Here is a 41,269-nt window from a genome sequence, read left to right on the forward strand (position 1 = left end):
AGAAGGGACTTTGAAGTTGCTTATAGCAGACAGCAAATTATTCTCGATTGGTTATACTTTCTTATTCTAGTAATTCTGTTTTTTTTAATTTTAGTCCCTCCTGGTAGCCATGAAAGCTTCATTCTCTTTTACTTTGTGTGAGGTATCTTTTTCAGGAACTAAACTGAGATCATCCATGTCTTCAGGGAGCTGTAATGCTAGTTCATATCCCGTTTGTAAGTATCTGCTGTTAAAATACTTTAGATAAACCAATGAGATAGCCTTGAATATAGTCTTGTTTCAATTGCCATTTTCGTTTTCTCTTGCGTTTGATCTCTGGCTGTCGCATACATATTCTTGCACAATAGGAAACACTTCCGCTTGCGTAATTAAATGGTTCTCAAAATCTTTGAAACTGTCCTCAATCAACTTTCTATCATGTTCCTTGGCGTTTGGTGTAGTGTCAAGAATGAATAAATTCCCCTTTTTTTCCGCCCGTATAGTATCTCCATTTTTTAAGCCAAGAGAACTTGGTAAAATAATCCCAACACTGTTCCCAATCTTTATTACTTTGATTGATTTCATGATTTCCTCCCTTACTTAAATTCCCCTCAACCAAACATAGCATGTTATAACACTGATAGCAAACAGTCTAAGTGAGTGTTATTATTGAATCAAATAAGTCTTTTAACCACATTCGATCCTATTAAATCATTGATAACGATTGGTCTTTGCAACTCTTCCTCTTTCCAATAATGAGGAAATTTTTTCAAAATCTCTTTTACTTGTAGCATTAATCGAGTATCCATTTTTCAGCTCCTACTTTTTCTATTCTTTATTATATCAACGTAAATATTAGTCGCAATAAAGATTTTAAAAGGCCATCGTTATAGAAGCCAAGAAGAAAATAGAAAATAGAATAAAAAATAACAACAAAAAAGAAGGAAATTAGATTTTTATTTATTTTATAGAGATAATACATAACAGATATCAATATAATTCTTTCTTTTTATCCTAGTTTTAAAGTAATTGTTGGAAAAATAAAGATAATTTTGACTGAAAGTAAAAATAGTTAATTGGCTTGAAAAAACAAGCAATTAATTATTTTCTAATTTTATCATACTAAAGAACTTTGTCGATTTTTCGAAAAAAAAAGAGATAATCTTTGAACATTTCAGTATATGATCATGTTATAAGAAAGGAGGCTATTAGATGAAACAATTAGTTGCTAACGAAGCCACGCAAAAAGAGCATTCTGACAGTCTAGGCTTTAAGAAAAAAGGTTTTTTTTCCAGATTACTTCAATACATTACCCGACCAATTAAAACAGTGATTAAGAAATTTTTTTTTAAGAAACCAGCAGAAACCCAGCATGTCCGCACGTCAGAAGAGAAACATGAACAACGTTCTTCTACAAATATGCAACAAAAACATCTTGATCCTGCAAGATGCATACACACCGCTGCAAAAAGTAACTCTAATAAAAAGATCATGAACAAAGAAATAAAAGCTTCTTTATCACGATACCTCTGAGATTTTTACACTAGTTTAAACTCTGATTTTTTGATGAAAAGTGAATTATTTTTACCATGTCAAACTGTTTTTAATCCTCTGTCATTGAGCGATTGAACTTTTCCCTTCGTTCTTTCATCCATTTGACCTATACATTTTTTTCTGTTGTGTGGAAAACATTCTTACTTATTTTTCTTTATCTACATAGTATCTAAACAACGTTCTGGTGTATCTTAAGTGGCTATTACTATCATTTTCAGCATGAATATCTTTAGCTTTACGAACCAATACTTTTTGGAGAGCTATCTTTAAGCGTAGCTAGCTTTTTTCTAAAAACTGAAAAAACGGAGCTAGCAGTTTCTGTTGTTTCTACAATACTTTTGGTGAAATTTCTCTCGGCTTCTTGATCAAGAACATTTCCTCTGTGAAATCCTCTCATCCAAATTTTTGTAAAACAAAAAACACCTTGATTCACTTGTAGAAAAAGTGAATCAAGATGTTTTTTCTATCTACATTTAATATGGTAATCTTGTTACATTCGTCTGAATATACAAAACATAAAATTCAGCTCAAGCTACATACTAAAAGTATTAATAAACACACTCAGTTAAGTGCCATTCCTTAACGAATCCCCAAAGCAATCCGTGCATAACGGCTCATTTTATCGGTTGTCCATGCGGGATACCAAACGAGTTTTACTTCTGCTTTTGATACTTCTGGTACTTCTTTTAACGCATCGTGGATGGAATCTGTTAAGATATCTGCTAATGGACAGCCCATTGTTGTTAAGGTCATTTTAATGACTGTTTCTCCATTTTCTGGATTAAATTCTACTTCATATATTAAACCTAGATTGACGATGTCAATACCTAACTCAGGATCAATGACCATCTCTAAGGCAGCTAAGATTCGTTCTTTGATTTCTGCTATTTCTTCATCAGACCATTTTTGGTTTGCTTCGTTCATCTTGCAGTACTCCTTCATGCCAGTTTTGTTTATCATACTCTTTTTTTTACAATTTGTAAATGAGAATCAAAGAGCGCTATTCTCATTTAGAGGCTTTATTTTCTTCCCTTAATAATAATCATTTAAATGAACGAACGTTTTTTATTTTTTTTGTGACGTTTTCTTTATTTCCGGAAATACTCCCGTTGAACGATAAAGATTTTGTTCAGACTCATTAGCAAAACGGCCAAAGACTGAATGAGTCGGTAAAATATTAATGAATGCATCTTCATCAATTTCGTGGACAATTTGATCTAAATCATACATTTCATAACGGGTAATCACCATCATGATCATTTTTCCTTCTTTTTTTGAATAGCCACCAACTGACGGTAATAAAGTCATTCCACGAATCATCTTTTGAGCAATTGCTGCTGTGACTTCGTCTGGCTTGACGGTAACAATCATTGCCGTGACTTTTTGATGACTGGTGTGGATCGTATCTACGACTTGTGTCATCGCGTAAATGGAAATAATCGTGTACAATGCACTTTCCCAGTTAAAAAGAAAGCCTGCGACTACCACAATTAAACCATTTAGCATTAGCATATAATTGCCGACGGTTTTACCTGTGGTTTGAGAAAGAACTAAAGAAATGATATCCATCCCACCAGTAGTGAAACCCATTTTCAGTGAAATCCCAACTCCTACACCTAATAGCACACCGCCGACTAAAGCATTCATTAAGATATTATCGGTTACCTGTCCAGTTGGTAATAATGTAGTGGCGACTGAAACGGCCAACACGTTAACAAAACTTAAAATGGTTGCTCTTTTCCCTACTTTAAGAAACCCTAAGATAAACACCGGAATGTTTAAAATAAAGATGAAGGCACCTGTGTCCACTTTAATGTGGAACCAGTCAGATAATAGCGAGGCAATGATCTGGGCAATTCCATTCATCCCGGCAGAAAAAACGTTCGCAGGAATTAAAAAATAATTCAACGCAACCGCTGCAGTCAATCCAGTGACTAGGATCACCGCAATTTTTTTTAATACTTCGTTTCTTTGATACACTGTCTTGATCTTACTCACAAGCACCTCTTCCTTTCGATGTTCGTCCAATTGTAAGAATAACAGGTTATGAATTAAATGAAAATACTTGAATCATAAATGAGAATAATTTTAGCAAAGGGACAAACAAATTGTCTCATTATGATACAATAAAAGAAAAGCAAAAAAGGAGATGTCTTATGGCAAAAGATGCAAGTTTTGATATTGTTTCAGAAGTAACCATTGAAGAAGTCAGAAATGCGATTCAACAAACTGTCAAGGAGTTGACGAATCGTTTTGATTTTAAAGACTCTACCATTGATATCAAATTCGACAACAATAAATTAACGATTGTCAGTGATGATGACTTTAAAATCGAACAAATCAAAGATGTTTTATTTAGTAAATTAAATAAACGCAATGTGCCTATCAAAAATATCCATTTCTCAGAATCTGAACATGCATTAGGTGGGAAAGCCCGCCAGACAGCAGAACTTATCAATGGTATTGATCGAGAAAACGCTAAAAAAATCACGACTGAAATCAAAAATTCGAAGATAAAAGTAAAAACACAGATTCAAGAGGATCAAATTCGTGTTACTGGAAAAAATCGTGATGATTTGCAAGCAGTTATTGCTTTGTTAAGAAAAATCGACTTACCCATTGAACTGCAATTTACCAACTACCGCTAGAATGCTTGAAAATGGCATGTCACATGAATCATTTTGTTTATTTGCAGATAAAAGCCAGTATCCAAGAAACATTGTTTTCTTACTCGATACTGGCTTTTTTAAGCAAAAGTAACCCTTTTAGCGTATTCATTATTGTTTTAATAGTCGTTGTTACTCATTTGGTCGGTTCATTTTTTTGCCAGAATGCTTGAATCTCTTTTGATAATTCATGGATACTCGATACTGATTTGGCCGAATGCCAATGTTTAGGAAAGAGCTGACGGTAATCCTTGCGATTAAAGCGTTGATCCGCTAATAACACGATCCCTTTATCTTCTTCATCTCTGATCACACGTCCAGCCGCTTGTAGAACTTTGTTCATCCCAGGTAATTGATATGCATAAGCAAAACCCAGGTGTTCTTTTTCATCGTAATATTGTTTAATCAATTCTTGTTCATGGTTCATTTGTGGCAATCCGACACCAACAATCATGCTTCCAATCAAACGGGTACCTCTTAAATCAATACCTTCAGAAAAAATACCACCCATCACGCAAAAACCTACCAATGTCTCTGTTGGCTCTTCTTTGAATTGATCTAAAAAATTTTCTCTTTCGGACTCATTCATGACAGTGTCTTGAATTACCATTCTTATATTCGGGTATTTGGCTTGAAAAGCTGCGACTGTCTGATCCAAATATTGATAAGATGGAAAAAAAATAAAATAGTTCCCTATTTTTTCTTTAACAAAATGGTGAATTGTCTCAATAAGTGGCGACATATTTGTCTCTCTTTTACGATAAGTCGTTTCTAAATAATTGGTTATCATTACTTTTTGATTTTCTTCTGGAAATGGGCTAGGAATACGATAAGCCAAACTTTCTTGACCTCCCAGCGTTTCTTGATAATAAGATAACGGAGAGAAACTAGCAGAAAATAACAAACTACTTCTGCTCTTCGCTAAAGATTGTGCTAAAAAATCACTCGGATCCATACAAAATTCTTTGATGATCAAATCGTGGTAACTTTTCTCAAGGGTGGTTTCATAATGGTCATCATAATACTCACTAATTTTCAAAAAATGAAGCAACTCAAAATAAAATGGCAACAAGGTTTCTTGAACAGGCTGTTCTGGATATTCTGCTAACCATTCCTGAATGTGTTCACTCAATTGATAGCCGACATCAATTAACGAGTGTGCGGGTTCCTTTTGATGGTGATAACTCCAGCCTTCTTCCTTTAAAATCTCGCTAATTTTATCAAATTCTTTAAGAAATTTATTGAACCGGCGTCTTAATTTTTGAAATTCCTTAGGAAGCATTGTATAAACATTTTTTGCACTTTGATACGACAACTTGGCAGAATACATTTCTCTTGAACGGCTCACCAAATTATGTGCTTCATCAATCAAAAAAAGGTAATCTTCCTTTTTTCTTCTTCAAAAAAACGGCGTAAATAAACAGTGGGATCAAATAAATAGTTATAATCACCGATAATCACATCACACCATAAGCTCACGTCTAGCGAGAGTTCAAAAGGGCACAGTGTATGTTTCAAGGCATAACGCTCAATGACAGCTCTTGTGATTTGATTTTCATGATTCAACAAGTCCCAGAGCCCTTCATTGATTCGATTATAATAGCCATTGGCGTAAGGACATTGATCGGGGTTACACGTTGTTTCATCTAAAAAACAAATTTTGTCTTTTGCGGTTAGAGTGACGCTTTTGGCTTTTGTTCCTACGTCTTTTAAAGCCACCATTGCATCTTCAGCAACTTGTCTAGTAATTGTTTTAGCCGTTAAATAAAAAATACGCTCACCGGTTTCTTCACCCATAGCTTTTAAAGAAGGAAATAAAGTAGAAATTGTCTTACCAGTGCCGGTGGGTGCTTCAACGAATAGTTTTTGTTTGGTCCGAATCGTTTTATACGCAGCTACCGCTAACTCTCTTTGCCCTTTTCTGTAAGTTTCATAAGGAAATTTCAACGCCATCAGCGATGCATTTCTGACTGTTCGCCAATTTTCTTGAAAAATCAGCCATTCTTGATAATCTTCCGTTAATTTATTAAAAAATTTATCTAATTGTTCAATGGTTTGATGTTGGATTTTACGGGTGACAATTTCTTCTGTGGTTTGAAAATAAGTCAGCTGTAAATTGATTTCTTTCAAATTATGTTCATGACAATAAATATACGCATAGGTTCTTGCTTGATGAAAAAATAATTCGACCTGCTCTTCTTCAAGGTCTTCAAACCTAGGTTCAGAAGTTTTTATTTCATCAATATAATACATTCCTTCTTTTTGAAAGATACCATCTGCGCGTCCCTCAACAATCAACTGATGTTCTTCCAATTGAACAGTCGTTTTTAAATAAACTTCTTTTTCATAGGTGTCACCGGCTTCTTTTTGTAGCTTACGGTGAATTTTGGCGCCTTCTAGTGCGGTATGGTTACTTTTTTTTCGATTGTCGATACTTCCACGTCTTAGGATAAATTCGACTAAATTTCGTACCGATATTTTGGCTTGTTTCACCCATTCCCGCCTCCTTTAACGATAAGCTTACCTGAAAAAAGAGCAAGAAGCAAAAAACATTCACTCAATGAACAAGCAAATATCAGGTGAGTTTTTCTTTTTTATTGGGTGTTTCATACACTTTTTATAAGAAAAAAACAAAAATTTCCTGTTTTATAGTTGAACCCAAGAAACCTTTCTCATCTATTTATTTTAAGCTATTTGACATTTCTTCAGGAAAAAATAATTCTTGAAATTTCTTGAACCTGTTCCATTTTATCTTTTTATTTTCTTTCGTCAAGTAGGGTCTTTTGTTTCCTCCTATTAGTTGCGTTATACTAGAACTAAGTAAGAAATCAGGAGGAAATTTTATGCACATTGAACAACTGAAAACAGGAACAATTGAAGAAAACTGTTATCTTGTATCTAACGAAGAAGCCTTATTGATTATTGATCCTGGTGAAGACGCGGATAAGATCAAAAGACAAATTGAAAAAATACAGCAACGTCCCGTGGCTATTTTATTGACACATACTCATTACGACCATATTGGTGCTGTCGAAGAACTTCGTCAATTTTATCAGATTCCAGTATACGTTAGTCCTTTGGAACAAGAATGGTTAGGCGATCCAATACTCAATCTTTCTGGATTAGGGCGACATGATGATATGGCTAATGTCATTGTCTCTCCCGCTGAATATGAATTTGAAATGAAAGCATACCGTCTTGGAGACATGAACTTTCGTGTCGTCCCTACTCCAGGACATTCCATTGGAAGTGTTAGCTTTATTTTTGATGATTTTGTGATCTGTGGAGATGCCCTTTTTAAAGGAAGTATCGGTCGAACCGATTTATATACTGGTAATTTAGAACAGCTGTTACACAGTATCAACACCCAACTGTTTGTTTTACCAGATGAATTTGTTGTTTATCCAGGCCACGGAGATGCGACGACGATCGAACATGAAAAAAGAACCAATCCTTTTTTTAATTAATTATTGAATAGGAGGAGTTAGCAATGACTGAAACAACCCTTTATATTGTCAGACATGGAAAAACCATGTTCAATACGATTGAACGTGTCCAAGGTTGGTGTGACACCCCACTGACCAAAAAAGGCCAAGAAGGCATCCGCTATCTTGGCAAAGGATTAAAAGAAATTGATTTTTCTTTTGCCTACTCTAGTGATAGTGGCCGTGCAATTGAAACAGCTCGGATCATTTTAAGTGAACATTCAAAAGGAAAAGAAGTGCCTTATTTTATTGACCAACGGATTCGTGAGTGGTGTTTTGGTTCTTTAGAAGGTGGCTATGACATGGAGATGTGGGGTGTTATTCCCCGGGTATTAAATTTTAAAACATCCAGTGAAATGTTTACTAAAGATGTCACTTTTGAACAAATTGCCAATGCCATTTATAATCTCGATACTGCTGGCTGGGCGGAGACTTATGACACCTTAAAAAGTCGTGTTTGGTCTGGATTTGAAGACATTGCCCATCGTTGTGAAAAAAATGGAGGCGGAAATGTTTTGGTCGTTTCCCATGGTTTAACAATCGGCTTTTTATTGAATTTGATTGATGCCAAACAACCAGTTCGAGCGGGATTACTAAATGGAAGTGTCACAAAAGTAACCTATCAAAACGGAAAATTCACGATTGTTGATATTAATGATACGAGCTATATTGAAAATGGAAAAAATAAGTTGCATGATTCTTTCCTATAAATTTATTCATATTTTACAAAAAATGTGCTAATGGATGCTTTCTTAACGAGTGATCAAGTGCTGTTCTTTCTACTTTAGATTAAGAAGAAAGACAGGTATGGATTGCTCGTTTTTATTTGCCAATGTGATTTCTCAAATTTTTCTTAATTTGAAGAAAGCATTTGGTTTTCACTCCAAAGAACGATATACTAAATAATGTATTTTATTTGGGAAGGAAGGAAACTATGTTTTTTGCAAATATCATAAAAGCAGCTATCTTAGGAATTATCGAAGGGATTACCGAGTGGTTGCCGATCAGTAGTACTGGTCATTTGATTCTAGCAGATCAGTTTATTAAGCTAGATGCTAGCTCACAGTTTATGTCAATGTTTAATGTCGTCATCCAATTAGGCGCTATTTTGGCGGTCGTCGTTTTATATTTCCATAAATTAAATCCCTTTTCTCCAAGCAAGACAACGATTGAGAAAAAAGATACTTGGACACTTTGGTTTAAAGTAATAGTTGCTTGTATCCCTGCGGTTATTATTGGATTACCATTAGATGATTGGTTAGAAGCGCATTTTTATAAATTCTTACCTGTTGCCATCGTGTTGATCATCTATGGTATCGCCTTTATTCTTGTCGAAAAAAGGAACAAAAATAAAACACCCCGTTGGACAACATTGAATGATTTTACTTATCAAGCTGCCTTACTTGTAGGATTATTCCAAGTATTAGCACTGGTTCCAGGAACCTCTCGTTCAGGTGCCACGATTTTAGGAGCAATTTTAATTGATGCTTCAAGATTTGTTGCCACTGAGTTTTCATTTTTCTTAGGTATTCCTGTAATGTTCGGTGCTAGTGGTCTAAAAATTGTGAAGTATCTAGTACAAGGAAATTCTTTTAAAATGGAAGAAACGATCGTATTATTAGTTGGTACACTGGTTTCATTTATTGTTTCTGTTTTAGCCATTAAATTCTTATTAAACTATTTGAAGAAAAACGATTTTACTGTTTTTGGATGGTATCGCATCATTTTAGGTATTATTTTAATTGGTTATTGGTTTATCGCCATGTAAATAAACATACGAGACGCACTGCAATAGTCAGTGCGTTTTTTTATTCATTTTAATAAAGAATGTTTTTATTCCTTGTTTAAATAACTGATAACTATTATCGTTCTCATTTAACAAATTTCATTATCATTTATATTAACGGTATGTTATATTGATTTTGAAAAGGAGGAATGTTCTTTGAATAACATAAAATATACTTTCATACCAGTCATTAGTTGCCTGTCTCTCATGCTTTTAGGACTTCTCTCTCAAGCTATTTCCCCTTACTTAAGTTTGGCATTTTATTTAGGAGCAATTCTATTTGGCGGATTTAAACAAACGCAAGAAGGTTTGATCGAGCTTTGGGAGGAACATACTTTAAATGTTGACTTATTAATGGCATTAGCCGCAATTGGTGCCTGTCTGATTGGTGAGTTTTTTGAAGGCGCCATGTTAACGTTTATTTTTTGTTTAAGTGGAGCACTTGAAGAATATACAACCAGTAAAAGCCAACAAGAGATCACTGCATTGATGAATCTTCAACCTCACAAAGCTCAACGCTTAACTGAGAAAGAAGAGTTGGAAGAAATTGCTGTAGAGGAATTAACGATCCATGATCGCGTTTTTGTCAGTAAAGGAGCAACAATTCCAATTGATGGCTTTTTGGAAAGCTCACAAGCTGTTGTTGATGAAGCAACCATCAGTGGCGAATCGATCCCAGTCGAAAAAAAACAACAGGATGAATTATTTGCTGGAACGATTAATCAAGGGAACCCTTTTATTCTTCGTGTGACCAAAAAAAGCACAGATACTGTGTTTGCCAAAATCATCAAATTAGTGGAAGAAGCACAAAACACACCAACAAAAACGGCCTCATTTATCTCACGCATTGAAAATACGTATGTAAAATGTGTATTATTGTTCGTTCCCCTAATGGTTCTCTTTTCTTCCTTCTTCTTTGGTTGGAGTCTACAAGAAAGTTTCTATCGAGGGATGGTTTTATTAGTGGTCGCTTCTCCATGTGCGTTAGTGGCTTCTGCTACTCCTGCTACCCTGGCTGCCTTATCAAACGCCGCCAGAAATGGTGTATTAATTAAAGGTGGCTTTCATTTGGAACAATTCGCTCAATTAAGATCAATTGCTTTTGATAAAACAGGGACTTTAACACAAGGAAAACCGGTAGTAACCGATAGCTATTTTGTAACAGATGATGTTCTTATTTCTCAACAAATTTTAGTATCCATGGAAGAAAAAACCACCCACCCATTAGCCCAAGCCATTGTGGCTCATTTTGATTGTCAGATACCAAAGGAAATCCAACAGTTATCAATTGAAGAAATGACTGGTTTTGGCTTACGAACAACATATCAAGGAAATGAATGGGGCGTTGGGAAATGGCTTCCAGAAAAAAGAAAAATTCAAGATCAAGAGATCAAACGACAAATCGCACTACTCGAGCAACAAGGAAAAACTGTAATAGCCTTAACTAGAGACGATGAATTAATGGCTGTCCTTGGATTATTAGATGTGCCAAAAGACAATGCCAAGCAAGTCATCGATTATTTCAATGCCCAAAATATTTCGACAAGTATGATCACTGGTGACAACAAGGGAACTGCACAAGTGATTGCAAAACAAATTGGTATCCACAATCTTTTCGCAGATTGTACACCAGCTAAAAAGACGAAGTATGCGCAACAGCAAAAAGAAACTTATGAGGTGACTGCAATGGTGGGAGATGGCGTAAACGATGCACCAGCCCTTGCTACAGCTTCTTTAGGAATTGCCATGGGACAAGGGACGGATGTGGCAATGGAAATTGCCGATATTGTATTGGTGAAAAATGATTTGCACCAATTAACTTACACCCATCGCTTATCACTTAAAATGAAAAAAATAATTAAACAAAACATTCTTTTTTCCTTAACAATGATTTGTCTATTGATCCTCTCTAATTTTCTCCAATTTTTAAACTTACCTTTAGGTGTCGTGGGACATGAAGGAAGTACCATTTTAGTGATTTTAAACGGTTTACGTTTATTGAAACCACTACCAGTTCCCAAACAAAAAGAACCCCCTTGTGCCAGCTGCCCTTTACAGTCTACAGAGCTTTCTTCTTAAACACTTGATCCTAAGAGAATAAAATCCTCTCTTTTGTAAGAATAAAAAAAATGATATGATGGATGGCAGGAAAGTGAGGTTCTCTAGTTATGGAAAGTTGGCTTTTTCTTGGATTAATCATGCTTGTTGCATTGCTTTCTAAAAATCAAAGTTTAATTATTGCAACTGGTTTTATTTTACTTGTCAAGCTCATTCCGATGTCGAAATTCTTTCTTACTTGGTTACAAGGCAAAGGAATTAACATTGGTGTAACGATCATCACAGCGGCTATTTTAGTTCCAATTGCTACTGGGGAAATCGGTTTAAGAGATTTGCTTGATGCTTTTAAATCGCCAATCGGCTGGATTGCTATTTTTTGTGGCGGATTAGTTGCTGTCCTTTCTTCTAAAGGCGTAGGACTGATTGCTTCTGATCCACAAATCACGGTTGCTTTAGTTTTTGGGACGATCCTTGGCGTTGTTTTTTTAAAAGGAATCGCCGCAGGTCCAGTCATTGCTTCTGGCATCACTTATTGTCTCTTGCAATTATTTTCCTTAAGCAAGTAGCATAAAGTGTTTTAACCGTATGAATCGTCTTTTTCATGCTATACTTATCATGAGGTGATCGTATGTTAGATAAATTAAAATACTTTATCGGCACAGTTGGGTGGTTTTTATTGGCAATTGTCTTGATTTTAGGATTAGCTTATCTGTTATTCCCTGATTTGATTCAAAATGTGTTCGACACCTATTTTTAATTCTTTAATGAAGACACAAAGATCGGTCATTTGTCACAATAATTCAAACTTCCCCCAGCTAATTTTACTTTATCGCCCTTTTTGTAAAATCAACTCAGGTTTTATGGAAAGGGCGTTATTTGTATTATTTTAATTTTTCTTTTTGAATCCTCTATTCTTACCACTAATTAGCCAATAATATGAAACAATCCTCATTTCTTTTTGGCTCCTTCTTTCTTTTTTTGTTATACTAGAATGCAGAACAGCTCTTTTTTAAACAAGAGTGTGCTCATATGTTTCATTTATAGAAAGGAAGACGCTCATGGAAACCTTTGAAGGTCTTTTAATTGATACTTATGTTTTACAGGAACAACCAATGATGTTAACTGGTTTAAATCTCCAGCTTGAAGATCGGGTAATCAACGGTCTCCTGAAAGATCGCTACTTAGCAAAATATATTTTGCGCCTCCCATTAAATAAATACGTTTTACAAGTCAGTGGTAAATGGAATCGTCGAAATCAATTAGTCATCAAGAAAATGGTGATTAAAAACATTGATGAATACATTAAAATTATCGGCACTCCAGATTAACAGCAGTTCTGCCAATGGATAACGGTTATAAAATAACTAGCAATTGAAATCGTTATGATTGCCTTTTCTATGAGAAAAGTATCCCTTTTCAAAAAAAGCTTTGCAAACGGTTGTCTTTGTTATATAATGTTCGAGTACCAAACAGTCCCATTCAAATTTTGTTTAAAAAGATTTATTTATCTGCTTTGGTTAAACGCTATTGTCTCCCACAATAGCGTTTTTTATTTTTGAGAGGTATACATAAAAGAAGCAAGCCAATCCTCTGACTTTTCCTTTCTTTTAGTGTTAAGGAAAAAAACTTGTCATGTTCATATTGCAAAGATTCACTGATTTAGGTATAATAATGAATGTTGAATTATGCGGTAACACGCGTAAGAACTTAAGTTATCGGAGGTGAAACTAATGCCAAACATTGAATCTGCAATCAAACGTGTTCGTACAAGCGAAAATGCGAACGTTAAAAATTCATCTCAAACAAGCGCTATGCGTACTGCAATCAAAAAATTTGAAGATGCTGTAGCTTCAGGTGCTGAAAACGTAGATGCGTTATATAAAGAAGCTGTTAAAGCTATTGATATGGCTGAAACAAAAGGTCTAATTCATAAAAACAAAGCTAACCGCGACAAATCTCGTTTAAGCAAAAAAATCGCTAAATAAGGAAATCGGCTACGGCCGGTTTTTTTATTTACCCGAAAATTTTCTCACTAATCTTACACTTAAACATTCTGAACAAGTAAATTTCCTGTTAGAATTGATTCAAGAAATCTTTTAATTGGTACTTGCTATAAATAAATCATACATAATTATTTTTATAACTTCAGAAATAATAGGTGTCTCTTCCCTTAATTTTTCACCCATACTATCTATAGAATGGTAGGAGAATTTTAATGGGACAAATTTTTGGAAAAAAATGAACTTGGATAGAATTAGAAAAGATTGTGATAAAAAGTTGAGAGATTCAGCAAAAAAGTAGAACGTCACACATCAAAGATATAAAAATGAACTAACTAAACAAGTGAACCAGATGGATAGTACATACAAGCGTAGAAACAACGACTTTTATAAAGCGATGAACAAAGCCGAAGTTGAAAAAGAGAGTAAATCAGAATCAGATGATTTGCAAGAAATTAGTCAGTTGCTCCATCTAAACACAAACTTTGAAAAAAATTACTGACAGATAAATCCGCTAGATACTTTACAAAAAAAACGTGTCAACTCGCATAAAAAAAACAAGAGTGGTCAGTAAACATGTTTCTGCCAAAAAAGCGATAGTTTTGTCTTTCATCGTTAGCTGTAGCCAACAAACTTTTTAGCTTAAGCTTTTCTTCTATCAAATAAAGGAAGTCATCACTCCCTTAAGTCAGACAAATGATGAATCACATTTATAGCTACAAGAGAAAAAGCCTGAAATACACACATTCTCAGGCTTTTTTCACTTGTAGCTCATTTCTAACAATAAGTTGACTACTACTTCTTTTATTTTCTTAATAATTCTCCTGTTCGTAACACAAATAATTGAAAACTTAATTCTTTTTCTATTTTTCCACTTTTGATTTGGTAATCCATCTCAACTAGGTCATTAAATAGTTGCCTTAATATTTTTTCATCAAATTTACGTACTTCTTGCATCGCTAATTTGACACGGTATGGATGTATCTTTAACGTTTCAGCAATATTTGCTTGTTGGTACCCAATGTTCATCAAAAATTTTGTTTGTAAAAACAAGCGTATTTGTGAGACTAAGATAGCATTTATTTTGATCGTTTCCTCTCCTTGTGTGACGAGGTCTTCATAGAGCCGCAGTGCTTGTTCTGTTTGGCCAGATAAAATATAGTGAGTCATATCAAAAAGGTTATGTTCCAACGTTTTAGGAACCAATTGCTCCACTTCTCTCACCGTAATGAGTTCCTTTTGTTGACCATAAAGAAGCAACTTATCCAACTCACCCATCATTTTCGTTAAATCAAGGTCTGTTAACCGTAAAAACAAATCAATGGCTTTTCGATCCATTGTTATTGGTGCATTTTCTAAGGTATTTAATAAATACTGACGCACTTCTTTTTCATTTAACGGTTGTACTTGAATCGTGTGGGCGGTTTTTTTCAATTGCTTCGTCAGTTTCTTGCGTTCATCCAGTTTTTCATAAGCTGCAAAGAACACTAGAACCGTTGATTCTAAAGGTTCTTTCAAATAGTTCACGAGCAGTTGTGTGTTTTGCTCGATGCCGTTATTAATTTTTTCTGCGGTCAAAAAGTACGGATTTTCTACAAATACTAAACGTTGCTCACCAAAAAAGGGTAAAGTTTCTGCTTCTGCAACAACTTCATCAATGCTCGCATTTTCCATATCAAAACTTAAAAAGTTTAGGTCATCTTGACTATTGATTTGAACTTTTTTTAAAATCTCTGCTCTTACTTGATCTTGTAAATATTTTTCCGTGCCTAAAATCAGATAGCAAGGAGCAAGTTTTTCTTTACGAATTTTTTGCAAGTCTGCTTGAATACTCATGTCTTTCACCACTTTCAAATTAATCCTACCATGAGTATACATGAATTACTAGTCTATCATTGTTTCTATTCTTCCTTTTGGATACCACAAAGGGTGCCACTTAAATGAAATCGCACCTTGCTGATCGGTTCGTAGAGTAGTCATTTGTTGAGAAGCCATTAGGGACAACACTTCTTGATGAGGATGACCAAATGAATGGTTCAATCCACAAGAAATAATGCCATAGTCTGCTTCTAATTGTGCTATAAATTTAGGACTACTAGAAGTACGGCTGCCATGGTGCCCTAACTTGACCACATCCGCTTTTAAATTGGGGTAACGGTTCCCAATTTTTTCTTCAGAAGCCTGATCTAAATCGCCTAATAAGACAAACCTTAGGAGTTGATGAGTGAAAAATAATGCGACAGAATCCTCATTTTCACCTGCACCTTTTTGATCGGGTGATAAAACAAAAAAATCAAAATACCCTTCGATTCGATCACCTTGCTTAACTTCGTAAATTTGTGTTCCAGTATTTTTCAAGACTTCCAACTGTTGTTTTAGTGAAAAGCTATTGCCACCTCCCCAGCCAAGATAAATCGTGTCAATATTGAAGTGCTTCGCAAGTGTGGCTAATTCCCCAACATGATCCATATCGTCATGTGTCAAAATCAATTTGTGGATCCGGCTGATGCCATTTCCTTTTAAGTAAGGGACTAGGTTATACTCCGCATGCGATCGAACAATCCTTTCTTGCCAATCTTCTTTTTTGAAAGTTAATTTCCCACCGGTGTCCACTATCACTACTTCTTTTTGAAAAGGAGCGATCAATACTGTACTGTCCCCTTGTCCAACATCATTAAACGTAATACTTGTTCCTAGCTGAAAAAAACGAGCGCCTATTAACAAGCAAGGAACAAAAATGGCCAAAAAAATGGAGGCTAAGGGTTGTGTTTGTTTCTTTTCAATCACCCATAAAATAAAAGCAATCGATACAATGACTAGCCAAAAACTTGGTTGTCCAATGATGATCGTTGAAAATCTAAAAAAATGAAGTCCATATTCAAGCTTAACTAGCAAATATTCCATTAATTCACTCATTATGAGAGGTAAATGGTTGCCGGCTACAAAGAAGAAAACCAAACAAGGCAGAAGAAACTTAAGAAATATAGGAGTGAATAAAACGGTGAAAATAGTTCCCAGTACTGCCCATTCATAGAAATGCCATGCAGTAAGCGGTAAGATTCCTATACTGAATAAAACAGTAGTGGCTACTCTGTGACTTTTCATTTTTTTATGAATTGGTAGCAAAAGGAATAAAAAGCTCATTATTAAGCTTAATTGTCCCCCGACTTGAAAAAGACAAAGTGGTTCGAACAACAAAAGCAACCAAAGTGTGATAGAAAAGCAGTCGAGAGAAGAAAGTTTTATTTGATAAAGTTTTAGCCCAAGTTTTAATAAAAATAAAATACCTGCTCTTACAACCGATAATGAGCCACCTGCTAAGACAAGATAGGCAATCGTCAGCAGAGTCAATGGGATAAAGCTAACAGATAATGTCACTCCTGCTCGGCGAAAAAGGTAATAGAGCCAGCCTAAATAAACTTGTATGTGCATACCCGATAAACTGAATAGATGTAATAACCCTGTTTCTCTATAGTTTTCTTCTGATTCTAAAAATTGATGGTCTTTGTATCCGAATAAAAGCGCATTCATATAAATACTTGTTTTATTGGAAAAACGTTGCTGAACAATGGTGATCCACTGCCCTCTTTTTCTCATTAAAAAGTTTTTCCACGTATTTTTGTTGCGTATCTCTTTTATTTGATTGATTTGAAAGCGACCACTGATTCGATGTACTTTGTCGTAACTTCTTTGATCAAATGCATAGTTGTTTCTTTGTTGATCAGAGACTTGATAATTCCCTGAAACATTAAGCACCATCGATTGATGTCTCAAATGGAACAAAGCATCCCGTTCTTTCTCAGATTTAGCAAGATAACTGAAATGAATCTTTTGTTTCTTCTTTGTCCGTCCCATAAAAGTCACCCAATCGCCATTTAATTTTACGGTGTCTGATAGGATCGTTACTTGTTCCGTTACGTTTTTGTTATCAATTGGTGGTGTCTCTTTTAGCAAGCAAGAAAATAAAACAGCTGTGCTACAAAACAAGGAGATACAAGCAATTGTTTTATTTTCTTTCAGTAAAAAAAACAAAAAAATCCAACGAAGATCAAACGATAATACCATTTGTCTGTACTATACATAAGACAGATAAGAATCGAAGAAATCGCTGGAAAAACCAATCGATTTTGCATTTGGTCGCAAAATACGCTAAACATGTTCTCCTGATAACTCTTTTTGCAGTTTCGCAAAATGAGTAGAGTCCAGAGAAACTTGGTGCACGCTTACACCTAATTGTTTGATTAATGATTGTGCATAAGAATCGTTACGATAATCATGTAAATAGTTGATTTTCTTTATACCTGCTTGCAATAAAGCTTTTGTACAGGCTAAACAAGGAAAATGTGTCACATAAATTTCTGATCCTTCGGTGGGAATGCCTAGTTTCGCACATTGCAACAACGCATTCATTTCTGCGTGGATCGTTCGCAAGCAATGTCCATCTACAACATAACACCCCTCATCAATACAATGGGTATCCCCACTTACTGCGCCATTGTATCCTCCAGCAATGATCCGTTTTTCCCTTACTAAAGTCGCACCGACTTCCAATCTCGTGCAAGTACTTCTTAAAGATAGTAATACTGCTTGTGCCATAAAATATTGATCCCAAGGAATCCGTTCATTGCTCATATTCTTCACCTCTGTCTTTTATTCTATAGTAATTGTAACGAAGTTTTTCATTTTTTCAACTGTCTTTTGACCAATTCCAGATATTTCTTGAAGTTCCTCGACGGATTTAAAGGATCCATTGTCTTGTCTGTATTGAATGATTTCTTGCGCTTTTTTTTCACCAATTCCTGGTACTTGCTGTAGTTGTAAAGAATCTGCCGTATTTAGATTGATTTTTTCTTGTGGTACTTTCGACTCACCAATTTCAGTATCTTCCTCGTGATCCGAATATTTTTCTTCTATTTCTTCTCCAATCTCAGGTACATATAATAATTGTTGGTCTTTGATTTTCGCTGCAAAATTGATTTGTTTTTCGTCGGCAACGTCAGTGAACCCACCTGCTTTTTGTATTACGTCGAAAACTCGTTCTTCTGCCGTAAAAGCATACATGCCCGGTCGATTGACTGCTCCTTTGACATCGACGTAAATCGTTGGATAAACCGTTGTTTCTGTTGTTTCTTCCATTAACTCTTTTGACTGTTGACTTTCTTGAGTCAAATTGGCCATTAATTCTTCATTTGAATATGACGTCATAAGTATTTGGTTTTTCGTTTTGTGATAAATAGAGTATCCAGCCAATCCAATAAGCGTCATTAATCCCAGAATAATCAGAGCTCCACAAATAATAAGCTTTGGCGAAGCGAAAATTTGCTGATAGATTTTTTTCATTCTGTCGTCCTACTATTCTATTATTCTACTCGATGTATCGACTCGGCAATTTTAGCCTTTTTTTGACTCTTAACTAAAAGTTTAAACAACACGTTTCCTTTCATTGATTTTTAAAGAGTATTTTGCTCTTCACTATTAATTACGTAAAAGAATTTTTTCTTCTTGAGATCATAAAAAATATTGCCACCTACGCATTATATGGAATGATCATGGATTTGGGTGAAGTATCCACTGTTGCTATTTTTGCTTAAAGCAAAAAATAAGCAGAGAAAATCTCGAAAATAATGAATTATTTTCTACCTTCTCTGCTTATTTTACATTTTCACCGTACTGGACTGAACGTCTAGTCCGAGTAATATTTTTAAAGGTTCGTTTATTTTAATGTTTCTAAATAATCGAGGGCATCTTGTACGGTTTTTACTGGTACAATTTTCATTGATGTGTTTAATTCTTCAGCCGCAGCTTTTGCTTCTTCATAATTGGATTTAATCTCTGGATGTTCTTTTTTAATTTCATCAGAGATCGGATCATCCGGTGCAAAGAAAATCTCTACTCCTGCTTTGTCAGCACTAGCCACTTTTTTATCAATTCCACCGATACGCCCAACTTCTCCTTGGCTATTAATTGTTCCAGTACCAGCAATTTCTTTTCCATGTCGAAGATTTTTATTAGTCAATTGCTCATAAATTTCAAGAGTGAACATCAAGCCAGCAGAAGGACCACCAATTGATCCAGAGTTGATTGAAACAATCGTATCTGCTTTTATCTCTGTATGGTCGGTCAATGTGATTCCGATACCTGCTTTCTTATCTGTTGGTAGTTCAATCAATTTTCCAGAAGTTTCTTTTTCTTTTCCATCATGAAGATAAGTAATGGTTACTACATCATTTACTTTTTTACTTTTCACATACTTCATAAATTCTTCTGCACTTTTGAACGTATGGCCATCGACTTTCGTTACTGTATCACCTACTGTTAATTTTCCATAAAAATTCGAATTTTTTTCAACGCTCATGACATAGACACCTTTAAAATCCATTTTATAAGGTAAGCCTGCCAATTTTAATGCTTGTTCAATCGCTGCATTTTGTGAAGACTCCATATAATAATGTTGGATTTGATCGTATTCTTCGTTTGTCGCTCCTCCTGTTAACTCTTCGGCGCTGATCACGTCTTCAAATGAGGATAACTTTGCTTTGATAGCCGTAAAAGCCGTGGCTTGGCGAATCCCAACCGAGGTCAACGAAAAGGAACCTGTTTCTTTGTCTTTTTGACCATTTACTGTGATTAACTCTTTTAAATCAATCGTTGCTCCTGGCGCTTCCACATAATAAGGAAGTGGAACTACCACAAACCCAATCACAAAAATCCCTAGAAAAATAACAAGAATTGTCTTTAGCCATTTCTTAAAATCCATCGGTTTCACTCTTTCTAGCTAACGCTTCATTAATAATAGGAGGAAGATAGACACTGACATCTCCACCAAAATACAAGACTTCCTTTAGAAGACTCGAACTAACATGACTATATTCTGCTTTTGCCAATAAAAAGATCGTTTCCACTTCTTGATTTAAATGATGATTCATTTGTGCAATATCTCGTTCATATTCAAAATCTTTGACACTACGAATCCCACGAATAATTGCTTTAACATTCAATTCTTTGGCTGTTTCAACTGTTAATTGATTTTCTTGGTGAATCACTTTGACATTTGAAAGGTGTTGCACGGATTGAGTGATCAGTTCCACCTTCTCATCTGCCGTAAACAGATTTTTTTTTGAGGTATTCACAAAAACCCCAACAATGACTTCATCAAACATTTTTGCTGCTCGTTCAATCATGTCTAAGTGTCCGTTAGTTAATGGATCGAAACTTCCTGGAAATAATGCTTTTTTCATTGTTCATCCTCTTTTCTGTAAATAGTCACAGAAGTAATCCCATAAATTTGTTTTCTTATTTGGGTAAAACTGGCTATCCGTTCAGGCAACTCAACTGTTTTATCTGTTTCACATACGATGATAGCTGATTCTTTCAAAAGATCCAATTCAGACATTTTAATGATTTGATCAATAATTTTTTGTTTTGCATAAGGGGGATCCAGAAATAAAAAATCGAATTTACACTTGTCATGTGCCAGTTTTTCAATGGCTCTATCAGCATCAAGTTTCAACGTCGTAAACTTTTCTGGTTCCTTAGTGATTTCAATATTTTCTTTGATTACTTGTAATGCCTGATAATTTTTATCGACACAAAACGCATGACCACAGCCTCGAGAAACGGCTTCAATCGCTAATGCGCCACTACCAGAAAAAAGATCCAGTACTTCTTCTCCGTTAAAATAAGGGCCAATCATATTGAAAATCGATTCTTTCACTTTGTCTGTTGTAGGTCGTGTGTTTGCTCCTGATAAGCTTTTTAAACGGCGTCCGCCATAATTTCCTGAAATAACTCGCATTTACTCACTCCTTAAAAACGTACTGCTATCAGTATACCAAAAAAAAAGATAAAAAAACTTGGTTCGCACGGAATTTCGTGCTTTCTCAAGTTATTTTTATCTTTTTTGTTTCTTATATAAAGAATCAAAGAGAAACTAAAATACATGGTCAGCTAAACGTATTTTCGTTTTGATTTCCTCTATTTCAAATCCTTCTTCTTTTACTTCTTGTTTTGAGCCGATTTTTTCAGCAAAGTTCATTTCAATATCCGGACGATAAGATCGCTCCACATTCCGAACAAAATGCAATTTTTTAATACGTTCTTCAGTTTGCTCAAATGTCTCTTCATTTAAATACAATACAACGTATTTCATTTTTCGTGACACATAGTGAAGTAATCCAAATTTCTTTAAGTTTTTTAATTGTTTCAAACTATATACCCAGACAATCAAACCACGGCGTTTCGTTAGTTGAAACTCATTTTTCTCATCCATGACAGTTCCCTCCACATCCACTGTGCTTCCTATTTTCAAAAAAAGGATTTCCTGCATCAATTTTGATTGTTAAAGAAACCGTTTCAGCAAGTTGTTGACCGATTTCATCTAATATTTGTTGTAATTGATTTTCTGCTAATCGAAATTTAGCGACTTGTTCATTTAGATCAAGTTTTCTTTTGGCTTGACGGACAACGAGTTTTCTTTCACGAAACTCCGGTGCATAATTCTGATAGAGCGCTACTTTTTCATATTGCTCTTTCTTCTTAGAAAAATCAGCCAATAGCGCTTTTACTTCCGTTGATTGTTCCATTTGTTTCTTCGCATTTAGATATTCTTTCATCGTGTTACTTTCTTTTATACTCTTAAACAAATAGTTACATTGATCTTCCAATGCGAACAATTTCTCATTGATTATCACTACTATCGGTACGCTCCTTCTCTATTTCTTGCAACAAGATTAACATATTTTCTTTTGAAAAAGCAATTCCCAATAATTCCGAAGTATTTGCTAAAAAACGATCATGATAATAAGGATCACTATATAAAAATAAAAAGGTAAACGTTGGATCAATGACTGGATGAGAAAAGACACCATTTGTTTGCGTAAGCTTTCTCTTTGCCAATAATTGATTGAACTCGTCTGTTGTCAACGTAAATTTAGCTGTCGTTTTGGCACTCCCATTTACTTGTTGCCATGTTGCCAGTCTTTCTTTTGATAAAATACCTTCTGGTTTATTCAAATAGTCTGTTAAGAGTAATTTTGTTTGCATAGAAAAATTAGTTGACTGTTGGTAAAGTGGTAATTCGTCTAAATATCTCAATTCGTTCAATAATTGGACACTATGCACTTCTTTTTCCTGATTGATTTGTTCCCAATCCACTTGTTCTTCTACTTGATATTGTGGCAAATCTTCACCAAACACTTGATAAGGCAACAACTTCAATAAACTTTCTTTATCCAAATAAACGATTGAAAACAAACCATTACTACTTTGATCAAAAAATAAAATAGCAAACGTTTCATTATTAAAAGCAATTAACGGACGATAATTCATATCCTCTTCCATTAATTCTATTCCAATTTCCGCATCATTATATTGGAAGTTAAAGTTCGTGTAGATCGTTGTGATTTCGGTTAGATCTTGCATCGTCATTCCTAAAGAAAAAGGGGCAACATTCGTCTTATCCGCATTCAATACTTTGATCGTTGACACTTGGTCATTTTCAATATTAGCTTCAAAAGACAAGTGATTGACTTGGTCTTTATAATACCTCGTTTCAAAACCAAACCCACTAGTCATCCGTTCATAAGGTTCACCATAACGTTGTTCTAATTCAGCAACCGACTGACCCACATACATAGAAAAACCAGTTGTTTGAAGTTTCTGGTATTTCCAAGCCGTCATCTGATTTTGTATCTGTTGTTCTTGGTTCTTTTTTCCCTCAATTTTAGGGGGAAACCATACCGGCTCCATGTAAAATGCAATGATCACTGATAATAATATCGCACCAAACAAACCTAGCCGTTTCATTTTTTCCCCACCTTTACTTTTCAGTCACTTCAATCAACAAGTCTCCAGAAGCAATCGCATCACCATTAGCAACATAAACATGCGCAACCTCACCATCAAAGCGAGCTTCGATTGCTGTTTCCATTTTCATCGCTTCGGTGATCATCAAAGTATCACCTTTTTTGACAAGATCACCTTTTTTGACTAATACATCTAACACGGATCCAGACATCGTTGCACCAATCTGCTCACGATTTGTTGGTTCTGCTTTGATACGTGTTTGTACGGTACTGATAATTGAATGGTCTTTTACCGTAATTTCACGACGCTGCCCGTTTAAATTAAAGAACAACACACGATTGCCTTCAATATCTGGTTCGCCGATTTCATCTAAGCGAATAATCAAAATTTTTCCTTTTTCGATTTGGACATTGACAGTTTCACCTAAACGTATTCCTTGGAAGAAGGTAGGTGTATCAAGCAACGTTACTTCCCCAAATTGGTTGTAAGCTTTTTGATAATCCAAAAACACTTGTGGGTACATTAAGTAACTTAGCACTTCTTCACGTTTTGGTTCATAGCCAATTTTTTCCGCTAACTCTGCTTTGACTTGAACAAAATCAATCGGTTCAGCTAAGCTGCCAGGTCGTTGTGTTATTGCTGGACGCCCTTTAAGAATAATTTTTTGTAGTTTTTCAGGGAATCCACCTACTGGCTGTCCTAACTCTCCTTGGAAGAAGGTGATCACCGACTCCGGAAAACTTAACGTCTCGCCTTTTTCATAGATATCTTCTTCCGTCAAATCATTTTGAACCATGAACAGCGCCATATCACCGACGACTTTTGAAGAAGGAGTGACCTTCACAATATCGCCGAACATCAAATTAACTGTATGATACATTTGCTTGATCTCATCCCATTTATTACCTAGACCCACAGCTTTTGCTTGCTGTTGCAGATTTGAATATTGTCCACCAGGCATCTCGTGCATATACACTTCCGTTTCAGGCGCATTCAAGCCATTTTCAAATGGTTTATAATACATGCTCACATCTTCCCAGTAATGGTTTAATTGTTGGGCATTTTGAATATTGATTTCTGGTAATCTTGGTCCGTTTACTAATGCATAGTACAAGCTACTCATGCTTGGTTGGCTAGTATTTCCACTCATGGCACTCATGGCAACATCCACGATATCTACGCCAGCTTTTGTTGCTGCTGAATACGTAATAATTCCATTACCACTTGTATCATGGGTATGCAGATGAATCGGCAACTCTGTTGTTTCTTTCAATTCGCTAATCAAACGATAAGCTGCTTGTGGTTTAAGTAATCCAGCCATATCTTTAATAGCGATAATATGCGCACCAAGTTGTTCTAACTCTTTGGCCATTTCTTTGTAATACTGGACATTATATTTTGCCCGACTAGGATCATTGATATCTCCCGTATAACAAATTGCCGCTTCAGCGATTTTTCCTGTGTCTCGTACGGCTTGAATACTTTTTTCCATTTGTGGCAACCAGTTCAAACTGTCAAAGATTCTAAATACATCAATCCCTTGAGCCGCTGATTCTTTCACAAATTCTACTAATACGTTATCTGGATAATTGGAGTATCCGACTGCATTTGACCCTCTAAATAACATTTGTAAAAGCGTATTTGGCATCAAGGAACGGATTTTTCTCAAGCGTTGCCAAGGATCTTCATTTAAGAAACGGTAAGCCACATCAAAAGTCGCGCCGCCCCACATCTCACTTGAGAATAATTCAGGTAATCCTTCCCCAGTTAATTGGGCAATTCCTTTAAAATCTTTTGTACGCACGCGGGTGGCTAATAAACTTTGGTGTGCATCTCTAAAGGTTGTATCGGTCAATAATAGATTTTCTTGGGATTTAATCCAACGAACGACACCATCTGCACCATCCGTATCTAAAACATTTTTTGCGGTGAGGTAATCGGTACGCTTCATTAAGTTTTTCGGTAAACGTGGGGAGTCATAGTATGGTTTTTCCCTATTTTCAATCCCTGGAAAGCCATTTACTGTGATCTCTCCAATATATTTCATTGTTTTATTCCCTCGATCACGTAGGCGTGGAAACTCAAACAACTCTTTCGTATTATCAATAAAGGTTGTTTTGGCATGACCAGATTGAAACTCTGGATGAGAAATCACATTTAACATAAATGGGATATTTGTTTTCACACCTCTGATTCGGAACTCTTTCAAGCAACGAGCCATTTTTTGGATTGCTGTCTCAAAATCAGCGGCATGGGTACATACTTTTACCAGTAAAGAATCAAAATAAGGCGTTACGACATATCCAGCGTAAGCATTTCCCACATCTAATCGCACGCCAAAACCACCTGGTGAACGATAAGTGTCGATTTTCCCTGTATCTGGAAGGAAATTATTTAATGGATCTTCTGTGGTGATACGACATTGAATGGCTGAGCCATTCAATTGGATATCTGCTTGTTGAGGTAATCCAATTTCTTTGTGTAAGTCTTTACCTTGTGCAATCAATAATTGAGTGGTAACGATATCCACATCTGTGATCATTTCAGTAATCGTATGTTCTACTTGAACTCGTGGGTTGACTTCGATAAAATAAAAATCATTTCCTTCCACCAAAAATTCAACAGTACCAGCATTCACATAGCCGACATGTTTCATCAACTGCACAGCTGCTTCACAAATTCGTTCACGTTGTTCATTCGACATGGAGACACATGGCGCTACTTCAACTACTTTTTGATGGCGTCTTTGGACAGAACAATCTCTTTCAAATAAATGGATGACATTTCCGTGGGTATCTCCTAAAATCTGAACTTCAATGTGTTTAGGATTGGCAATGTATTTTTCGACATAAACTTCATCACTGCCAAAAGCTGCTTTTGCTTCACTTTTTGCTCGTTCATATCCTTCACGTGCACTTTTTTCATCTTGGGCAACACGCATACCTCGTCCACCGCCACCTAGAGCAGCTTTGATCATAATCGGATAACCATAACGTTCAGCAAATGAAAGGACATCCTCTACCTTTTCGACAGGGCCATCTGTTCCTGGAATAGAAGCAATGCCTGCTTCAATTGCAGCGGCTTTGGCTTTAATTTTATCTCCAAAAATATCTAAATGATGTAAGTTTGGTCCTACAAAAGTGATACCTGCTTCTTGACATCGTTTTGCGAAACTTAGATTTTCGGATAACAATCCATATCCTGGATGAATCGCGTCTGCCCCACACGATTTTGCAATAGAGATGATTCCTTCAATATCCAAGTAAGCATCAATCGGTTTTTTTCCTTCTCCAATTAAGTAAGCTTCATCCGCTTTAAAACGGTGTACCGAATACTCATCTTCTTTTGCGTAGATACCTACAGTTTTAATTCCTAATTCTGTACATGCCCGAAAGACACGTACGGCAATCTCTCCTCTGTTAGCAACTAAAACTTTTTCCATCGAACCACTCCTACATCTTTTTAGTATAAACCTAAACTTTTTCGTTTTTCATCTGCACTGATATTTAATACAAACCCCACACAGATGGACAACATCAATAGACTCGAGCCACCTTGACTCAAAAACGGAAACGTAATCCCCGTCAAAGGAATCACACCAGTAATCCCTCCAAGATTAATAAATATTTGGATCAAAAACATAGCGCCAATTCCAATACATAATAACGAATTGAAAGGATCTTTTGAGCGAATACCTACTAAAAAGATACGAACAATCATAAAAAATAGTAAGGCAAGGATTAAAATCCCCATAATTACGCCTAACTCTTCTACAACGATAGCATAAATAAAATCTGTTTGTGCTTCTTGTAAAAAACCTTTTTTCTGGATGCTGTTTCCTAGTCCTCTCCCAAAAAGACCACCATTAAACATTGCATAGTAGCCATTCACCAGTTGATGACCTTTATTTAATTCATCTGAAAAAGGATTTTGAAAAATGGCGAACCGATTATAAACATATTGTAAACGTCCAGGAAAAATTTTCCCGTGGGTGATATTGATCAGCCAAATAGCAAAGATACTTAGACCGACACCACCAAAACCCACAATCAACGTATAAATATAATTGATGCCACTTGCTAAGAGCAAGACTAAAATAATCAAAAAAATAACCGTTGCGTTCCCAAAGTCAGGTAAGATTGCTACTAATGCCGTTAGTGCCAACACAAGTAACATTGGTCTTTTGACTGTCGCAACAAAATCTGTTTGGACACTTTTTTGTCTTTTAGATAAGGTCAAAGCTAAGTACCAAACCACAATAATTTTTAAGTATTCAGCTGGCTGAAGGGAGAAACCGCCAATATCCAGCCAACCTTTCGCTCCGTTTCTTTCTTCTCCAAAAAATAAAACAATTAAAAGTAAAATGGTCAGGACAGCGATCGCTGCCATGATTAATCGTTGATTTTTCAGTACTTCAATTTTCATTTTATAAAGAAGCCCAATTGCTACTAAGCTGATGCCCCAAAATAAACTTTGATTAAAAAAAGAGGCAGATGGGTTACTTCCATTTTCTAGTAATAAATATGATGATGAACTATAAACCATAATTAATCCCAGAATACACAAAATCAAATATGGGATAAAAATACTATAGTTTAATAAATGCCTTTTTTTTACTTTCTTAGGCAAGTTTATTCCTCCTTGCCGATTTCTTTTTTATCATAATTTTCTTGATAAACCTCACTATATAAACGGTTCAGTTCACGCTCTAATTCACTCAGCAGTAACTGTCCTTTTGACTTGTCGATTATTCCCACACGAATGGCAAATCCAACCTGTTGTGAGAAGCCATACATTTGTGTATCGACGACTTCTTCAAACGCCTTACATTGTGAGATACACAAACTATTTTTTTGATTTTTAATCAAGCGTTTGATTCGTTCTGCTTCATCTTTAAGCACTTGAACTGCCACTTCATTTGACAGAGAATCCATCTACGCCTACCCCCATTCTAAGTTTATTAATTATAACATACTTAAAATTATAACGGGGAAAATTCCCAGTTTTCTCCCGTGGATTTTCCTATTTTTTTATTTATTTGAATATCAATTATTCTTAACAAAAATATTGGCTGTACTCTCAGATAGTGGTTCATTCATTCGAATGAATAATCCCTAAAAAGGACTCGCCATATTTATCAAGTTTACTTTGCCCTACGCCTTTTATCTGCAATAAAGAAAGACGATCTTTGGGACGTTTTTGACTCATTTCTTTTAAGGTAGCATCCGAAAAAACAACATACGGGGGCACACCTGCTGCAGAAGCTAAATCGGTTCGTAATTCCCGTAATGCTTCAAATAATGTATCTGTTTTTTCATCAGAAAGTTGTTGCACTTTTTTTGTTTCTTTCTTGAACACTTTTTGTTTTCCTTTTAACACCTCAATGCCAAGTTCAGTGATTTTTAACGTAGGATACTCACCGTTCATAGAGAATAAGTAACCGCCGGAAATAAGGTATTCGATTAACTGTAAAATATCTTTTTGAGCCCATTTTTTTAATAAACCATACGTAGATAACTTTTCAAATCCCCACATTTTCACTTTCTGATCTTTTGAACCAGCCAATACCTTCATCAATAATTGTTTCCCATAATTTTCACCCATACGTTTTAAACAAGATAAAACCATTTGCGTTTCCGTCGTTACATCCACTAGCTCACGATCATCTAAGCAATTACCACATCGATTACAGGGAAGACTATCTTCACCAAAATAAGAAAGAATATATTGTTGCAAGCATGACTCAATGTAAACATATTCGGTCATTGCTTTTAGTTTTTGATACTCTTTTTGTTTTTGTGATTCTTCGCGCTGTGATTGTTGAATAAAAAATTTTTGGATCTGAATGTCTTGAGGGGAAAATAATAAAATGGCTTCACTTAAAAGGCCATCCCGTCCCGCACGACCTGCTTCTTGGTAATAGGCCTCTAGTGAACCAGGAATCTGGTAATGAACAACAAAGCGAATATTGCTTTTGTTGATCCCCATACCAAAAGCGTTGGTCGCAACAAGTAATTCCGTACGATCGTATAAAAAATCCTCTTGGACTGCTGTGCGCTGACTTTCACTCATCCCACCGTGGTATCGACCAACATTAAACTTAAATTTTGTTAACAAATGATAGATCCGATCCACTTCTTTACGCGTTGCAGCATAAATGATGCCTGATTGCTTTTGATTGATTCGAAGATATTCAATTAAATATTGTTCCTTTTTCTGGTCTTTCACTACATGCAAACGAAGATTTTCACGTGCAAAACCGGTTTGAATATGATTTTTAAATGGTATTTTTAATTGTTTTTTGATGTCTTCAGCTACATTGACCGTGACTGTTGCCGTTAAAGCTACAATAACCGGTCGTTGTTCCAAGTCGTTTAGCGTATTTGCCATTTGCAGATAGCTTGGCCGAAAATCATGCCCCCATTGTGAAATACAATGAGCTTCGTCAATCGCAATTAGTTGGAGATTCCATCGCTTTAATGATTGAATAAAATCGTTCATAATAAAGCGTTCAGGAGCCACATATAACAATTGAATACGATGCTGATCAAGCAAACGAAACCGTTTTGCTGTTTCATAACTATCTAAAGAACTATTGATAAATGTCGCTGAAATTCCTAATTGGTTTGCGGCATCCACCTGATCTTTCATCAAAGAAATCAAAGGTGAAATAACGATCGTTATCCCGTCAAGCATTAGCGCTGGCAATTGGTAACAGATTGATTTCCCGCTGCCAGTTGGCATAATTCCAAGAACATCTTCACGAGCCAATACTTTTTGGATTATTTCCTTTTGTCCAGGTCGAAATTCTTCGTAACCAAAGTATTCTTTTAATTTTTCGTTCATCTGATCCCTCCTTTTTATTTGATTTATACATAACAAGGTAATCATCTATCATTCCCAATTAAAATACGTTAAAACTATTTTACTTCTCAATTAGAAGAAGAACAACTCTCTTTTTGTGAAACCAAAGGTGTTTGTGAAACAAAATGCACTCTATTTTAAAACTTCTAAAAAACTTTTAATAAACTTTTAGCGTTTTTATTGAATTTTTCTTTTACTTTTTCTTAACTTCTCCACAGCAATAAAAAAGATCAACTCATCGAATAGATAAGTTGACCTTTCCAACCATAAGTGGATTATTTTTTCTTTTTAGAAGCTTTTTCCCGTGCATTTTTGTTCAAGATTTGTTTTCTTAAACGAATACTTTCAGGCGTTACTTCACAGTATTCATCATCGTTTAGAAACTCTAAAGACTCTTCTAAAGTTAATTGTTTTGGTTTTTTAATTACTGATGTTTGGTCTTTCGTAGCAGAACGAACATTAGTCATTTGTTTTGCTTTTGTGATATTGACTGTCAAGTCATTGTCACGACTATTTTCACCAATAATCATTCCTTCATAAACTTCCGTACCAGGTTCAACAAAGACTGTACCACGTTCTTCAATACTCATAATGGAATAGGTAGTTGCTTTCCCAGTATCAATAGAAACTAATGCCCCTTGATGACGTCCACCAATTTGTCCTGGAAGCATTGGTAGATATTGATCAAATGTGTGGTTCATAATTCCATAGCCACGGGTCATTGAAAGGAACTCAGTCGAATAGCCGATCAAGCCACGAGCTGGAGTTAAAAATGTCAAACGGATTTGTCCATTACCAGTATGAATCATGTCTTGCATTTCACCTTTACGTAGGCTCAATGACTCAATGACACTTCCCATATACTCTTCAGGAGTGTCAATTTGTACTCGTTCAAATGGTTCACATTTAACGCCATCAATTTCTTTTTCAATGACTTCAGGACGAGATACTTGTAATTCATATCCTTCACGGCGCATATTTTCAATCAAAATGGATAAATGAAGTTCGCCACGACCAGAAACAGTCCATGCATCTGGAGAGTTTGTTGGTTCAACACGTAAAGATACATCTGTCTGTAGTTCCGCCATTAAGCGTTCTTCAATTTTACGTGCTGTGACATATTTTCCTTCACGTCCAGCAAATGGTGAATTGTTCACTAAGAATGTCATTTGCAAAGTAGGCTCATCAATGTGTAGAATTGGTAATGCCTCTTGATGATCCACAGGAGTCACTGTTTCACCGACGAAAATATCTTCCATCCCTGATACCGCGATTAGGTCACCTGCTTTAGCTTCTTCAATCTCTAAGCGTTTTAACCCAAAGAAACCAAATAATTTTGTGATACGGAATTTTTTCACTGATCCATCTAATTTTAGTAAGGCTACTTGATCCCCTACTTTGATTGATCCACGGAAAACACGACCAATTCCGATACGTCCCACATAATCATTATAATCAAGTAATGATACTTGGAATTGTAATGGCTCATCACTATTATCTACAGGAGCAGGAATTTTTTCGACAATTGTATCAAAAATTGGTGCCATTGTTGGTTCTTGATCAGCTGGATCATCGGATAAACTAGATGTTCCGTTTAACGCTGATGCATAGATCACTGGGAAATCTAATTGATCATCGTCTGCACCTAATTCAATAAATAACTCTAATACTTCATCCACAACAAATTCAGGTCGTGCAGATGGTTTGTCGATTTTATTTACTACAACGATTGGTGTAATATGTTGTTCCAAGGCTTTTTTCAATACAAAACGTGTTTGTGGCATGGTTCCTTCGTATGCATCTACGACTAAAACGACACCATCCACCATTTTCATGATACGTTCCACTTCACCACCGAAGTCTGCGTGTCCTGGGGTATCCATAATATTTACACGAATCCCTTTATAGTCAACTGCTGTATTTTTTGCTAAAATCGTGATTCCACGTTCTTTTTCTAGGGCATTTGAATCCATCGCACGTTCTTGTAATTGTGTGTGTGCGTCTAACGTATCTGATTGTTTCAATAATTCATCAACCAATGTGGTTTTTCCGTGGTCAACGTGGGCGATAATCGCTACGTTGCGGATATCATTTCTATAGTTCAATGTAACTAACTCCTTCTCGGTCCTTTATGACAGTGCAATTTTACTCGACTGTTTATTATAGCAGATTTTTTTCATGAAATATAGTGAAATGTTTTCATTTTTTCGAGAAAATTAATAAACTTCACTAAATCCTACTTAAATGTCAAGTTTTTACATTATTTTTGTGGTTGATCAAGGAGTTCACGGATTTCTTTATACGCTTGCGGAGTTGCTCCAAGGTAATATTCTCGCCCTTTAAATTTTAGTTTTTCTCCTGAAATCCCACTATATTTCATACCTAATTCGTCTAGTAAAACATTCCCCGCAGCATAGTCCCATGGGCTTAGATTGCCGATATAGCCAATATGAGATCCTTTCAAGAGCGCAATCATTTCTAATCCAGCACAGCCATAAATTCGAACACCTAGACTTTTTTCACCAATCGTTCGGATATTCCAGCGATTATACCCCAAAAGATAGCCATTTACACCAAGAAGACCATTAGCCAAACGAAGGTTTTGAGGTTTGGGTAGTGGTTGTTCATCCATATAAACGCCTAGACCCTTTCCACCCCAATAAAGAACTTCTTTCATTACATCATAAATAAATCCAAGTTGCCCCACACCATTTTCATAAACACCAATCATGATACAGAAATTTTCTTGTTCAAGCACAAAATTTAATGTGCCATCAATCGGGTCAATCACAAAAACTTGACCATCTAAATTTTCTAATTCATTATATCCCTCTTCTTCGGCTAAGATTTTTGCTTCAGGATTATATATATGAACTTGATCAATTAAAAACGACTGAATTTCACGATCCATATTCGTTACAAGATCTTTTCGATTCGTTTTTTCATCAATTGTCAGTTTTTTTGTTGACGCCTCATGAATCATTCCAGCTGCCTCACGTAGCCAAACTTTGATTTGATTAATCAGCTCACGTTTTTCCATGTTCTCACCCATTCATTTTCAAAATTTTTTTAGGATTCTTCTTTGCTTCTTGAACCGTCCGATACAATGAATAACCTGAAACTTTTTCAAATTCTCTTCCTAAACGTTTTTCTTCGCCAATGGATTTAATCACCGTTTTAAATGCTTGGTAAGTTTTCAAAAATTTTGCATTATCAATGCCTTTTTCATTGGCTGTTTCTAAATCTTCCCACATTTTCATGACAATCACCATCTCTTGTGTGGTCCAATCTAAATCAAGTGGGTATTGGTAATCTTGCATAATCTCTTCTCCTATTCATGTAGTCAAACTCAGTTTATCATAGGAGGAGGTGCTTCACCAAATAGATTTGATTATTTTTATCGTCATAATATAATTATGGTCAACTTAATTGAAGTAAGAAATTTCTAAAAGAAATAAAAAAGGTCAAGACAACATTTTGCCCTAACCATAGTGACTATCTATAAAGGAATAATTGATCTACTCTTCTTTTTATCGCACGGTTCACCCAAGCTAGGATCTCATTGACACTGTTTTTTTGATTTTGGGTGTTCGTTTGTTCTATATTAGTATGAATTGCTGTTTGTATAACTTCTTTCATTGTTTTTGGTCCATCTGGCTGACTTAATGGTTCACTTAAAGAATAGCTTGTTGATGGGCGACTTGTTTCTGCTAGTTCTGGTGTTTTGGCTTTTGATGATCGCTCTTCTAATGATTTTGGCCAATCTGAATCATTTAGTGCTTTACTTACAAGGTAATTAGTTGAATTTGCCGGCTCTTCCATTGTATTAGTATACGTTTTGAGTTTGTCACAGTTTAGTTTATATTCTTTATCGTATTTACTATATTGTGGAAAGGTAAATTTCTTTAATTGGTATTCATTATCATACACGTTGTCTTTAAAAAACATTCTTTCTAATTTCTTTAACTCGGGAATTTTTTCTACCCACTTCCGAAAGGTACTTCCCTTTATACCATTTTTTTCAGTAAATTTTAAACAACTATTTACTTTCTTTTCACATATCTCTTGTGCATATTTCATAAGCAACTCTTTTATTTCATCTTTGGAGCGTATAGTATACTTTCCTCTTTTTAACGCATAACTCACCTGATTTGATATTCTCTTTTGATTTTGTGTGATCGGTTGTTCCATAGTTGTCTCATCTATTATCTCGCTATTTATATTAGACAAATCTGTTTGGTCGTTTATATCAGGTCCTAATAAATACAACATTTCATTTAGTTCTTGGATGTCTATTGTTTTGTACTCTTCGTTTACTCCTGAATTTTCGGCTATTTGTGTTACTTCTTCTATTATTCTTTGACAATCTAATTGACTTAAATCTTCACTTAAATATGTGCTTGTTGATGGGCGACTTGTTTTTGCTAGCTCTGGCGTTTTAGCTCTTGGTAGTAGTTCTTCACTTAGAGGGCGATTAGTGGGAACGTTCTCTAAACCACTTGCTAGTTCTCCCATTGTATCGGTATACGTCTTGTGTTTTTCATAGATTTTTTTTTCTAACCTTATTATCTTTGGGTATTCTTTTATCCAGAGACAAAAGGACTTGTATGGAAGATCATTTTTTACACAAAAATCAGAACGATTACTGCACTCCCCTTCCATTCTCCATTGCTCGTATAAGTTAACACACTTTATTTTATATGCATCATCGTATCTTTTACCGTCCCTTATGTAGTCGAAATACTTTTTTTCTAATTCTCTTATCTCTGGAGCATCTTTTATCCAATACGTCAAGGTACTTTCCCGCACACCATTTTCTTTACTAAATTTTTTGCGACTACTTATTTTCATTTCACGTATCTCATGCGCATATTTCATAAGCAATTCTTTTCTCTCTGCTTTAGATCGAATGGTATATTTTCCTCTTTTTAACGCTGGATTTACTTCATTTGGGTTATCCATATACTGGTCTCCTTTGCCATCAGATTTTTATTGATCAAAATGATCGTTTCCTAAATGAACTTGTCATAATGAATTTTTTATTTTTTTAAATCGTTTGCACTTAATATGTTTTTTTTATTTAGTGTTTACACTATTTTCATCAAAAAAATTAACAACTTGTCTTAATTGATGAGTATCTTTTACTTTTTTCTCACTCGAAACAAAGGTTATTTCTTTTGAATTTTTTTATTTTTTTAATCTGTATTCTGGTTTTTTTCTTCATATTTTTTGTATAGATAAAGCAATTTTTATAAAGCCTTTTCATTTACTAATAGAGTGAATCAATCTAAATTAAGTGGATATAGTAATCGTGCGTACTCTCTTCTGCTTGTAGCCAACCTTTTGACCAATCCTAAAAGATAGAAAAGTCCATGATAAAGTTTGATTTGGCGCATAGTTTCTCCTTATTTTAAAATCAACACTTCTATCTTATCGAGAGTAATCGCTCGTAAATCTTCTTGTTTCCAATGCTGTTTTTTGCTTCTTTACTAATGAAAAAGAAGCTGAATCTATTCGCTGATTCATCATACTTCTTTGGGCTGGATTTATTTGTTCATTACTCATTTTAGCTGATTGATCTAACTTTCTTTTTATCTCACCAATCACTCGTTCTAGTCTCTCCTTTTTATTTTGTATGTTCGGTTGTTCCCTAAATGTACTATTTATTACCTCATTATTTATATTAGATGTACTAAGCTGATTATTTAAATTAGTCCCTAATAAATTCGACATTTTATTCAATCTTTGTGCTTCATTTAATCCTGAATTTTCGGATTTTTGTATTACTTTTTCTATCGTTTCTTGCCCTTTTGAATCATTCAGTTCTTCCTTTACAGGATTATTAATAGAAAAGTACCTCAAACCATTTGCTGTCTCTCCCATTATGTCGGTATATGTCTTGTATTTGCTATAGGTTTTTTTTTCTAATTCTATTAACTCTGGTTTTTTTTTCACCCAATCCTTAAAGGTACTTTTCCGCACACGATTTTTTTCACTAAATTGCGTACGATTACTTATTTTCATTTCACGTAGCTCATGTGTATATTTCATGAGCAATTCTTTTCTCTCTGCTTTAGATCGAATGGTATATTTTCCTCTTTTTAACGCTGGATTTACTTCATCTGGGTTCCACATAAGCTGTTCTCCTTTAGCCATCAAATTTTTATTGATCAAAATGATCTTTTCCTAAATGAACTTTTTATTTTTTTAACCGCTCATTCTTAATATATTTTTTTAATTTAGTGTTTACTCTATTTTCATCAAAAGAATCAACAACTTGTCTTAATTGATGAGTGACTTTTACTTTTTTTCTCACTCGAAGCAAAGGCAATTTCTTTTGAATTTTTCTTATTTTTTAAAGAATTGATCACATAAAAGTACTTATTTCCAAACGTATATTCATCCATTAACATAGTTTCTTTCTCTTGTCACGTTGAAATGAATTCCTCCTATTTATCATGAGTAATCGCTTGTAAATACTTTTGTCTCCATGCTGTTTTTGGCTTCTTTACTAACGAAAGAGAAGTTGAATCTATTGGTTGGCTCACTCTATTCCCTTGAGCTGAGTTTATTTGTCCATTATTAGCTTCAACTAATTGTTCGCGCTTTCTTTTTAGTGAATGATTTCCTTGATCTACTATCTCTTTGAAACTATTTTTTTGATTTTGTGTGGTCGGTTGTTTTTTAACTGTCAAATCTAATGGCTGATTGTTTCTATTAAATAAACTTGTTTGGGTATTTAAATCAGTCCCTAATAAATTTGATATTTTATTCACTCCTGGAATGGCTCTTAATTTTTGTTCTTCATTTAATTTTAAATTTTTTGTTGCTTGTATCACTTCTGCTATTGTTTTTTGCTCTTCATTTAAACTTAAATTTTTTATTGCTTGTGTTACTTCTTCTAATGTTTTTTGCTCTTTTAAATCGTTTAGTTCTTTATTTACAGCATGATTAGTGGAAGAGTTCTCTAAAACACGGGCTGGTTCTCTCATTGTATTGGTGTACTTGTCATAAATTATTTCTTCTAATGCTAGTAACTCTGGGTATTGTTGTATCCAGTACCTAAAAGACTGGTCTTTTATATTGTTTTCTCGACAAAATTCCGCACGACTCTTGCACTTCCTTTCAAGTAGGTTTTGCTTATATAATCTAAGAGTCTTTAATTTATATGTATGATCATACCTACTATATTTAGAATACGTTCTTTCTAATTCTATTAACTTGGGAATTTTTTTTACCCATTTATGAAATGTCATGGATTTCACACCATTTTTTTTACTAAATTCCTCACGGCTCTTTATTTTATGTTCATATACCTCTTGCGCATATTGGATAAGTAAATTTTCTATTTCTTTTTTAGAACGAATGGTGAGCTGTCTTTTTTTTAACTTTGGTTTTACTTTACCTACTTTCCGCATAAGCTTATAGCTTTTAACAATCAAATTTTTAATTAATCCTGAATTTTTAATTGCTTGTATTACTTCTTCTAGTATTATTTTCCCTTTTGAATCGTTTCGTTCTTCATTTAGAGGACGTTTAGTGGAAAAGTCCTCTAAAACACTTATTGGCTCTCTTATTGTAGTAGTGTACTTTTTGCGTTTGCCATAGACTTTTTTTTCTAATTCTATTAATTCTGGGTATTCTATTACCCAATATCCAAAGGGCTGGTAGGGAATACCATTGTCTCTACAAAATTGCTTACGACTTGTACACTTCTTTTCAAATAGATGCTCTTTGTATAATGTAAGGGTCTTTAGTTTGTATGCATCATCATATTTGATATATTTTCCCGATATTTTTTCTCTATCTGTTTTTCCCATAAACTTGTCTCCTTTGTCAATTAGTTACATAATTATCGAAGTAACTGACCAACTATTCTCTCTTTTGTGTTTATTGAATAAAAAACTATTCTGAATTCCAAAAATTATATAGACAAAAGCAACTTTTTTATAAAATTCTTTCATTTACTAATTGTATAGAATGGTTATCTGGTTTTATTTTCCCGTTTTTATAAGGTTCAAAAGATTGTTTCGAGTCAAATCCTTTGTAGGCTGAAACTTGAGCTAGATAAATTTTTTCTGGAGCCAGAGTTATTCTTTTTTCAGCAACATGCAAAAAAATCTTTTTTTATATTTTTCAAGATACCTACTGACTTTACCCATTCTTGAAATTCATTCTTTGGAATACTTTTGCTTTTTACATTCTCAATCGAAAATTCATTTCCTTCTTTCTCATATAATGTAAGTAGAATTTGTGTAAACTTTTTCGCATACATCTTATCTTTTTTCTAATTCTTGACTTTCTTTTTTTATTTTTTCATAAGTTATCCCCTCTATCCATCCGTCTTTTATTTAACAAAATGTTCTTTTTATAAAAAGAATTTATCATACATTTTCTCTGAAAAACGTCCTCTTTATTTGTTTTTCAGAAAATTACGTTACTATGTTTATAAAAAACCATAAAATCATTTATTTTTCTAAGAAAAAATGGTCATGTAGATAAAATATGCCAAATTTTATTAAAATACTAAAAAAGTTGGAATAAAATTTATTCCAACTACAATTGCTACTTTGCCTATGAATAAAGTCAAAAAAGAAAATTTTTTCAATATTAGCTTTTATTTATACCCATCCAAACTCTTGACTTCCTATTCACATGGCAGCCTCTACTTATCTAAATTCAAGAGAAAACACCCCTCTTTTTAATTTAATAAACCTATTATTATTAGCATATTTTCTGAATACATCAATTGTCCAGTGTTCTGCTTCTGGATATAATCTTGCCGTTTTTTCAATGGCTTTTTTTGAATGATTAAAAATATGAGCTAAATCGCCTCCACTATAACATTGCCATTTTTTCTCGTCTGTGTATGTATCGCCACCCTCTAAATATTTTATTAAAACTTCTTCAACATTCTTCATTTTCCACATTTTATACTTTCCAAGAATATCTTGGGATATACAAAAATTACAATGATCTATTGCCTCTGTCATTACTCTATGGATTTCATTAACAGCAATTAAAATTTCCACTTTGCGATTAGTAACATCCAAATATTTGGCAATTTTATCAATATATTCATCATTTTTTAGAAGCATTATGCGTAATTCTTTAAAAAAAACATTCATTCCCAGATTTACTCTCTTGTTTTTTTCAACTATCCCTTCATTTATTTCTTTATTTATTGCTTCTTTAAATTTTTTAAATTTACCATAAGCCTCTATAGCTTCTTCTCTTACAAAAGAGGGATCATGTTCCGTAAGTAGAAGAGCAATTACCTTTAAATTTTCTTCATTATTTATAAAAAGAACTAAGCTAGGCGCTACGTATCTATTATAGTAATTTCTTTCACTTAACGGACCATTAAATAATGCAAATTCTACCTTTTTTTTAAAATAAGCAAGATCCCTACGATCCATTTGTTTTGCGCCCTCATATATATCATTATTCCCTTTCAACAAAAAGTCCTTTATACTTTTTTTCTCAAGTCTTTTCACCCTTTGTCTGTTTTTCTCAATATTTGCATCTATTTTTTTTTGTAAACTTTCTTCTATTCTTTTTATTATTTTATCGAATGCTTCTTCTGTTTGCACATTTTTATCGTCCATTGCTTCTATTTTCCCCTTTCTTTATTTGAAAAAATATTGATTATTAAATATCATCTACCTAAATTTAAAATTTTTATCTTGAATTACGACTGTTTGATTGAGACATTCTCCAAAAATTAATTCTATTTATTGGTCTATTATTATCGTAACTCCGAATCAATGCTTGAAATTTCTTTTCTGCTAGTCGCTTTTTGAAAGCGAGCTTTTCTTGTCCTTTATTGACGTCTATTAAACGTCGAAAATCTGGAAATCTCATTTCCTCAAAATAATATCCATTTCTACAATAATTATTGAGAACGGCTATTCTAGATTCGTTTTGGCATTCTATAAATAATGCTTGGATTCCTTCCAATAAAAAATTCTCACTCATTTGCGGCAATAATTCACTATGATAAATTCCTTTTCCTTCTTTTTTTAATATCTCTAATAAGGAAGGACCCTCGATTTTATGTTTTTCATAGATAATATTTTCAATTTCAGCATATTTCAGTGGCTCTCGCTCAAATAGATCTGATAAATGATCAAAATAGTGATAGGCGCTTCTAGTCATTATTTTATGGATCTTTTCATACTCGGCATGTCGCTCTATATTTTCAATGCTTGGATCGACGTAAATGCTATTCATTTCATTAATTTTCATTTTCCCCCTTTTTTCCCCTTATTTAATTAATTTTAAAAACAACGGTTCTAATTGATCATTTTTGTATATAACTCCTTAACGCTTTTCTCGATATTTTCTACTTTTGTATAATTTTGTATTGGTAGTTTTTGGAAAATCCATATTTTGATTTATTTGGGTTTTCTCCTTTGCTTTAGATTTGGCAGACGAAATATTTTGAGACAAACTAGATAAGTCTGGATGCCATTTTTTTGCTGTATCCTCCCCTTTTTCTTCAGCTATTTGTATCGTACCTCCATCCATAATAATATTTATTGCTTCAGGTACTTTAGTAAAAAAAAAGAATTGGTCCATTGAAATGTAGTATAGTAACTTGATTTTGTATCGCTTGCTTTGGTAACAAAGGAACATACGTTCTCCTTGTCGATGAAGAGCATTTGTCCCTATTGTTTTCTGTAAGATTTAATAAACTATGTTCCTGCTTATCTTGTATCTCTTGAACAGTAAAAATATGAGACTCATTATCCTTTTTATTTATAGTTGCTTCTGTTTGTTTACTGTTATTTTTTGCTGGTTGTTCGTTCAATATTTCTAAGAATGATGGCTCTGTTTCTTTAGCATCTTCTAATTGATTTAATAGGTCAAATATCGAACTGCTCTCAACTATAGGTGCAGGGTAATTTTTTTCTTTGTTATCTCTTGAATTAGAATCCACTTTCTCAAAACTTTTGCTCATATGACCCTTTTCATCTATTTCTCTTTCATTTTGTAGATTAGTTTCTACTATGCTTTGCATTTCATGATCGAAGACTGGAATTTCTTGTTCTCCCAATATTTTTTCTAGCG

38 protein-coding genes and 1 pseudogene are annotated in these 41,269 nt (G+C 34.5%); 11 read left to right on the plus strand and 28 right to left on the minus strand.

The window, feature by feature from the left end; translation table 11 throughout:
* Positions 1-279 precede the first annotated feature (279 nt).
* Both EVI01_RS01080 and EVI01_RS13950 read right to left on the minus strand, forming a co-directional pair.
* Positions 280-567 (minus strand): AbrB/MazE/SpoVT family DNA-binding domain-containing protein, encoded by a 288-nt coding sequence (locus tag EVI01_RS01080; protein ID WP_025480650.1) that lies wholly within the window; start codon positions 565-567, stop codon positions 280-282.
* Positions 568-653: 86 nt separating this feature from the next.
* Entirely contained in the window at positions 654-788 is a 135-nt protein-coding gene (locus tag EVI01_RS13950) for a hypothetical protein (protein ID WP_010751120.1), read from the minus strand.
* Between the two features lie 403 nt (positions 789-1,191).
* Between EVI01_RS13950 and EVI01_RS01085 the strand changes: the two genes are divergently transcribed.
* Entirely contained in the window at positions 1,192-1,512 is a 321-nt protein-coding gene (locus EVI01_RS01085) for a hypothetical protein (protein WP_010751121.1), read from the plus strand.
* A gap of 600 nt (positions 1,513-2,112) precedes the next feature.
* On the opposite strand, the gene EVI01_RS01090 is transcribed toward EVI01_RS01085, so the two are convergent.
* Together EVI01_RS01090 and EVI01_RS01095 are read right to left on the minus strand one after the other, a co-directional pair.
* Positions 2,113-2,457: a metal-sulfur cluster assembly factor gene (locus tag EVI01_RS01090; protein WP_010751122.1), complete on the minus strand. Its 345-nt coding sequence runs from the start codon at positions 2,455-2,457 to the stop codon at positions 2,113-2,115.
* A gap of 141 nt (positions 2,458-2,598) precedes the next feature.
* The gene (locus tag EVI01_RS01095; protein ID WP_025480651.1) at positions 2,599-3,537 is read right to left on the minus strand and encodes a YitT family protein; all 939 of its coding nucleotides are present in this window, start codon (positions 3,535-3,537) and stop codon (positions 2,599-2,601) included.
* Positions 3,538-3,689: 152 nt separating this feature from the next.
* Here EVI01_RS01095 and EVI01_RS01100 point away from each other — a divergent pair, with 152 nt between their 5' ends.
* Positions 3,690-4,181, plus strand: coding sequence for a YajQ family cyclic di-GMP-binding protein (locus EVI01_RS01100; protein WP_010751124.1), 492 nt, complete (start codon positions 3,690-3,692; stop codon positions 4,179-4,181).
* A 154-nt stretch (positions 4,182-4,335) separates the two neighbouring features.
* Here EVI01_RS01100 and EVI01_RS01105 read toward each other — a convergent pair.
* Positions 4,336-6,692, minus strand: a pseudogene (locus tag EVI01_RS01105) (ATP-dependent DNA helicase).
* 350 nt (positions 6,693-7,042) lie between these two features.
* Between EVI01_RS01105 and EVI01_RS01110 the strand changes: the two are divergent.
* The 9 genes from EVI01_RS01110 (at position 7,043) to EVI01_RS13565 (ending at position 14,030) form a co-directional block, all read left to right on the plus strand.
* Positions 7,043-7,666 carry an MBL fold metallo-hydrolase gene (locus EVI01_RS01110; RefSeq protein WP_010751126.1) on the plus strand — a complete coding sequence of 208 codons (624 nt, stop codon included), beginning with the start codon at positions 7,043-7,045 and terminating at the stop codon, positions 7,664-7,666.
* 23 nt (positions 7,667-7,689) lie between these two features.
* A complete protein-coding gene (locus EVI01_RS01115; protein ID WP_010751127.1) occupies positions 7,690-8,394 on the plus strand; it encodes a histidine phosphatase family protein in 705 nt (234 codons plus the stop codon).
* Positions 8,395-8,618: 224 nt separating this feature from the next.
* On the plus strand, positions 8,619-9,452 hold the full coding sequence (locus EVI01_RS01120) for an undecaprenyl-diphosphate phosphatase (RefSeq protein ID WP_010751128.1): 834 nt from the start codon (positions 8,619-8,621) through the stop codon (positions 9,450-9,452).
* Positions 9,453-9,626: 174 nt separating this feature from the next.
* Positions 9,627-11,549 (plus strand): heavy metal translocating P-type ATPase, encoded by a 1,923-nt coding sequence (locus EVI01_RS01125; RefSeq protein ID WP_010751129.1) that lies wholly within the window; start codon positions 9,627-9,629, stop codon positions 11,547-11,549.
* Positions 11,550-11,638: 89 nt separating this feature from the next.
* The gene (locus tag EVI01_RS01130) at positions 11,639-12,094 is read left to right on the plus strand and encodes a DUF441 domain-containing protein (RefSeq protein WP_010751130.1); all 456 of its coding nucleotides are present in this window, start codon (positions 11,639-11,641) and stop codon (positions 12,092-12,094) included.
* A gap of 62 nt (positions 12,095-12,156) precedes the next feature.
* A complete protein-coding gene (locus tag EVI01_RS13955; protein WP_010751131.1) occupies positions 12,157-12,285 on the plus strand; it encodes a hypothetical protein in 129 nt (42 codons plus the stop codon).
* 301 nt (positions 12,286-12,586) lie between these two features.
* Positions 12,587-12,856, plus strand: coding sequence for a hypothetical protein (locus tag EVI01_RS01135; RefSeq protein ID WP_010751132.1), 270 nt, complete (start codon positions 12,587-12,589; stop codon positions 12,854-12,856).
* 402 nt (positions 12,857-13,258) lie between these two features.
* A complete protein-coding gene (rpsT, locus tag EVI01_RS01140; RefSeq protein WP_010719340.1) occupies positions 13,259-13,513 on the plus strand; it encodes a 30S ribosomal protein S20 in 255 nt (84 codons plus the stop codon).
* 367 nt (positions 13,514-13,880) lie between these two features.
* Positions 13,881-14,030: a hypothetical protein gene (locus EVI01_RS13565; protein WP_155853993.1), complete on the plus strand. Its 150-nt coding sequence runs from the start codon at positions 13,881-13,883 to the stop codon at positions 14,028-14,030.
* A gap of 302 nt (positions 14,031-14,332) precedes the next feature.
* Here EVI01_RS13565 and holA read toward each other — a convergent pair whose 3' ends face one another.
* From holA to EVI01_RS13570, 23 genes are all read right to left on the minus strand, one after another.
* Positions 14,333-15,376 carry a DNA polymerase III subunit delta gene (gene holA, locus EVI01_RS01145; protein WP_010751133.1) on the minus strand — a complete coding sequence of 348 codons (1,044 nt, stop codon included), beginning with the start codon at positions 15,374-15,376 and terminating at the stop codon, positions 14,333-14,335.
* Between the two features lie 36 nt (positions 15,377-15,412).
* On the minus strand, positions 15,413-17,593 hold the full coding sequence (locus EVI01_RS01150) for a DNA internalization-related competence protein ComEC/Rec2 (protein ID WP_010751134.1): 2,181 nt from the start codon (positions 17,591-17,593) through the stop codon (positions 15,413-15,415).
* Between the two features lie 84 nt (positions 17,594-17,677).
* Positions 17,678-18,160, minus strand: coding sequence for a ComE operon protein 2 (locus EVI01_RS01155; RefSeq protein ID WP_010751135.1), 483 nt, complete (start codon positions 18,158-18,160; stop codon positions 17,678-17,680).
* Positions 18,161-18,178: 18 nt separating this feature from the next.
* The gene (locus EVI01_RS01160; protein ID WP_010751136.1) at positions 18,179-18,868 is read right to left on the minus strand and encodes a helix-hairpin-helix domain-containing protein; all 690 of its coding nucleotides are present in this window, start codon (positions 18,866-18,868) and stop codon (positions 18,179-18,181) included.
* 373 nt (positions 18,869-19,241) lie between these two features.
* Complete coding sequence (locus EVI01_RS01165) at positions 19,242-20,285, minus strand: SepM family pheromone-processing serine protease (RefSeq protein ID WP_010751137.1); 1,044 nt, start codon at positions 20,283-20,285, stop codon at positions 19,242-19,244.
* A complete protein-coding gene (coaD, locus tag EVI01_RS01170) occupies positions 20,275-20,766 on the minus strand; it encodes a pantetheine-phosphate adenylyltransferase (RefSeq protein ID WP_010751138.1) in 492 nt (163 codons plus the stop codon). Before coaD ends, EVI01_RS01165 begins: the two co-directional genes overlap by 11 nt.
* Positions 20,763-21,323, minus strand: coding sequence for a 16S rRNA (guanine(966)-N(2))-methyltransferase RsmD (gene rsmD / locus EVI01_RS01175; RefSeq protein ID WP_010751139.1), 561 nt, complete (start codon positions 21,321-21,323; stop codon positions 20,763-20,765). The genes coaD and rsmD overlap by 4 nt, the downstream gene beginning before the upstream one ends.
* Before the next feature lie 135 nt (positions 21,324-21,458).
* Positions 21,459-21,797 carry a YlbG family protein gene (locus tag EVI01_RS01180; protein ID WP_010751140.1) on the minus strand — a complete coding sequence of 113 codons (339 nt, stop codon included), beginning with the start codon at positions 21,795-21,797 and terminating at the stop codon, positions 21,459-21,461.
* Positions 21,790-22,218 carry a YlbF/YmcA family competence regulator gene (locus EVI01_RS01185; RefSeq protein WP_010751141.1) on the minus strand — a complete coding sequence of 143 codons (429 nt, stop codon included), beginning with the start codon at positions 22,216-22,218 and terminating at the stop codon, positions 21,790-21,792. The genes EVI01_RS01180 and EVI01_RS01185 overlap by 8 nt, the downstream gene beginning before the upstream one ends.
* Positions 22,205-23,332 carry a CAP-associated domain-containing protein gene (locus EVI01_RS01190; RefSeq protein ID WP_010751142.1) on the minus strand — a complete coding sequence of 376 codons (1,128 nt, stop codon included), beginning with the start codon at positions 23,330-23,332 and terminating at the stop codon, positions 22,205-22,207. Before EVI01_RS01190 ends, EVI01_RS01185 begins: the two co-directional genes overlap by 14 nt.
* A 13-nt stretch (positions 23,333-23,345) precedes the next feature.
* Positions 23,346-26,774, minus strand: coding sequence for a pyruvate carboxylase (locus EVI01_RS01195; RefSeq protein WP_010751143.1), 3,429 nt, complete (start codon positions 26,772-26,774; stop codon positions 23,346-23,348).
* A 20-nt stretch (positions 26,775-26,794) separates the two neighbouring features.
* Positions 26,795-27,961, minus strand: coding sequence for an FtsW/RodA/SpoVE family cell cycle protein (locus EVI01_RS01200; protein WP_010751144.1), 1,167 nt, complete (start codon positions 27,959-27,961; stop codon positions 26,795-26,797).
* A gap of 2 nt (positions 27,962-27,963) precedes the next feature.
* Positions 27,964-28,266, minus strand: coding sequence for a DUF1507 family protein (locus tag EVI01_RS01205; RefSeq protein WP_010751145.1), 303 nt, complete (start codon positions 28,264-28,266; stop codon positions 27,964-27,966).
* A 157-nt stretch (positions 28,267-28,423) separates the two neighbouring features.
* A complete protein-coding gene (gene recQ, locus EVI01_RS01210; protein WP_010751146.1) occupies positions 28,424-30,178 on the minus strand; it encodes a DNA helicase RecQ in 1,755 nt (584 codons plus the stop codon).
* A gap of 293 nt (positions 30,179-30,471) precedes the next feature.
* On the minus strand, positions 30,472-32,301 hold the full coding sequence (gene typA, locus EVI01_RS01215; protein WP_010751147.1) for a translational GTPase TypA: 1,830 nt from the start codon (positions 32,299-32,301) through the stop codon (positions 30,472-30,474).
* A 155-nt stretch (positions 32,302-32,456) separates the two neighbouring features.
* Positions 32,457-33,236 (minus strand): inositol monophosphatase family protein, encoded by a 780-nt coding sequence (locus tag EVI01_RS01220; RefSeq protein ID WP_035007608.1) that lies wholly within the window; start codon positions 33,234-33,236, stop codon positions 32,457-32,459.
* Between the two features lie 4 nt (positions 33,237-33,240).
* A complete protein-coding gene (locus EVI01_RS01225) occupies positions 33,241-33,516 on the minus strand; it encodes a UPF0223 family protein (protein ID WP_010751149.1) in 276 nt (91 codons plus the stop codon).
* A gap of 175 nt (positions 33,517-33,691) precedes the next feature.
* On the minus strand, positions 33,692-35,158 hold the full coding sequence (locus EVI01_RS01230; RefSeq protein ID WP_010751150.1) for a hypothetical protein: 1,467 nt from the start codon (positions 35,156-35,158) through the stop codon (positions 33,692-33,694).
* 468 nt (positions 35,159-35,626) lie between these two features.
* Positions 35,627-36,370: a hypothetical protein gene (locus tag EVI01_RS01235; RefSeq protein ID WP_146811487.1), complete on the minus strand. Its 744-nt coding sequence runs from the start codon at positions 36,368-36,370 to the stop codon at positions 35,627-35,629.
* A 275-nt stretch (positions 36,371-36,645) separates the two neighbouring features.
* Entirely contained in the window at positions 36,646-38,016 is a 1,371-nt protein-coding gene (locus EVI01_RS01240) for a hypothetical protein (RefSeq protein WP_010751152.1), read from the minus strand.
* A gap of 849 nt (positions 38,017-38,865) precedes the next feature.
* Complete coding sequence (locus EVI01_RS01245) at positions 38,866-39,804, minus strand: hypothetical protein (protein WP_010751153.1); 939 nt, start codon at positions 39,802-39,804, stop codon at positions 38,866-38,868.
* Positions 39,805-39,877: 73 nt separating this feature from the next.
* A complete protein-coding gene (locus EVI01_RS01250; RefSeq protein ID WP_010751154.1) occupies positions 39,878-40,444 on the minus strand; it encodes a hypothetical protein in 567 nt (188 codons plus the stop codon).
* Positions 40,445-40,751: 307 nt separating this feature from the next.
* A partial coding sequence (locus tag EVI01_RS13570) for a hypothetical protein (protein ID WP_186808769.1) occupies positions 40,752-41,269 on the minus strand: 518 nt, incomplete at its 5' end.

The organism is Enterococcus villorum (assembly GCF_007990225.1).
GTDB classification, from domain to species: domain Bacteria; phylum Bacillota; class Bacilli; order Lactobacillales; family Enterococcaceae; genus Enterococcus_B; species Enterococcus_B villorum.

Bases quoted from the DNA above. Each gene is read 5' to 3' on its own strand.
- EVI01_RS13950 (WP_010751120.1), bottom strand. From the start codon at position 788: ATGGATACTCGATTAATGCTACAAGTAAAAGAGATTTTGAAAAAATTT.
- EVI01_RS01085 (WP_010751121.1), top strand. From the start codon at position 1,192: ATGAAACAATTAGTTGCTAACGAAGCCACGCAAAAAGAGCATTCTGAC.
- EVI01_RS01090 (WP_010751122.1), bottom strand. From the start codon at position 2,457: ATGAACGAAGCAAACCAAAAATGGTCTGATGAAGAAATAGCAGAAATC.
- EVI01_RS01100 (WP_010751124.1), top strand. From the start codon at position 3,690: ATGGCAAAAGATGCAAGTTTTGATATTGTTTCAGAAGTAACCATTGAA.
- EVI01_RS01110 (WP_010751126.1), top strand. From the start codon at position 7,043: ATGCACATTGAACAACTGAAAACAGGAACAATTGAAGAAAACTGTTAT.
- EVI01_RS01115 (WP_010751127.1), top strand. From the start codon at position 7,690: ATGACTGAAACAACCCTTTATATTGTCAGACATGGAAAAACCATGTTC.
- EVI01_RS01120 (WP_010751128.1), top strand. From the start codon at position 8,619: ATGTTTTTTGCAAATATCATAAAAGCAGCTATCTTAGGAATTATCGAA.
- EVI01_RS01130 (WP_010751130.1), top strand. From the start codon at position 11,639: ATGGAAAGTTGGCTTTTTCTTGGATTAATCATGCTTGTTGCATTGCTT.
- EVI01_RS13955 (WP_010751131.1), top strand. From the start codon at position 12,157: ATGTTAGATAAATTAAAATACTTTATCGGCACAGTTGGGTGGTTTTTA.
- EVI01_RS01135 (WP_010751132.1), top strand. From the start codon at position 12,587: ATGGAAACCTTTGAAGGTCTTTTAATTGATACTTATGTTTTACAGGAA.
- rpsT (WP_010719340.1), top strand. From the start codon at position 13,259: ATGCCAAACATTGAATCTGCAATCAAACGTGTTCGTACAAGCGAAAAT.
- EVI01_RS13565 (WP_155853993.1), top strand. From the start codon at position 13,881: ATGGATAGTACATACAAGCGTAGAAACAACGACTTTTATAAAGCGATG.
- EVI01_RS01150 (WP_010751134.1), bottom strand. From the start codon at position 17,593: ATGGTATTATCGTTTGATCTTCGTTGGATTTTTTTGTTTTTTTTACTG.
- EVI01_RS01155 (WP_010751135.1), bottom strand. From the start codon at position 18,160: ATGAGCAATGAACGGATTCCTTGGGATCAATATTTTATGGCACAAGCA.
- EVI01_RS01160 (WP_010751136.1), bottom strand. From the start codon at position 18,868: ATGAAAAAAATCTATCAGCAAATTTTCGCTTCGCCAAAGCTTATTATT.
- EVI01_RS01165 (WP_010751137.1), bottom strand. From the start codon at position 20,285: ATGGATTTTAAGAAATGGCTAAAGACAATTCTTGTTATTTTTCTAGGG.
- coaD (WP_010751138.1), bottom strand. From the start codon at position 20,766: ATGAAAAAAGCATTATTTCCAGGAAGTTTCGATCCATTAACTAACGGA.
- rsmD (WP_010751139.1), bottom strand. From the start codon at position 21,323: ATGCGAGTTATTTCAGGAAATTATGGCGGACGCCGTTTAAAAAGCTTA.
- EVI01_RS01180 (WP_010751140.1), bottom strand. From the start codon at position 21,797: ATGGATGAGAAAAATGAGTTTCAACTAACGAAACGCCGTGGTTTGATT.
- EVI01_RS01190 (WP_010751142.1), bottom strand. From the start codon at position 23,332: ATGAAACGGCTAGGTTTGTTTGGTGCGATATTATTATCAGTGATCATT.
- EVI01_RS01195 (WP_010751143.1), bottom strand. From the start codon at position 26,774: ATGGAAAAAGTTTTAGTTGCTAACAGAGGAGAGATTGCCGTACGTGTC.
- EVI01_RS01205 (WP_010751145.1), bottom strand. From the start codon at position 28,266: ATGGATTCTCTGTCAAATGAAGTGGCAGTTCAAGTGCTTAAAGATGAA.
- recQ (WP_010751146.1), bottom strand. From the start codon at position 30,178: ATGAACGAAAAATTAAAAGAATACTTTGGTTACGAAGAATTTCGACCT.
- EVI01_RS01220 (WP_035007608.1), bottom strand. From the start codon at position 33,236: ATGGAAAAACGTGAGCTGATTAATCAAATCAAAGTTTGGCTACGTGAG.
- EVI01_RS01225 (WP_010751149.1), bottom strand. From the start codon at position 33,516: ATGCAAGATTACCAATACCCACTTGATTTAGATTGGACCACACAAGAG.
- EVI01_RS01230 (WP_010751150.1), bottom strand. From the start codon at position 35,158: ATGGATAACCCAAATGAAGTAAATCCAGCGTTAAAAAGAGGAAAATAT.
- EVI01_RS01240 (WP_010751152.1), bottom strand. From the start codon at position 38,016: ATGGGAAAAACAGATAGAGAAAAAATATCGGGAAAATATATCAAATAT.
- EVI01_RS01245 (WP_010751153.1), bottom strand. From the start codon at position 39,804: ATGGACGATAAAAATGTGCAAACAGAAGAAGCATTCGATAAAATAATA.
- EVI01_RS01250 (WP_010751154.1), bottom strand. From the start codon at position 40,444: ATGAAAATTAATGAAATGAATAGCATTTACGTCGATCCAAGCATTGAA.